Here is a 57,671-nt window from a genome sequence, read left to right as displayed (position 1 = left end):
ACCACGCTGACGCTGGGCGATATCACGGTGGCGGAAGGTAGTGACGCGGCTACCGTTAGCGCCACCCTAAGTAATCCCACCGATCGTGCCTTTACCGTGACGTTAAGCAATGGCGCGACCATTACCTTTGCAGCCGGGTCAACAACCGGTACCTCAAGCGCTTTTGCAGTACAGAGCGACGATGTTTATCAGGACGGTGAAAGTTACACCCTAAGTGTAACGGATGCGGGTGAGCATAACTTCGAGCAACTGACCAGTAATGAAGCCACGGTGACCGTCATCGATACAGTCGACACTGTAAATGTCACGATCGATAGCAACGGCGACGTGACCGAAGCACAGGACGCAGTGTTTACCATCAAGGTTGACCGAGTACTGGCCGACGATCTGGTGGTCACCTTGAGCAACGGTGAGCAGGTTACTATCCAGGCCGGTGAGCAGAGTGTGGCTTATAGCGTGCCGGCGCAGGGCGACGATGTGTACGCCGATGCGGGTAGCGTAACGCTGGGTCTTACCGATGCCAGCGTAGCCGGTAAAACCTTTGAAGATTTACAACTGGGTAGCGATGCGACGGTAAATATTACCGATACCGTAGATACCACCACATTGACGCTGGGTGATGTGACCGTGGCGGAAGGTAGCGATAGTGCTACCGTTAGCGCCACGCTGAGTAATCCTACCGACCGCGACTTTACCGTGACGTTAAGCAATGGCGCGACCATTACCTTTGCAGCCGGGTCAACAACCGGTACCTCAAGCGCTTTTGCAGTGCAGAGCGACGATGTCTATCAAGACGGCGAAAGCTACACCCTGAGCGTGACGGATGCCGGTGAGCATAACTTTGAACAACTGGATACCAGCGATACCGCGACAGTGACGGTGACCGACACGGTAGATACCACCACGCTAACGCTGGGTGATATCACGGTAGCGGAAGGGAGCGATAGCGCCACCGTTAGCGCCACGCTAAGTAACCCGACCGATCGTGCCTTTACCGTGACGCTAAGCAATGGCGCCACCATTACCTTTGCGGCCGGGGAAACGACGGGTACCTCAAGCGCTTTTGCGGTACAGAGCGACGATGTTTACCAGGATGGTGAAAGTTACACCCTAAGCGTAACCGATGCGGGCGAGCATAACTTTGAGCAACTGGATACCAGCGATACCGCGACAGTGACGGTGACCGACACGGTAGATACCACCACGCTAACGCTGGGTGATATTACGGTAGCGGAAGGCAGCGACAGTGCCACCGTTAGCGCCACACTGAGTAATCCCACCGATCGCGACTTTACGGTGACGTTGAGCAATGGTGCCACCATTACCTTTGCAGCCGGAGCGACGATGGGCACTTCGAGCGCCTTTGCAGTACAAAACGACGATGTTTATCAAGACGGCGAAAGCTACACGCTAAGCGTAACCGACGCGGGCGAGCATAACTTTGAGCAATTGGATACCAGCGATACAGCGACAGTGACCGTTACCGATACGGTGGATACGGTCAACGTGACGATCGATAGCAACGGCGACGTCACCGAAGCACAGAATGCAGTCTTTACCATCAAGGTTGACCGGGTACTGGCCGACGATCTGGTGGTCACCCTGAGCAATGGCGACAGGGTCACCATCCTGGCCGGCGAGCAGAGCGCAGCCTACACCGTGCCGGCGCAGGGCGATGATGTGTACGTCGATGCGGGCAGCGTCACCGTGGGCCTCGACAAGGCGGAAGTGGCCGGCAAGGTCTTTGAAGATCTGCAGTTGGGCGGCGATGCGACGGTAAACGTCACCGATACCATCGACACCGTCAACGTGACGATCGCTGGCAACGGCGATATGACCGAAGCGCAGGAGGCGGTATTTACCGTCAAGGTGGATCGGGTGCTGGCCGACGATCTGCTGGTCACCCTTAGCAATGGCGACACGGTGACCATCCGGGCCGGCGAGCAGAGTGCGGCCTATACCGTGCTGGCGCAGAGCGCCGATGCGGGCAGCGTTACGCTGGGCCTCGTTGATGCCGGCGTGACGGGCAAAACCTTTGAAGATCTGCGGCTGGGCGCGCCGGCTACGGTCGCGGATACTACGCCGCCGGTTGCTAACGATAGTTCCGTGACCGGTTCGGAAGATACGCCGCTGCATATTGGCTGGAGCGACCTTGGGGCCTCCGCCGACACCGCCAGTATCGTTATATCTGCTCTGCCGCCCGCCAGCGAGGGAACCCTGTACTTTAACGATGGCGGTAGCTGGAAAGCGGTGAGCGTCGGGCAGGTGTTTACGGCGGAAAATAGCGATTTGAGATTTGAAGCGGCGGCTAATGCCGCCGGCGCTCCTTACAGCGGATTTGCGTATCAGCCGATCGATAGCGCCGGCAACGTTGGCGATAGCGCGTCGTTAAATATCAATATCACGCCGGTGGCGGATGCGCCGGATGTCAGCCTGACCATCGCCAGTGGTGAAACTACGTTTATACCGGGGACGATCAAGGTCAACGGCGGCAGCGAAAACGGCGGATTCGATGTTCAGGACGGCAAGATCGTCGCTATCGGCGATGGCGTGCGCGTCTGGCTGACGCAGGGGGATCCGGTTCCCGAGGTGGTTGGTAACGGCGTCATTGCCTATTACAATCAGGGGAATATCAACGGCAGCGGTAGCTACTCAGATGTCTATGTGGTGCATGACGGTTCCGGCTATATCCAGGACGGCACCAAGCGCGGCCTGAATCAGGTCAGCGGCAACGGCGCTTCGGAAGCCAGCGGCACGTCGCCGGACTATATCTTCCTTCAGGACGGCGATACGTCCAAATACAGCGTCAGCAACTCGACCAACAACAATGCCGCCAGCAATGTGAATACGTTCGACGGGGTGAACGTTTACGGCAACGGGCAGCTAATCAGCAGCGGCAACCAGTTGGAAGGCGTGATCTACGGCGATGGCTCCAGCTATGTGGCGGATAACGACGGCACCACCACGGTCGAAGTGATCCCGGCGCAAAGCGGCTATCAAGCGCATTCCATCACAGTCTCCGCCGCGTTGACGGATACCGACGGCAGCGAAACGCTGTCCGGCATTACCCTGTCCGGTCTGCCGTCCGGCACGCAAATCCTTTCCGGCGATACGGTGCTTTATACCGTGGGCGACGAGGGAACCTATCTGATCCCCAATACCGGCAACGCGCAGTCGTTCACCGCAGATATCAGCATTCGCGTGCCGGTGTCGGCAGGCAAGTTCGATGTTATTGCCGAAGCGACATCGACCGAGTCGCTGAATCATGACTCGGCGGTGGGTTACTCATCGGAAGAGGTCGAGCAGTATGGGGTGATCGTCGGTTCTACCGGTGATGATGATATTAGCGGGACGCTTAGCAATGATATCGTCGTTTCCGACGTCGCAGGTCTGCAGGTGGTGGACGGCGAGAACTATAACATCGCCTTTATCGTCGATTCGTCCGGCAGTATGACTGACGCGGATATGGCCAATGCGCGGGCGCAGTTGACGAAAGTGTTTAATAGTCTGATCGAGAGCGCGGGCGGCGACAATGCGGGAACGGTGAATGTGTTCCTGGCGGACTTCGACAGCCAGGTGCAGCAGACGGTGTCCGTCAATCTGGCGGACAGCGATGCGCTGTCGAAATTGACCGCCACGCTTGACAGCATGAGGGCCGGCGGCGGCACCAACTATGAGGATGTATTTAAAGCGACGGCCAACTGGTTCCTAAGCGATCAGGTAACCGGCAATGCCGGCAATAATCTGACCTATTTTATTACCGACGGCCAGCCGACGTATTATCAAGGCAATGAGATTACCAACCCGGCCATCGCCACCGACCGGTGGGGAAATACGCTGCGGCTGGACGATATTCTGGATGTGGATAATTATCAGGCGGGCGATGTGGTTACCGTGAATATCGGCGGCTTTGAGCGTACGCTGATTGATGCTGCTGGCAACGTCTATCAATATTCTCAGAATCGATGGGGATGGTCGGATAAGGTTATCGGGCAACTGCGCGCGCAGGGCGACGGTACCTTTGAAGCCTCCTACCGCGCGGGATGGGGGAATGGAACCAGCCCCGCCACCTGGACAAACTCCATCAACACGTTCGCCATCCTTGGCGCGCTGTCCGTCGTTGAGGCGATTGGTCTGGGTAAGAGCCTGAGCGCCGCCGACCTCCAGCATTTCGACAGCGACGGCCAGGTGCAGTCCGATATCGATCCTTCCGCTCTCGGTGAGGCGATACTGGGGAGCAATACCCAGTTGCCGGCGGGGGATGATACGGTTTCCGGCGGGATCGGGCACGACATTATATTCGGCGACGTGGTCAAGTTTAATCATATTGAAAGCAACGGATATAACGCCTTACAGCAGTATATCGCCGACAAAACGACGGACGGCGATACGTCCTCGGTAACCGCCAAGTCGATGCACGATTATATCGTCGCCCACAGCGATGAATTCAACCTGTCATCAACAGGTGACGGCAACGATATTCTGAACGGTGGAGCAGGCGACGACATTCTGTATGGTCAGGGCGGCGATGATACGCTGATCGGCGGCGCGGGCAATGATATCCTGTATGGCGGCGACGGCAACGACACTCTGCTCGGCGGGACCGGCGACGATATTCTGATCGGCGGCGCGGGCGATGACGTGTTGACCGGCGGTGCCGGGGCTGACATCTTTAAGTGGCAGGCCGGGGATGTCGGCCATGACGTTATCAAAGACTTCAATATCGGCGAAGGCGACAGGATCGACTTAAGCGATCTGGTCGGCGAGCTGGAAGAAGGAACCGATATCAGCAACTATATCCGCATTACGGAAAGCAATGGCTCGCCGACGATTGAAGTCAGCACGGAAGGCAATTTCACGGGCGACAGCGGAGGCACGGTGGCGGTATCCATTACGCTTGATCACTATAGCGGTGCGTTGCCGTCTCTGGAAAGTTTAGTCAGCAAGCCGGAACAATCCCAGGGCTGACGGGGCATTGCGTAGAGTGGAACCTCAGGCGATGGGGTTCCTTTCTTTATCAAGAACGCTTAACAAGGTCTCTGAGTATGTTTTATATCCAGCGTAATGGTAACGGTCACCTGATCAGGATTGAGAAGCGTCCTTTTCCTGAAATGAATGGTGAACTGGCTGAGGACTCAACGGAGGCGTTGGCGTGGTACGAAAGTCATCAAACGGCGCTGGACGGTTTGCAACAGCTGCGCCAGAGCGACCTGGAAATGGTGCGGGTACTTGAAGATTTGATTCAGGTACTCATTAATAAAGGGGTGATCAGTATTACTGATTTTCCGCCGGCGGCGCAGTTAAAGCTGATTGGTCGGGCACAGGCGCGTGAAGCGTTGAACGGCGGATTGAACAAGCTGATCGGCGATGATGAAGACGGTATGTTCTGATTATCGCAATGGTAGATATGAAAAACGGCCCGCTGGGGCCGTTTTCATTTGGCCGTCTGACCGTCACTTCGCGGCCGGCGCCGGTTCTCCCAGTAAACGTCCCATCGCCCCTTGCAGCCCCATTTCCTGGAGCACGGCCAATTCGCCGGCTGTTTCCACGCGTTCGGCGATAAGCGGCAACGCTATGCTATTGGTGGCGCGATACATTGCTTCAATAAACATTTTTTTATCTTCTTCACGATCGATATCGCGGATATAGCTGCCGTCTATTTTCAGGTAAGCCAGACCCCATTGCGATAAATTGCCGATCATATTAAAGCGGCCGCCGAAGTGCTGAAGCCCCAGCGCGCAGCCATATTCGTTCAGCAGCTTGATTAACGCATCGAACTGCGTGGAATCCGGCAGCTGATTCTCATCTAATTCCAGAATCAGACGTCCGGCCAGATGAGGCTGCTGTTTCAACGGCGCCAGTAATCGAGCCATTAAAGACAGGTCGAGGACGGTGTTGCAGGAGAGGCTTAACGCCAGCGTTCCCTCATGCCGGCGCAGATAATCCAATACCAGTTTCAGCATCGCCTGATCCAGCCGGGTATTCCAGCCAAAACGCTGTACCCACGGCAGAAAGCGGCCCGCGGCAATACTGTTTCCCTGTTCATCCTCAATTCTCGCCAGCACCTTATGATGCAGCACCTTATCCGGATTGAGACACTCCACCACCGGTTGCAGGAAAAGCTGTAGCCGTTCCTGTTCCAGTATCGGATCGAGGCGGTTAAACCACATATGCCGGTCGGTTTCCACCTGTTCCGAGGGTTGCGGTTTATCAACGGTGGTTGTATCGGCGTGGCTTTCGGCGCTGGTCAGCGCCTGGTCGCCGTGGATCAGCAGCGATTGCGCGCTATCTCCGGGGCGGAACGGCACCATGCAAAATCTGGCCACCGGGGAGACGTCGGTTTCACCGGTCAAATACAGGCTTTCAATGTTGCGCGTCAGTTCGCCTATCAGGGCGAAGGCTTCCTTATCCACCAGTCCGGGGCAGAGCAGGGCGAATTCGCCGCCGCGGATACGGGCGGACAGGCTTTCCGTGGTGACGTACTGCTTTTGGGTGGTGCGGATGATCTGTCCGATGGAGGCCAGCAGCGTATCGGTGCGATGTCCTCCCAGCCGCTGGTTCATGCCCGATAGATCCTGAATGCGGATCATAATCAGGAAGCCCGGCGACGTCTCGTCATCGGCAAGTTTGTCCTGAAATTGAATATCGAAAGCGCGGCGGTTGGCCAGACCGGTCTGCGGGTCCTGATAGGCATCCTGACGCAGGCGCTCGCTGCGTTCGGCTTCTTCCTCAAATAGCGTTTTCAGCTTGCTGACCATCAGATTCATCGCCTGCGCCACGCGGCGGAACTCGGGCGTGCTGGGCAGATCGGGCTGGCTGAGAAACTCGCGGCGGGTAATGGCCAGCGACTGCTGGACCATATAGTCCAGCGGGCGCAGCTGGCGGCGCAGCAGTATCGCCCCGAGCAACACCCCGAGCGTACCGCAGCTGAGCAGCCAGATAAGCGTGGCCAAACTGCTTTTCCATAACCGCGTGACGGCGAACATCGGGTGGCTGACCACTTCCACCTTGGCCGCCTGTTCCCAGCCGCGCATGACTATCGCTTCGCCCGCGCCGGGTTGCAGATTAACCAGCCGCACAAACCAGGCCGGGACGTCGGGCACTTCCGGGGACGCCGTGCGCTCCAGGGTAATGTTATCCGTTTTTAAATCGCGAACGCGGATGCTGGAAAAGTAGCCGCTGTCAAAGATGGAGCTGACCATCAGCTCCACCATCGCCGGATCGTCAATATTCGGCGTCAGGGACAACCCCAGCGCGGTTGCCGCATCCTGCGCGTGGGAACGCAGCTGGTTATTGGAATGCTCGCGGGAGTTTTCCAGGCTGACGAAAAAACTCCCGCTGAAAATAATCAGCACGAACAGGCAGATGGCTATCAGTAATTGTTTGTATAGAGACATAGCCTCATCCTACTCCTCAATTGAAAATCCTTCGGCGCGCATTTTGGTTAATAACGCCTGCCAGCGCGAAAGCCGTTTACTGTCGCCGACGCGCTTGTTGCCGCTGGCGCCCGGTAACCATAATCCCTCTCCATTAAAGGAGTAAACCGGCAGTAAGTCGGTGCGCTGGGTCGCAGGTTGAATTTTGCCCGTCAGGTTATCCAGCACCAGTGGGATCGCGGTCGGCGTCGGATAATAGGTAAGCACCATATGGGCCTGATTAAGACGCAACGCTTTTACGTAAGTGATACGCAGTTTTTCACTCGCTACGCCTAACTGGCGCAGGGTGAAGTATTTGGCGATCGCGTAGTCTTCGCAATCCGCCGCGCCTTTGCGCAGCGCTTCTATGGGGCTGGCCCAGTAGTCTTCCTGATTCCAGATGACCCTATCATCGCGAAACAGCAAGCGGTCATTAAAAAAACGGTTCACGGCTGTCAGCTGTTGTTGTTCCCCCGCATTGCGTTGGGCGGTCAGCAATGCCTGCCATTCGTTAATTCTTCGTCTGGCTTCCGGCGCGGCGGGGCCGTAAAGCTGCTCCGTGCGCTGGGTAATCAGGGGGAAGTCCCAGTCCGCGCGCAGAAAGCCCGCCAGCAGTAACAGCAGACAGCAGAAGAGAAAAAGCTTGTAACAGGATGCCTTAGGCAAGAGGTATTGCACCGATGTTCTCTGTGTGCCCAACGGGCAGTCTCAACCGCGCGCAGACGAATAAATCAGGTTATAGATATAGTTGCAGAATATCTTACTTTTATAGCGGCAAAAAGTGATTACTATGGCAGCAGGATAACGCGGCAAGAAAAAGAGCGGCGCAATGCATGAGGTAAGCAAGATGAATTCAGGTGTTCTCCATTTAGGGAAACTGGTATCGGAAACCCGTAATCCCGCCACGATGGATTTGGACAAGCTCTCTACGCTGGAAATGATGCGGGCTTTTAATCAGGAAGATCAAAAGGTGCCGGAGGCTATCCGCCAGGTATTGCCGGCGATCGCCGACGCGGTCGATTTGGCGACGGCGGCGCTGCAAGCCGGAGGACGGCTGATTTATCTCGGAGCGGGAACCAGCGGCCGCTTGGGGGTGCTGGATGCGGCGGAGTGCCCGCCGACTTTTGGGGTGCCGCACGGGCTGGTGATCGGCCTGATAGCCGGCGGTCCGGGGGCGTTGCTTAACGCGGTGGAAGGGGCGGAGGACGATCCGGCGCTGGGCGAGGCCGACCTTGTCGCGCTCAATCTCACGGCGGATGATATGGTGATCGGCCTGGCGGCGTCCGGCAGAACGCCCTATGTTATCGGCGCCTTGCGCTATGCCCGCCGTCTGCGCTGTCGTACCGCGGCCATCTCCTGCAATCCGCACTCTCCGATAGCGCGGGAAGCCCAGGTGGCCATTTCGCCGGTTGTCGGCCCGGAGGCCTTGACGGGATCGACCCGGCTGAAATCGGGAACGGCGCAAAAGCTGGTGCTGAATATGATTTCCACCGGCGTCATGGTTAAGCTGGGCAAGGTGTACCAGAATCTGATGGTGGATGTGAAAGCCACCAACGTCAAATTGCTGGATCGCGCCTGCCGGATAGTCATCGAAGCCACGGGCGCGGATGCGGAGACGGCGCGGCAGGCGTTGGCGCAGACGGGGAATGAGGTGAAACCTGCTATTCTGATGATTCTGAGCGGAGTGAGCGCGCAAGACGCACGGCAGAAGCTGATACGCCATAATGGCTATCTGCGCGAGGCGCTGATTGCCTGATGCGATAAAACATCGTCTTTTATTTTTGTTAACGGATTGCCAAGGAGTGACGTTTTGAGTGATAAGCCAGACCTGCGCATCGTGTTTTTTGATTTGGACGGCACGCTGCATCAACAGGATATGTTCGGTAGTTTTTTGCGTTTTTTGCTCAAGAGGTTGCCGCTAAATCTGCTGCTGGTGCTCCCGCTATTGCCGGTTATCGGCGCCGGTTTGCTGGTGCGCGGCCGCGCCGCCCGCTGGCCGATGAGCTGGCTGTTATGGGCGATTACTTTTGGCCGCCGCGAAGATAATCTGCTGCGCCTGGAACAGCTGTTCGTCAGTCACTTCCGCCGTCAGGTGACGCCTTTCCCGCAGGTGCAGCAGCGGCTGAAAGAATATTTACAGGATACCCAGACGCAGGTCTGGCTGGTAACCGGTTCGCCGCAGCGGCTGGTGGAGCAGGTCTACCATGATGCGCCTTTTTTGCCCGGCGTCCGGCTGATGGGGAGCCAGATTACCCGGCGCTGCGGCGGCTGGGTATTGACGCTGCGCTGTCTGGGGCAGGAAAAAGTCATTCAGATGGAACGGCGTCTGGGCGCGCCGCTGAAGCTCTATAGCGGCTACAGCGACAGTAAACAGGATAACCCGCTGCTCTATTTTTGCGAGCATCGCTGGCGGGTGACGCCCAACGGCAGTTTGCAGCAGTTGGAGTAATTCCTCTCCGGCGTTGTCCGTGTATAATGCCCGCCGCCAAAAGTGACAGCTGAAAATAGCGTAAGAGGATATCGTGAGCCGCGTACTGGATGATGAATATTGGATGCGCCATGCGCTGGCGCTGGCCCGGCGCGCTCAGGATGAAGGCGAGGTGCCGGTCGGCGCGGTGCTGGTGCTGGATAACCAGGTGGTGGGCGAGGGCTGGAATCGCCCGATCGGGCATCATGATCCCACCGCCCATGCCGAGATCATGGCGCTGCGGCAGGGCGGGGCGGCGTTACAGAACTACCGCCTGCTGCATACCACCCTGTATGTGACGCTGGAGCCTTGCATTATGTGCGCCGGGGCGATGATCCACAGCCGCATCGGCCGGCTGGTATACGGCGCGGCGGATGAAAAAACCGGCGCCGCGGGGTCGCTGGTGGATATTCTGCGCCATCCCGGCATGAATCATCAGATAGCCGTCGATTCCGGTATCCTGGCCGCCGAATGTTCCGCCACGCTGAGCGATTTTTTCCGCCGGCGCCGCGAGCAGCATAAAGCGCGGCGGGACGCGGAAAAAAAGGCCTCGAATTAAGCGCGGCTCTGGCTTATTCCGGCACTTTATCCGGCGCGACGGCCGGATAAGCCTGCGCCGACAACAGCCGCAGTTTTGCCCTGGCCTCTTTCTCCAGCAAATACCCTTCAAGACTCACCATATAACGACGAATATTTTCCACGTAGCTGTAGGCTTGCTGTCCGCGCGCGTAGCCGTAAGTCGTCTGCGTGTAGTAGCGCTTCTGACTGAGCATCGGCAGGCGTATTTTCACATCGACCCAGCTATCCGGATTGCCTTGCTGTTTGGCTGTCAGTTTGCGGGCGTCCAGCAAATGGGCGTACCCCATATTGTAGGCCGCCAGCGCGAACCAGATCTTTTCATCGTCGGGAATGGTGTCGGGCATTTTTTGCATCATATGCGACATATATTGCGCGCCGCCGCGAATGCTCTGTTCCGGGTCGAGACGGTCGGTCACGTTCAGACTTTCCGCCGTATTGCGGGTGAGCATCATCAGCCCGCGAACGCCGGTCGGCGAGGTGGCCAGCGGATTCCAGTGCGACTCCTGATAGGAGATGGCGGCCAGCAGTTTCCAGTCGATCTCCGTCGCGTATTTTTCAAACAGCGGCTGGAAATCGGGCAGGGTTTCATCAATGGCGCTGAGGAAGGTGGTGGTGTCGACGTAATCGAACTCGCCCACGTGGCCCAGGTATTTTTCCTCCAGCCGGGCGAGGGTGCCGTCTTCAACGATGCGGCTGAAAAAATCCAGCAACGCCGCCGCCAGGCTGTCGTCATTCGAGCGCCGCATATACCAGGTGACCGGCTCTTCATCGCTGAGATCGAACGCCACGGCGAGCTGTGGATGGATGCGCTGCATTAAACCGATGGTGACGGAATCTCCCAGCGTATAGTCGAGCTTTCCGTCAACCACCTCTTTCAGCAGCTCCTGAGTGGTCAGCTCGGAAGCCGACTCCCAGTTTAGCTGCGGATACTTGTCGTTTTTCAGATCGCGCAGCGTGGCGATGTGCGCGGATCCGGAGGTTACGGCCAGGCGGCCGGTTAATTTTTCCAGCGTTTTGGGACGGGCGTTCCCCAGGCGATACACCAGCTGTTGCGAGACCGAATAATAGGTCGGTCCGGCGCGGTAACGCCCCAGGCGCTCATGATTGTAGATCAGCCCGGCGGCCAGTATATCCGCATCGTCGTCATCCAGGTCGTCAAAAAGATCGTCAAGATTTTTACGCGACGAAACCACCAGCTTGACGCCGAGATAGTCGGCGAAACGCTTCGCCAGTTCATAATCGAGACCTGCCGCGGCGCCTTTACTGAGATAGTAAGTCAGCGGCGAGTCGATGGTGCTGATCCGCAACTCGCCGCGCGAGAGGATCTGTCTGAGCTGATCGTCCTGACTACTGCGCCAGGGGATATTGGGCCATAAGGCCAGCGCCAGCAGCAGCGTGATAACCCCGATGAAAAAATAGTTTAATTTTAAACGCTTCAAATAGTCGTCTCTCTGCGGCCTGCCAGCCTCTTAGTCTGTAGCCACCGTTCCCGGCGATTTTTTATGGCGGGCTATCCTGCCCGCCACCCTTAAAGGGCCGCCGCAAGCGGCGTTTAAAATCGTTCCCGACGATTTTTTACTCGTCTCATCCATGAGACTCGCCCAGAGGGCCGTCGCAAGCGACGTTGAAAATCGTTCCCGACGATTTTTTATACGAAAGTCCCAGAGTCGGGGCATTTTGCGTAACAAAGCGCCGGCGTGCAACTTTTATTGATTTGGTTAATGATTAACCTATGCCGCCATGCGATGTGCAACAATAACCGCGCAAACGGTTTCGTCCGCGGGAAGGATTCACTATAATGGCGCGCGTTTCCCCCCTGTAGCGCCCAATGACTGCACGCCGGTCAGTGCATCGAAGACGAGAGAACTTTAGATTATGGAAATACTGCGTGGTTCACCTGCTTTGTCGGCTTTTCGTATTAATAAACTGCTTGTCCGCTGCAAAGAGCACCTTTTGCCGATCAGCGATATTTATGCCGAATACGTGCATTTCGCCGATGTCAGCGCGCCGCTGAACAACGATGAACAGGCCAAACTGACGCGTTTGCTGAAATATGGTCCGTCTCTCGCCGAACACGAACCGCAGGGCCGTCTGCTGCTGGTGACTCCTCGTCCCGGCACCATTTCGCCGTGGTCTTCCAAAGCCACCGATATTGCGCATAACTGCGGGCTGAATAAGGTTTTGCGTCTGGAGCGCGGTCTGGCCTTCTACATTCATGCGCCGACGCTGAACGATGAACAGTGGCGGCAACTGGGGGCGTTGCTGCACGATCGCATGATGGAAAGCGTTTTCGATGAGATGCGGCAGGCTGAAAAACTTTTCTCTCATCACCAGCCCGCGCCGTTAAAACGCGTCGAGATCCTGTTACAGGGCCGTCAGGCGCTGGAAGAAGCGAACGTCCGCCTGGGGCTGGCGCTGGCGGAAGATGAGATCGATTACCTGCTGGATGCGTTTACCAGGCTGGGCCGCAACCCGACGGATATCGAGCTGTATATGTTCGCCCAGGCGAACTCCGAGCATTGCCGGCATAAAATTTTCAACGCCGACTGGGTGATCGACGGCGAGGCACAGCCGAAATCGCTGTTCAAGATGATTAAAAACACCTTTAGCCACACGCCGCAGCACGTGTTATCCGCCTATAAGGATAACGCGGCGGTGATGGAAGGCTCCGCCGTCGGGCGTTTCTACGCCGATGCCCAGGGCAATTATGATTACCATCAGGAAGAGGCGCATATCCTGATGAAAGTGGAAACCCACAACCACCCGACGGCGATTTCACCCTGGCCGGGGGCGGCAACCGGTTCCGGCGGCGAAATTCGCGATGAAGGCGCAACCGGACGCGGTTCCAAACCCAAGGCGGGCCTGGTCGGATTCTCGGTATCGAACCTGCGCATCCCCGGTTTTGAACAGCCGTGGGAAGAGGACTTCGGCAAACCCGATCGCATCGTCAGCGCGCTGGATATCATGACCGACGGCCCGCTGGGCGGCGCGGCGTTTAACAATGAATTCGGCCGTCCCGCGCTGACCGGCTATTTCCGCACCTATGAAGAGCGGGTGGACAGCCATAACGGCACCGAACTGCGCGGTTACCACAAGCCCATCATGCTGGCCGGCGGTCTTGGCAATATCCGCGCCGACCATGTGCAAAAAGGCGAAATCAGCGTCGGCGCCAAGCTGATCGTGCTGGGCGGTCCGTCGATGAATATCGGCCTGGGGGGCGGGGCGGCGTCGTCAATGGCCTCCGGCCAGTCCGACGCCGACCTGGATTTCGCCTCGGTGCAGCGCGATAACCCGGAAATGGAGCGCCGCTGCCAGGAAGTGATCGACCGCTGCTGGCAGTTGGGCGAGGAGAATCCGATCCTGTTTATTCATGACGTGGGCGCGGGCGGCCTATCCAACGCCATGCCGGAACTGGTCAGCGACGGCGGCCGCGGCGGGCGTTTTGAACTGCGCGATATTCTGAACGACGAACCGGGCATGAGCCCGCTGGAAGTGTGGTGCAATGAGTCGCAGGAGCGTTATGTGCTGGCCGTCGCGCCGGAGCAACTAGCGCGGTTTGACGAAATCTGCCGCCGCGAGCGCGCGCCTTACGCGGTGATCGGCGAGGCGACGGAAGAACTGCATCTGACGCTGAACGACCGTCACTTCAACAATCAGCCGATCGATCTGCCGCTGGACGTATTACTGGGTAAAACGCCGAAAATGCTGCGCGACGTCGAGCGCAGGCAGGCGGCGGGCACGCCGTTACAGCGGGACGGCATTTATCTGGCGGAAGCGGTGGAGCGCGTGCTGCACTTGCCGGTGGTGGCGGAAAAAACCTTTCTGATTACCATTGGCGACCGCTCGGTCACCGGCATGGTGGCGCGCGACCAGATGGTCGGCCCGTGGCAGGTGCCGGTGGCGGACTGCGCGGTCACCACCGCCAGCCTGGACGGCTACTACGGCGAAGCCATGTCTATCGGCGAACGCGCGCCGGTGGCGCTGCTGGATTTCGCCGCCTCCGCCCGCCTGGCGGTGGGCGAGGCGTTGACCAATATCGCCGCGACCCATATCGGCCCGTTGACCCGGGTTAAACTATCCGCCAACTGGATGGCGGCGGCCGGTCATCCGGGCGAAGACGCCGGGCTTTACGATGCGGTAAAAGCCATCGGCGAAGAGCTCTGCCCGGCGCTGGGGCTGACCATTCCGGTGGGCAAAGACTCCATGTCGATGAAAACCCGCTGGCAGGAAGGGGAGGAAGAACGCGCCATCACCTCGCCGCTGTCGCTGGTGATTTCCGCTTTTGCTAGGGTGGAGGATGTTCGCGGCACGGTGACGCCGCAGTTGCGCGCCGAGCAGGATAACGCGCTATTGCTGATCGACCTGGGCGCCGGGCATCAGGCGCTGGGCGCCACCGCGCTGGCGCAGGTTTACCGCCAGTTGGGGAGCGATACCGCGGACGTGCGCAATGCGCATCAACTGGCCGCTTTCTTTAACGCCATACAACAGCTGGTGGCGGAAAAAGCCCTGCTGGCCTATCACGATCGCTCCGACGGCGGACTGCTGGTAACGCTGGCGGAGATGGCGTTTGCCGGCCACTGCGGCGTGAACGTCGATATCGCCGCGCAGGGAGGCGATGCGCTGGCGACGCTGTTCAACGAGGAACTGGGGGCGGTTATTCAGGTTGCCGCTTCCCGTCAGGCCGAAGTGGAAAGCGTGTTTGCCCGCCATGGTCTGGCGGACTGCGTTCACTATCTTGGCCGCGCCGAAGAGGGCGGCCGTTTTATCATTACCCGCGGCGACGAGGTGGTTTACCATGAGAGCCGGACCACGCTGCGTCGCTGGTGGGCTGAAACCACCTGGCAAATGCAGCGTCTGCGCGATAACCCGCAGTGCGCCGATCAGGAGCATATCGCCAAGCAGGATGACAACGATCCGGGCCTGAACGTGGCGCTGACGTTTGATCCGCAGGAAGATATCGCCGCGCCCTATATTGCCCGGCAGGCCCGTCCGAAAGTGGCGGTGCTGCGCGAGCAGGGGGTTAACTCCCATATCGAAATGGCGGCGGCCTTCCACCGCGCCGGTTTTGACGCCGTCGACATCCATATGAGCGACCTGCTGGCGGGACGCCGGGATCTGCAGGATTTTCAGGCGCTGGTGGCCTGCGGCGGCTTCTCCTACGGCGATGTGCTGGGCGCCGGCGAGGGCTGGGCGAAATCCATTCTGTTCAACGCCAAGGTGCGCGATGAGTTTGCCGCGTTCTTCCAGCGCCCGCTGACGCTGGCGCTTGGGGTGTGCAACGGCTGTCAGATGATGTCGAATCTGCGCGAGCTGATTCCGGGCGCCGATCTGTGGCCGCGTTTTGTGCGCAATAAATCGGACCGTTTTGAGGCCCGCTTTAGTCTGGTTGAAGTGGAGAAGAGCCCATCGTTGTTTATGAACGACATGGCGGGCTCGCGGATGCCCATCGCGGTTTCCCATGGCGAAGGTCAGGTTGAAGTGCGCGATGCGGCGCATCTGGCGGCGCTTGAGCAGCATAATCTGGTGGCGTTGCGCTATGTGAATCACTACGGCCAGGCGACGGAGAATTACCCGGCTAACCCCAATGGTTCGCCCAACGGCATTACCGCCGTGACCAGCGCCAGCGGTCGGGCCACGGTGATGATGCCGCATCCCGAGCGCGTATTCCGCAGCGTCAGCAACTCCTGGCACCCGGAAGAGTGGGGTGAAGACGGCCCGTGGCTGCGTATGTTCCGCAATGCGCGCCGGCAGTTGGGGTAATCACGCTTAGCACACGCAAGGGACTTTCGGTCCCTTGCGTGGATGACAAACAGTGCAATAACCCCTGTGTCGCGTTTTTGCGACAAAGGCAAATTTAACCGTCTCTGATTGGCGACATTTAACTGATTGATTTATATGATGTGCATCACATAACCGGAAAAACGTCTGTTTTTGACGACATAAAGCGGGTTTTCGCGCCGTTATCGGCGGCCGGAAGAGCGATTGGCTAAGGTGTTGTTAAAAAAACTGAATATAAATCATTGTGTTAAATTGGTTATTGAATATTGGCATGATAAGTGCATAATAATCACCGTTGCTCATTCAACTGGTTATGATTGCGCTGCTGATTGCAGATAAATTCGCTCATAACATCCGGAATGACGCCAAAAGAAAGGGTGCCTATCGTCCACCAGATCGATAACAGTACGCGTAAGCTGACTTTATCAAACATCGGGCGACACGTTGAGTGAGGCACCGCCTATTCAGTTACGCGGCCGGAAGACGTTATTTTTCCGGCCGCGTAATGCAAGTCCAGTCCGCTTTCCTCTCCCGTTGATGATCACCCTTGTTCACCTTGTCGTTGCTACGCAACGTTTAAAAACGTTTCTGACGTTTTTGGCGGATTCAGTTAGCATCAGAGCGAACCGATAGGTAATGAGATGATTTCCTTGAAACGATGGCGTTTATTTCCGCGTTCCCTGCGACAGTTAGTAATCATGGCTTTTCTGCTGGTGCTGCTGCCTTTATTGGTGCTGGCTTATCAGGCGTATCAAAGCCTGAACACCCTCAGCGAACAGGCGGCGGAGATTAACCGCACCACGCTGACCGATGCCCGGCGCAGCGAGGCGATGACCAGCGTCGCCCTGGCCATGGAGCGCAGCTACCGCCAATACTGCGTGCTGGATGACCAGACGCTGGCGACGCTCTACCAAAATCAGCGCAATCAGTATTCCCAGATGCTGGATTCCCACGCCTCCGTTCTGCCGGAGCCGCGTTATTATCAAACCCTGCGCCAGTATTTAACCCAGCTTGCGCAGTTAAGCTGCCACAACAGCGGACCCGGCCGCGAAGCCTCCGAACTGCTGGAAAACTTCTCCCGCGCCAACGGACAGATGGTCCAGATAACCCGGGAAGTGGTGTTTTCCCGCGGTCAGCAACTGCAACAGGCGATAGCCGAGCGCGGCCGGTTTTTTGGCTGGCAGTCACTGCTGCTGTTTCTGGTCAGCCTGTTGCTGGTGGTGCTGTTTACCCGGATGATCATCGGCCCGGTAAATGGGGTGGAGCGGATGATCAATCGTCTGGGAGAAGGGCGATCTTTGGGCAATACCAGCACCTTTAAGGGGCCGCGTGAAATTCGTTCCCTGGCGCAGCGCATTATCTGGCTGAGCGAGCGGCTTTCCTGGCTGGAATCACAGCGGCATGAATTTCTCCGGCATATTTCCCATGAGCTGAAAACGCCCCTGGCGAGCCTGCGCGAAGGCACCGAACTGCTGGCGGATGAAGTGGCCGGCCCGCTGACGGCGGATCAGAAAGAAGTGGTATCCATTCTGGACGACAGCAGCCGGCATCTGCTGCAGCTGATAGACCAACTGCTGGACTATAATCGTAAACTGGCGGATGCGCCGACGGAGCTGGAGCGGGTCGAAATCGAGGAAATCGTCGATATCGTGGTGTCGTCCCACAGCCTGCCCGCCCGGACGAAAATGATGCATACCGCTATTGAACTGGCGGCGGAGCGCTGTTGGGCGGAAACCACGCTGTTGATGCGCGTCATCGATAATCTCTATTCCAATGCGGTGCACTATGGTGAGGAATCCGGTAACATTTGGATCCGCAGCCGTCTTACCGGCAATCGGGTGCAGATTGACGTCGCCAATAGCGGTACGCCGATTCCGGATGCGGAGCATGGTATGATTTTCGAGCCTTTTTATCAGGGCAGCCATCAGCGCAAAGGCGCGGTAAAAGGCAGCGGACTGGGGCTGAGTATCGCCCGGGATTGTATTCGCCGTATGCGCGGCGAGCTAAGCCTGATAACCGTTGACTATGCCGATGTCTGTTTTCGTATTGAATTGCCATTAACTTCTGAGAATGAATAGATAATGAATGAATGGTTCGCCCGTCCTTTCCCGCGGCGCATCCTGCCCGCCGTATTGGATGTATCCGTTAGCCGTGTGTTAAAGGCCGTGGTGATGTTATTGCCGGTAGCCGTATTGGCCGGATGCATCAGTAATGTGAGCAGCTACGTATCGTCGCAGGATACGGAAAATTCACCCCCGAAAGAGCAGGTAACCGACTATCGTATTGCGCAGTGCGGGTATCTCTGGCGGGTGGATGACCGCGAAGCGATGAATAATGCGCTTTACTGGCTGCGGGCGATGGATTGCGCCGGACGCCTGCCCCAATACCAGGCGCGCGAAGAAGCGCAGCGGCTGGAGACAGACAGCTGGGATAACGCCTTCAAGCGGGGTATTTTGCTGGATAATGCCGGCATCACGCAGGCGGAAAGACGCCAGATGCTGGAGCAAATCAATGTACATCGTCTCGCCTTTCCCGCCGCATTACGCCCGTTGATACAGACCTGGCGCGACAGGCAAACGCTGTTTCTGGCGTTATCCGATGAGCGCCTGCGCTATAAGCGGTTGCAGGAATCCAGCGATAAACAGCTGGACACCCTGCGCATCCAGCAAAACCATCTGCAATATCAGCTTGAGACAACCCGGAAAAAACTGGAAAACCTGACGGACATTGAACGTCAGCTTTCGTCGCGTAAACAGCTCTCGGGCGAACTGCCCGAGAGCGACGCCGATCGCCGCAACCCGGCGGCGGAGCGTGACGGCGCGCGGGGCGAATCGGGTTCGGACGCGGTAAAAGCGGACGACACCTACGCGCCGCCCGCCGAATCGGATGCGGATAAATCGACGACCGAGGAGCCGAAAAACCAATGACAGCCCGGAGAGCGGCAAATTTGCTGCTGGTGGACGACGATCCCAGTCTGCTAAAGCTGTTGGGGATGCGTCTGACCAGCGAAGGTTTCAGCGTGACGACGGCGGAAAGCGGTCAGGAAGCCCTGCGTCTGCTGACCAGAGAGCACTTCGATCTGGTGATTAGCGATCTGCGCATGGATGAAATGGACGGTATGGCGCTTTTTTCGGAAATCCAGCGCTATCAGCCCGGCATGCCGGTCATTATTCTTACCGCGCACGGCTCTATTCCCGACGCGGTGGCGGCGACCCAGCAGGGGGTATTCAGTTTCCTGACCAAACCGGTCGATCGCGATGCGTTGTACAAAGCGATCGACGAGGCGATGGCCTTGTCCGCTCCGGCCGGCGATGAACGCTGGCGTGAAGCCATCGTTACCCGCAGTCCGTTGATGCTGCGCCTGCTGGAGCAGGCCAGGATGGTCGCCCAGTCGGACGTCAGCGTGTTGATTCACGGTCAGAGCGGTACGGGAAAAGAGGTGTTGGCCCAGGCGATTCATGCCGCCAGCCCGCGGGCGAAAAAAGCCTTTATCGCCATCAACTGCGGCGCGTTGCCTGAGCCTTTACTGGAGTCCGAACTGTTCGGCCATGCGAGAGGGGCTTTTACCGGCGCGGTCAGCAGCCGGGAAGGGCTGTTTCAGGCGGCGGAAGGCGGTACGCTGTTTTTGGATGAAATCGGCGATATGCCGCTGTCGTTGCAGGTCAAGCTGTTGCGGGTGTTGCAGGAGCGCAAGGTGCGTCCGCTGGGCAGCAATCGCGATCTGGATATCGATGTGCGGATCATTTCCGCCACCCATCGTGATTTACCCAAGGCGATGGAAAAAGGCGAGTTCCGCGAAGATCTTTATTATCGCCTGAACGTGGTGAATATGAAGCTGCCCGCGCTGCACGAGCGGGCGGAAGATATTCCGCTATTGGCGACCCATCTGCTGCGCGAGTCGGCCGCAAGACATAAGCCTTTTGTGCGCGCTTTCTCGACGGACGCCATGAAACGGTTGATGACGGCAAGCTGGCCGGGTAACGTACGGCAACTGGTTAACGTGATTGAACAGTGCGTGGCGCTGACCAGCGCGCCGGTTATCAGCGAGGCGCTGGTTGAGCAGGCGCTGGAAGGTGAAAACACCGCGCTGCCGACGTTCGTCGAGGCGCGGCATCAGTTCGAACTGAACTACCTGCGCAAACTGTTGCAGATTGCCAAAGGCAACGTCACGCAGGCCGCACGTATGGCGGGGCGTAACCGGACTGAGTTTTATAAGCTGTTGGGGCGTCATGAATTGGACGCCAACGATTTTAAAGAATAGGGTTAATGGATTGTAAATTTGGCTCCGGCAATCTTTTTGTTCGCTGATGCCCGGCTTTGGCCGCAACAACATAGGTAAAGGTTCTTTGATGAAAAAAATTGATGCGATTATCAAGCCGTTCAAACTGGACGATGTGCGTGAAGCGTTAGCTGAGGTGGGTATCACCGGGATGACGGTAACGGAAGTGAAAGGGTTCGGCCGGCAGAAAGGCCACACTGAGCTTTATCGCGGCGCCGAGTATATGGTCGATTTTTTGCCCAAGGTAAAAGTCGAGATCGTGGTGGCGGATGATATCGTCGATACCTGCGTGGAAACCATTATGCGGACCGCCCAGACCGGTAAAATCGGCGACGGTAAAATCTTTGTCTTTGACGTGGCCCGCGTGGTGCGTATCCGCACCGGCGAAGAAGACGAAGAGGCCATCTGACGTTATTCTCGCCGGTCGTCCCCGCGAATACTATCACCGTCATCCCCGCGTCCGTAGGCGGGGATCCGCCTACGATTTATGACCGTCGCCCAGTTTATCCGCCAGCGTTTTTAATTCCGGCGTCTGGCGAATGGCATCCGCGACGATCCCCGACATGGCAATGGCCCCTTTTTTCTGAAAGTGGGTGGTATCCGGTTTGCTCAGGCTGCCGCTCTGATTGCGGTAGAAGGGATAGCGCGCGGGATCGACCGCCATCCAGTATTGCTTCCAGTGATTGCGATTGCCCTTGTTGGCCAGCTCGATGGTGGCGGACTCGATATCCAGCACAATCACCTTATCGGCCGCGGCCGTTTCTTTGATTGTCCGGCTGTAGTCGCCGACGAACGCGTAGCCACCCTGCGCGTTCTGCGTGGTAAAGTGGCCCTGTACCGCGGGAGTGCCGTCTTTGCCGTCGGCGGTGCGGACGCGGGTGGTCGGCGTCAGCAATACCGGGATTAACTGATGCTGGCGGGCAAGATTCACGTAGCGCTCCAGCGATGTCTGGAACGACATGTCGGATTTACCCGGCGGGGATTGGCGTTCACCCGCGGCGTTATTGGGGTAGGTACACAGATTGGCGACGTCGGCGGCGCCCCGCACCGGTCTGGCGCTGTTACAGTTCTGATCGTTGTGTCCCATCTGAATAAAGAGAAAGTCTCCCGCTTTCATCAACGGCTGCATCTGGCGAAACCAGCCGGCATAGAAATAGTCCCGCGAACCGCGGCCGGCGCGCGCGCCGTTAACGACTTTCACTCCGCCGCCTTTACGGAACTGCTGTTCGAAAACCTGTCCCCAGCCCATGCGCGGCAGGCGCGCCTTTTCGTAGCTGGCGGCGGTGGAGTCCCCCACCAGGAAAATCCGCGTCCGGGCTTTTTGCGTCGCCTCCAGATTCTGGCGGGCAAAGCGATAGTCCAGCGGCTCATACCCGCCCTGACCGCTCAGTCCGACAATCGGACGAAACCCGCTGTCGGTCAGCACCGTATGCCCTGAGTAGCCGGTATCGTTGTCATAGCTACGGTTATGGTTAATCACCTGAATAATATTGTTGACGGCATCCTGCTGCGCGGCGGGATAGGTCAGGGGATCGAAATGCGCCGGCGCGGCGATGCCCGCCTGTTTCAGCGCCGAATTAAAGCCGGCATGAAACGCGGCGTAGGCCTTTTTCCAGGCGACGGCGTTAAGCCTGGGCGACGCGGGGTCGTCCCCCAGCTGTTGCGGGCCGATATAGCCGGCGGCGACGGCGACGTCGGAAACGATACGGTCGGTCAGCGGGTTGATATTGACGATATTATCGTCGCCGGATTGAAGAGTCGGGGCCAGGGCGTTGAGGCAAATGGCGCGGGGAATATTGCTGAGCTGGCAGTTGGTGCCGCCGGACTCGATGGCCAACAGGCGCAGCGGCGACGATAATCCTGCAACGTCAATATGGTATTTCCCGGCGTCGTCGGTGCGGGTTTGCCGGCGCTGGCCCTGCTGATCCCGAATAATAATGGTGGCGGGCAGGTGGATTTCGCGGTGCGTCACGCTGCCCGTCAGGGTGGTGTTTTCCCCCAGTTTGATGGCGGGCATGATTTCGATGGCGCGTGGTGGCGTGGCGTTATGCGCGGCGGCGGATGATTTGGCATGGGACGGCGCCCAGGGGGCGGAAAACAGCAGAGCGGAAGTCATAATAGCGAAAGTCATACCACCGGAAAAACGTTTTAACATGATTAGCCCTATTCCTTGTTGCGATACTCGAAAAAATATTTCTTTGCTGCTGCCACTGGTTGTCGGATGAAGTTGGCGCTTCCTTTTATGGGGGCAAGTTTGTAGCAAGAATAAAGGGGGGTATTATGCACCTAATTTTGGCAAGCGGGATGGCTAAAATGGATTATGTCCACATGAAGAAAAAACAGCATGGAGATGAAGAAAATTCCGTTTCCCGCCAGAAGGATTAAATCGCTGCAGCCCTTGCGCCGCCTGCAGCTAATCGTTTGCGTAAAAACCTCTGTCAAAGCCTATCTTCAAATGGGAGAAACGGTTTACACTATAGGCCAGTACCCAAAAGGGTGATCGTTTTCCAGTATATTGTAAGTTAGCTGAGTCAGGAGATGCGGATGTTAAAGCGTGAAATGAACATTGCCGATTATGATGCCGAACTGTGGCAAGCAATGGAGCAGGAAGTGGTGCGTCAGGAAGAGCATATCGAACTGATTGCGTCGGAAAACTATACCAGCCCACGCGTCATGCAGGCTCAGGGTTCTCAGCTGACCAATAAATATGCCGAAGGCTATCCCGGCAAGCGCTATTACGGCGGTTGCGAATATGTGGACGTGGTTGAGCAACTGGCTATCGATCGCGCCAAGGCGCTGTTCGGCGCCGATTACGCCAACGTACAGCCGCACTCCGGCTCGCAGGCCAACTTTGCCGTCTACACCGCGCTGTTGCAGCCGGGCGATACCATATTGGGCATGAATCTGGCGCACGGCGGCCACCTGACTCACGGTTCCCCGGTCAACCTGTCCGGTAAACTTTACAACGTCATTCCTTACGGTATCGATGAAAGCGGCAAGATCGATTACGACGAGATGGCGGAACTGGCGCGCACCCATAAGCCGAAAATGATCGTCGGCGGTTTCTCCGCCTATTCCGGCATTGTCGACTGGGCGAAAATGCGTGAAATCGCCGACAGCATCGGCGCGTATCTGTTCGTCGATATGGCGCACGTCGCCGGTCTGGTGGCGGCGGACGTTTACCCGACGCCGATTCCGCACGCGCACATCGTCACCACCACCACCCATAAAACGCTGGCCGGCCCCCGCGGCGGTCTGATCCTGGCGAAAGGCGGCGACGAAGATCTGTATAAGAAGCTGAACTCCGCGGTATTCCCCGGCGGCCAGGGCGGCCCGCTGATGCACGTTATCGCCGGTAAAGCGGTGGCGCTGAAAGAAGCGATGGAGCCTGAATTCAAGGTTTATCAACAGCAGGTGGCCAAAAACGCCAAAGCCATGGTCGAGGTGTTTCTGGCGCGCGGCTATAACGTGGTTTCCGGCGGCACCAGCAACCACCTGCTGCTGCTGGATCTGGTCAGCAAGGATATCACCGGTAAAGATGCCGATGCCGCGCTGGGTCGCGCCAATATCACCGTGAATAAAAACAGCGTGCCGAACGATCCCAAGAGTCCGTTCGTCACTTCCGGCGTGCGCATCGGTACGCCGGCGGCGACGCGTCGCGGATTTAAGGAAGCGGAAGTGCGCGAACTGGCGGGCTGGATCTGCGACGTGCTGGACAATATCAACGACGAAGCCACCATCGAGCGCACCAAGCAGAAAGTGCTGGATATCTGCGCCCGTTTCCCGGTTTACGCCTGATAGCAACGCCATCGCCCCGGATATTGCTTCCGGGGCCGTAGGTCAAGACGCCAGCCTTTGCGCCGGCGTTTTTTTTAATCTTTAGCTCGATCCCCGCTTAGCGCCTTTTATGGTGAATAACGCATTGCGCCGGCGTCCGCTCTCTGACAGAGTAGCCAACCAATGAGGGGGAGTCATGGTTCTGCATTCAACGCGTTGGCTGGCGCTAAGCTATTTCACTTACTTTTTTTGTTATGGCATTTTCCTGCCGTTCTGGGGCGGGTGGTTAAAAGGCGAGGGGCTTTCCGCCGAATCCATCGGCGTGCTGCTGGGGGCCGGTTTGGTCGCCCGTTGCGTCGGCAGTCTGGTGATTACGCCCAGCGTGAAAGATCCGTCGAAACTGATACTGGCTTTGCGGATGCTGGGGTTGCTGACGCTGGGGCTATCCGTCGGCTTCTGGTTAGGCAATGCCTGGCTATGGCTGCTGTTGGTGATGATCGGCTTTAACCTGTTTTTTGCCCCGCTGGTGCCGCTGACGGATGCGCTGGCCGCCATCTGGCAACGGCAGATCGTCATGGATTATGGCAAGGTGCGGGTCTGGGGATCGATTGCTTTTGTCATCGGTTCCGCCGTTACCGGCGAGCTGGTGTCCGTCTGGGGGCATCCGGCGATTCTGGCGGTCCTGAGCGCCGGGATGGTGGCCATGTTTCTTGGCATGTTGTTTCGCCCCAGCGTGATGCCGGAAGCGGCCGCATCTGCAACGCAATCGGCGATCGTCACGCCCTGGAAAGTCCTGTTTCGCGAACCTCCGGTATGGCGTTTCTTGCTGTGCGTGTCCCTATTGCAAGGGGCGCATGCGGCATACTATGGTTTCAGCGTGATTTACTGGCAGGATGCCGGTTATTCCGCATCGATTATTGGCTATCTGTGGTCGTTGGGCGTGGTGGCGGAAATTGTCATTTTCACCTTTAGCCAGCGCCTGTTCCGGCGCTGGAGCGCCAGAGATTTATTACTGCTCTCCGCGGCGTGCGGCGTGGTGCGCTGGGGGATGATGGGGGCGACGGTGGCGCTGCCGTGGCTGATTGTGATACAGATATTGCACTGCGGCACCTTTACCGTGTGCCATCTGGCGGCGATGCGCTTTATCGCCGCGCGCAGCGGCGGCGACGTATTACGGTTGCAGGCGGTCTATTCAGCGCTGGGAATGGGCGGGAGCATCGCGCTGATGACCGTGGTTTCCGGCTTCCTGTTCGAGCATTCGCCGAACGGAACCTTTTGGGTGATGGCGCTGCTGGCGGTTCCGGCGCTGTTTGTGCGTCCTTCCGTCAGCGGGCGGGCAACCAGAGAGGCATGAGGAGTAGATGTTGTTGCATAACCTGTTAATGCGCTGGCGCCTAAGCCTGTTGACGGCCGTTATGGTTCTCGGCGGCCCGCCGGCGTTGGCCCATCCGCATAGCTTTATCGAGATGCAAACCACGGTTGAGAGTCAAAACGAACGAATTACCGGCCTGCGGATGCGCTGGACCATGGATCCCATTACCTCGGCGGACCTGCTTTACGATGCGGGCAATGCGGCGAAAGACTCGGCAGTGTGGAAAAAACTGGCGGCGGAGGTGATGGCCAACGTGCTGGGACAGCACTACTTCACCGAAATCTACCGCGCTAACCAGTCGGTGAAATATGCGCCGATGCCGAGCGAATACCACCTTTCCCGCCAGGGCAATCAGGCGGTGCTGGAGTTCGTCCTGCCGCTGGCGCATCCCCAGCCGCTGGCGGGGAAACCGCTGTTGATTGCCACCTACGATCCCACCTATTTCGTCGATATGTCTTACCCGGATGAAAGCGCCGTCAGGCTGGCGCCCGCGCTGGCCTCCCGCTGCAAAACCACGCTGGTGACGCCGACGCCCAGCGCGGATTTACAGTCCTACGCGCTCTCTCTGGATAAAAATGACTCGCCGGGAGAAGATATGGAACTCGGTAAGCAATTTGCCCAGCAGGTGACGTTACAATGTCAGTAAATGTGAGTGAGCCGCCGCAGCGGCGTCGATCCCTGTTAAAGCTGTGGCCGCTGTGGCTGTTTTTCCTGCTGCTCGCGCTGGCGCTGCGCGAGGTGATTGGCTACTGGCCGCAAATCGTGCTGCAAAGCGCGGTGTGGCAAAAATCGCTGCACCAGCAGATGTCGCAACTCTTGCAGATGGTGGCAGACCGGCCGCATCAGGCGGGGATCGGCCTGATGGCGTTCAGCCTGGCGTACGGCGTGCTGCACGCCGTCGGACCAGGACACGGCAAGGTGGTCATCATGACCTATCTGGCGACCCATCCCTCCAAACTGAAAAGCAGCCTGCGCCTGACCTTCGCCGCTTCGCTGGTGCAAGGACTCATGGCGGTGCTGCTGGTCTCCGTGGTGTTGGGAATATTGCAGCTTTCAAGCCGCACGCTGCACAGCAGCAGTTTCTGGCTGGAGAAAGGGAGCTTTATCCTGGTGGCCGGGCTGGGCGCGCTGCTCTGCTTTCGGGCGGCCAGGCGGTTGTATTTCACGCTGTTCCGCCGGCCTAAACCGGCGACCATTCTGCGCCTGACCCCGCTTGACCCGGCGGACGATCGCCGCATTCGTCCTTTGGGCGCGGTATCTGCGCCCGATCATCAACACCATGCCGATTGCGGATGCGGGCACCGGCATCTTCCCAGCAATGAGGAACTCAGCCGGGACGGCCACTGGCGCACCCGGCTGATGATCGTACTGGCGATGGGCATGCGGCCCTGCTCCGGGGCGATACTGGTATTGCTGTTTTCCAAGGTGATTGGCGTATTCCTCTGGGGGATCGCCGCGGCGCTGGTGATGGCGCTGGGAACGGCGCTGACCATTTCCGCGCTGGCGATGCTGGTCTTTTATTGTCGCCGGCTGGTGGAACGCCTGGGCGGCAACGGAACGTCGTCCGTCTGGCAGCGCGCCGCCTGGTCGCTATTGTCGTTGGCGGGCGGGGTTATTCTGCTGGGCAGCGGCGTTTTGCTCTATCTGAGCGCGCAGCCGGCGATGATGGGCGGGCTCCGCCCCTTTGCCGGATGATGTTATCTATTGTTAACAATTATATAAAAACGCATTGCCTGTTTTAACATCAGCATTATATTATCCCGCTTCGTCGATAATGATTATCATTTGTAGTCTTGGCCGGAGAAGGGAATAAATGAAAAAGTGGCTGTGCTCGCTGGTCGCCATATTGAGCTTAGGCGCCGTTTTTGCGGTTAGCGCCGCGCCGATCGTGATTGAAGACGTCAGCGGCAGAAAGGTTGAAATTAAATCCACGGTTCAACGGATTATTTTAGGCGAGGGGCGGCAAATTTACCTGCTGGCCGCCTTTGATACCGAAGCGCCGTTCCAGCGCGTGGTGGGCTGGCGCGACGATTTGCCGAAAGCGGATTATGACGGCTATCTGGCCTATGAAAATAAATACCCGGCGATTAAAAAACTGCCCACCTTCGGCGGAGCGAAAGACGGCACCTTTAACGTCGAGCAGGCGCTGACGTTAAAGCCCGATCTGGTGCTGATGAACCTGGAGTCGAAGGCCGCGACGGACGAAGGGAAGCTGATTGATAAACTCGCTTCGCTGGGCATCCCGGTGGTGTTTATCGATTTCCGCGAAAAGCCGTTTGAGAATGCCGAAAAAAGTATTCATATCATGGGGCAACTGCTGGGCAAACCGCAGCGCGCCGAGGAGATTATCCAGTTCCGCCGTCAGCAGATTGATATCGTTACCGAGCGGCTGAAAAATTATCAGGGTCCGCGTCCGAAGGTGATGATCGATCGCGCGGGGGGCTATGAAGACGAATGCTGCATGTCGTTCGGCAACGAAAACTTTGGCCGCATGGTGGAGGTGGCCGGCGGCGAGAACATCGCCAAGAACCTGATCCCCGGTACCTTTGGGTCGCTCAATCCGGAGCAGATTATCAGCGCGCGGCCGGATGTGGTGATTGTGACCGGCGCGAACTGGAAAAACTACAATACGGCGAACGGCTGGGTAGGCGTCGGCCCCGGCGCCGATCGCCAGGCTGCGCTGCAACGTCTGCAAAAGCTGATGGAACGCGCTGCATTTAAAACGCTGCCTGTGGCGACCAACGGAAATGCGCATGCCATCTGGCATCAGTTCTACGATAGCCCGTATCAGTTCGTCGCCATTCAGGCCATCGCCAAATGGCTGCATCCGGAGCTGTTTAAAGATATCGATCCGGACGCCACCTTCCGCACCTTCCATGAGAAGTTTCTGCCGCTGCCGTATCAGCCCGGTTACTGGGTGACGCTGCCGGCAAAATCCTGATTGACGAAAAGCGCGCCGACGGCGGTTTGCCGTCAGCGCCTGCCTGACTAACTGCTCGGTTCGCTGACCAACCCGTCGATAATCACCTGCGGAATGCCTTGCGAACAGCGTTCGATTCGCCCTTTCACGCCATAGACCGCGGCCAGGCTTTCCGGGCTGATCACCTCGGCGGGGGCGCCATTGGCAATCAGGTTGCCGTTTTGCAGCATCAGTACGTGATCGCCGTGACGCAGGGCGATATTGATATCGTGCACCACCACCACGGTGATAATGCCCCGTTTACGCGTTTCCCGGCGCACCAGATCCATCACGTGGAACTGATAGTTCAGATCCAGCGCGCTGAGGGGTTCATCCAGCAGCAGCAGCGAGGGTTGGCGAATTAACGACTGCGCCAGCCCGACCAGCTGCTTTTGCCCGCCGGAAAGCTGGTCGAGGTAGCTTAACGCCAGATGCTCGATGCCCAGCTGCTTCAGCAGCGCCATCACTTCGGACTGACTGTTGGCGCCGTGCAGGCCGCCGGAGGCGCGCTGGGCGACGATAATGGATTCCAGCACGTGCAGGTGTACGCCGGCCGGCAGGGACTGCGGCAGGTAAACCACTTTTTCCGCCCGCTTGGCGAACGACAGCTGCATCAGGTTGCTCTCGTCCAGCCACAGTTCGCCCTCGCAGGCTCCCAGCCCGGCCATGGCGCGCAGCAGCGTGGATTTACCGCTGCCGTTCGGCCCGAGCAGCACGGTGATTTTTCCGCGCGACAGCAAGGGGACGGACAGATCGTCAATCACCTGGCGTTTAGGGTAGCCCGCCCGAAAATGCGCGATGCGTAATCCCGAAGATATCGGCTGGCTCATACGTTCCCCCTGTGGCGCAGAATAATGCTCAGGAAGAAAGGCACGCCGACCAGCGAGGTAACGATCCCGACGGGAATAATCACGCCGGGGATCAGATTCTTCGAGGCCACGGAAGCCAGTGAAAGCACCAGTGCGCCGATAAGCGCGCTGGCGGGGAGGTAGAAGCGGTGATCCTCGCCGAATATCATGCGGGCGATGTGAGGCGCCACCAGGCCGATAAAACCGATCGGACCGACGAAGGCCACCGAGATGGCCGACAGAATGCTGATGCGCAGCAGGGTCGCCAGACGCAGACGCCGCACGTTAATCCCGAAGCTGACGGCGCGATCTTCCCCCAGCCGCAATGCGGTGAGTTTCCAGGCGCTCATCAGCGACAGCGGCATCACGGCCAGCAGCACCAGCAGCAAAATCCCCAGCTTTTCCCAGGATGCTCGCGCCAGACTGCCCATGGTCCAGAACACCAGCCCTTGCAGCGTGTCTTCATTGGCGATGAATTGCAGCATGGAAACCAGCGCGTTAAAGGTAAACACCAGCGCAATGCCGAACAGCACCACGCCGGAGGTGGCCACCTGGGTCCAGCGCGTGATGCCGTCCAGCAGCAGCACGGCCAGCAGGGCGAAGAAAAAGGCGTTGGCGGAAATAAACCACTGCGCCGGTATGCCGGGAATCCCGATCCCCAGCACGATGGCGAGCGCCGCGCCGAACGCCGCGGCGGACGACACGCCCAGCGTAAAGGGGCTGGCCAGCGGGTTATTGAGGATGGTTTGCATCTCCGCGCCCGCCAGACCGAGCGACAGCCCGACGATAATCGCCATCAGGGCATAAGGCAGGCGAATCTCCCAGACGATCACCCGGGTGCCGGCGTCGGCCAGTTCAGGGTGGGTCAGCGTTTGCCATAACACGTCCAGCGTCAGCCCCGCGGGGCCCATGGTGAAATCCAGCAGCAGCGAGCCGACGATCGCCGCAACCAGCAGCGCGATGGCGCTCATCCGGCGGCGCACAATATGCTGATAGCGATGCGCGACATCATTTTCGGAACTCTGGTTTCCTAAAATAGACTTTCCCGCTACGTCGGACGCGCCGGTAATTTTGGGATCGGTTGTTACGCTCATAAAGGGTTACTTAGCCGGTTTCCAGAAAAAGATAAACTCGCTTTCGGGCAGGCCGGTGAAATTACGCACAACGTAGCGGTAGTTTTCATCCGGATCCAGCGTAGAAAACCTCTGCGGATAGATGGCTTTTGCCAGGTATTCCATGCCGATGATATTGAACGGATTGTTATAAAACTGATGGTAGATGCCGTAGGTCTTTTTTTGCTGCACGGCCGGAATCTGGCTGACCCCGGTACGGTTTAACAATATAGTTGCCTGCGCATCAATGCTTTTCTCATCGGCGCCCAGGCCGAACGGCAGCGGATTCACGCCGCTGGCGTTGGCTTTACCCCGCTTGGCGCCGGTCATGATGTAGGCGTCCGGTTTCATGCTGATGAGTTTTTCCAATGAAACGTAGCCGTTGGCCCCCGGCAGTAATTCAGAGCCGATATTACGCGCCCCGACGGCTTCCACCAGTCCGCCCCAGCCGTTGTGGGCATGGCTAAAGCAGCAGGAATCCGAGCGCCCGGCCCAGGCTTCGACAAACACGTTTGCCTTGGTCGGCAGCGAAGCGGTCTGTTTCTGGATATCGGCAAGGTGCTGGCGATAAAAGTCGGTATAGGCTTTGGCGTTCTCTTCCTTGTTCAACACTTTACCCAGCAGGTCGATGCTGGGGGCGGTATTCCGCACCGGGTTGACCTCATAGTCGACGAACACCAGCGGGATATTCAGCGCTTTCAGCTTATTGATAATGCCATTGTCCGCTAACGTCGGTTTGGCGCGCAGCTGCGCGATTACCAGATCCGGCCGTTTCGACAGCACGCTCTCCAGTTCAATTTCGCCCTTGTCGCCAAAGCCCATATCCAGGATTTCGGCGGCCTGCGGCCATTTTTTCGTCATCAGCGCCCAGGTGGCGGCATCCGATCTTTTCGGCAGGTTATTCCAGGCGACCAGGCGTTGAAACGGATTCTCCCTGTCGAGCAGGGCCAGAGCCATGATGTCGCGGCCGTCCTGCAGCACGATGCGCTGCGGTTCCTGTTTGATTTCGATTTCCTGCCCGTCGATATCCGTAACGGTGAGCGGATATTGCGTGGCGTGGCCGGCAAAGGGAGCGGTTAGCGATGCGGTCAGCAAAAGACCAAATAGCGTTTTCTTGAGCATTGTCCTGATCCTGGTATTTTCCATTTTTGAAGAAAAATGATTCTAATAACTATTATCGTATAGTCATAGAATTACTCTGCGGATGGAAGCGCGCAACGGGCTGGAATAATTAAAAAAAGCATGCCAGCACTGGGCTGGCATGGCGTTGTTACAAATTGTTGCGAAGGGTATCAGCGTTTTAACGCATCGCTAAGGCTATCGCGGGTCGTCGCCAGAATGGATTTCACCACGCGCGGATTACCCGCAATCAGGTTGCCGGAAGCAAGATAGTTGTGCCCGCCGACGAAGTCGGTGACGATGCCGCCCGCTTCGCGCACCAGCAGTTCGCCGCCGGCGAAGTCCCATGGTTTCAGGCCGATCTCAAAAAAGCCGTCAACGCGGCCGGCGGCGACGTAGGCCAGATCCAGCGCGGCGGAACCGGTGCGGCGGAAATCCGCGCATTGGGTAAACAGCGCTTCGAGGATGTTGATATAGCTTTTGGCGTGCTGTTTGGCTTTGAACGGGAAACCGGTCGCCAGCACCGTGCCGTCCAGATCGCGGGCATTGCTGGTACGCAGCCGGTAACCGTTCAACTGCGCGCCCTGGCCGCGGGTGGCGGTAAACAGTTCGTTGCGCATGGGATCGTAAACTACGGCGACTTCGGTGCGGCCTTTGATGCGCACCGCGATGGAGACCGCGAAGTGCGGCAGGCGTTTGATAAAGTTGGTGGTGCCATCCAGCGGATCGATAACCCATTGCACCCCCTGATCTTCCCCCGTCAGCTCGCCGCACTCTTCACCGATGATGGTGTGTTGCGGGTAAGACTTGCGGATCACTTCAACGATCAGACGCTCGGCATCCCGGTCAACGTTGGTGACAAAATCATTATTGCCTTTTTGACTGGCTTCTACGGCGTCGGGAGTTTCGTAATTTTTAGCAATTAAATTACCGCCTTTACGCGCAGCGCGTATAGCGATGTTGAGCATCGGGTGCATGGTATCGTCCACTGGAATGTTAAAGAACAGAAAGCGGGGCGCATTATAGCAGGGGAAAAGGAAAATATCTAAGATTGTGTTAGAATGCTGCGATTTCCTCCTCGCATTACAGAGTCCGCATGTTACACAATATTCGCATTGTTCTGGTTGAAACGTCCCACACCGGCAATATGGGGTCGGTCGCCAGAGCGATGAAAACCATGGGGTTGAGTCAGCTCTATCTGGTTAATCCGCTGGTAAAACCCGACTCGCAGGCGATTGCCCTAGCCGCCGGCGCCAGCGATGTAATTGGCAACGCCGTGCTGGCAGACAGTCTGGATCAGGCCCTTGAGGGCTGCGGTCTGGTGGTGGGAACCAGCGCGCGTTCACGCACCTTGCCCTGGCCGATGCTGGAGCCGCGGGAGTGCGGGGTGCGCAGCGCCCGGGAAGCGGAGCACGCGCCGGTCGCTCTGGTGTTCGGCCGGGAACGCGTCGGCCTGACCAACGATGAGCTGCAGAAGTGCCACTACCATGTTGCTATTCCGGCGAACCCGGAGTATAGCTCATTGAATCTGGCGATGGCGGTGCAGATCCTGGCCTATGAAGTTCGCGTCGCCCATTTGGACCGTTTGCAGGCGGGCCGGGAAGAGCACGGCGAAACGCCTTACCCGCTGGCGGACGACCTGGAACGTTTTTATCAGCACCTTGAACAGACGCTGCTGCAAACGGGCTTTATCCGGCAGGCGCATCAAGGGCAGGTGATGAATAAGCTACGCCGGCTGTTTACCCGCGCCCGGCCGGAGAGTCAGGAGCTGAATATTCTGCGCGGCATACTGAGTTCGGTGCAGAAAAATAACCACGAATAATACTTGAGTAATTTACTAGGTTAAATAGTTGACTAGAACAGTCGGGAATGTCAGACTCAGGCTACGTTCAGCCAATACATGTTCCAATAATACATGTTTTATTTACAGGTACCACTATCATGAGACTGACATCTAAAGGCCGTTATGCCGTTACCGCCATGCTCGATGTGGCTCTGCACTCCAAGGAAGGCCCGGTTCCGCTTGCCGATATCTCGGAGCGTCAGGGGATTTCGCTCTCCTACCTGGAACAGCTGTTCTCACGCCTGCGTAAAAATGAGCTGGTTGCCAGCGTTCGCGGTCCGGGAGGCGGTTATCTGCTGGGTAAACACGCCAAAGATATCGCCGTGGGCGCGGTGATCTCCGCCGTAGACGAATCCGTGGACGCGACGCGCTGCCAGGGTCGCGAAACCTGCCAGGGCGGCGAGCGTTGCCTGACGCACACGCTGTGGCGCGATCTGAGCGACCGCATCACCGACTTTTTGAACAATATCACCTTGGATGAGCTGGTGAATAATAAAGAAGTGCTGGACGTTGCGGAGCGTCAGGAAGGCGATACGCGCCGCGCCGCCAACGGACGCGTACAGGACACCATTAACGTCAACGTCAATTTGCGCGCCTGATATTTTTAACAACATATATTCCCAATAAAAACAAGACGCTTTGCACGTTTTGAAGTGATGTACGGAGTTTATGAGCAATGAAGTTACCGATTTATCTGGACTATTCAGCCACCACGCCGGTTGATCCGCGCGTGGCTGAAAAAATGATGCAGTTTTTAACCCTGGACGGTACTTTTGGCAACCCGGCTTCCCGCTCCCACCGTTTTGGCTGGCAGGCGGAGGAAGCCGTCGATATCGCCCGTAATCAAATTGCTGAACTGGTGGGCGCGGACCCGCGAGAGATTGTGTTTACCTCCGGCGCCACGGAAGCGGACAACCTGGCCGTTAAAGGCGCCGCCAACTTCTATCAGAAGAAAGGTAAGCACATTATCACCAGCAAAACGGAACATAAAGCGGTGCTCGACACCTGTCGCCAGCTAGAGCGCGAAGGGTTTGACGTTACCTATCTGGCGCCGCAGAGCAACGGCATTATCGACCTGCAGGAGCTGCAAGCCGCCATGCGTGACGACACCATTCTGGTTTCCATCATGCACGTGAATAACGAGATCGGCGTGGTGCAGGATATTGCCGCCATCGGCGAAATATGCCGCAGCCGCGGCATCCTGTTCCACGTCGACGCCACCCAGAGCGTGGGCAAACTGCCTATCGATCTGGGCCAGTTAAAAGTGGATCTGATGTCTTTCTCCGGCCATAAAATTTATGGACCGAAAGGCATCGGCGCGCTGTACGTGCGCCGTAAACCCCGTATTCGCATCGAGGCGCAGATGCACGGCGGCGGCCATGAACGCGGTATGCGTTCCGGCACCTTGCCCGTTCATCAAATCGTCGGCATGGGCGAAGCCTACCGTATCGCCAGGGAAGAGATGGTCGCCGAGGCGGCGCGCCTGCGCACGCTGCGCGATCGTCTGTGGCACGGTATCAATGATATCGAGGAAGTCTATCTGAATGGCGACATTGAGCATGGCGCGCCGAATATTCTCAACGTCAGCTTCAACTATGTCGAAGGCGAATCGCTGATTATGGCGCTCAAGGATCTGGCCGTTTCGTCCGGCTCCGCCTGTACCTCGGCCAGTCTGGAACCCTCCTACGTATTACGTGCGCTGGGCATGAACGATGAGCTGGCGCACAGTTCGATCCGCTTCTCCCTGGGGCGTTTTACCACGGAAGAGGAGATCGACTACGCCATTGAGCTGGTGCGTAAATCCATCGGCCGCCTGCGCGAACTTTCCCCGCTGTGGGAAATGTACCAGCAGGGCGTGGATATCAGCAGCATCGAATGGGCGCATCATTAATTCGCAGGACGGGAGACGACGACGATGGCATACAGCGAAAAAGTAATTGATCACTACGAAAATCCACGCAATGTAGGATCGTTTGATAACGCCGACCCGAACATCGGCAGCGGGATGGTGGGCGCGCCGGCCTGCGGCGACGTGATGAAGTTGCAGATCAAGGTCAACAATGACGGCATTATCGAAGATGCCCGTTTCAAGACGTATGGCTGCGGTTCCGCCATTGCATCCAGCTCACTGGTAACCGAGTGGGTGAAGGGCAAATCGCTTAACGAAGCGGAAGCGATTAAAAATACCCAGATTGCCGAAGAACTTGAGCTGCCGCCGGTGAAAATTCACTGCTCCATTCTGGCGGAAGACGCCATCAAGGCCGCTATCGCCGACTACAAGAGCAAGCGTGAAGCGAAGTAATTATACCGGCAAGTAAGCACGATGGCGCCAGGGCAGCTTCTCGTATGAAGCGCCGGTCATATGGCGCCGGACTTGACTGAGCGGTATTACTTAAAGATTCCGAGGTGGTTATATGTCGATTTCTCTGAGCGACAGCGCTGCGGCGCGAGTGAACGCCTTTATGGCCAACCGGGGTAAGGGCCTTGGCCTGCGCCTTGGGGTGCGGACATCCGGGTGTTCCGGTATGGCGTATGTGCTGGAATTTGTCGATGACGTAAATGCCGACGATGTGGTTTTCGAGGATAAAGGCGTCAAGGTCATTATCGATGGCAAAAGCCTGGTCTATCTCGACGGCACCGAACTGGATTTCGTCAGGGAAGGGCTGAACGAAGGCTTTAAGTTCAATAACCCTAACGTCACCGGCGAGTGCGGTTGCGGCGAAAGTTTTAACGTCTGACCGCTAGCGGGTTAGCGAGCACTCCCTGTATCTTTCGGCCGCCGGCCGGGAGATACAGCGGCAAGTAACGGCAATGACCCACAACCCTTAGAGCGCGCTATGGATTACTTTACCTTGTTCGGGCTGCCGATTCGCTATGATGTGGATGGCAGCCTGCTTGTTTCCCGTTTTCAGGAACTGCAACGGCAGTTTCACCCCGATCGTTTTGCCGCCGCCCCGGAAAGGGAGCGTATGCTGGCATTGCAGCAGGCGGCAACGATCAATAACGCCTATCAGGCGTTGAAACATCCGCTGAAACGCGCGGAGTATATGCTATCTTTGCACGGTTTCGATTTAAGCAACGAGCAGCATACGCTGCGCGACACCGCTTTTCTGATGGAGCAGCTCGAATTACGCGAAGAGCTGGACGCCATTGCGCGCCGTTCCGATGCCGAAGCGGCGCTGGCTGAGTTTGCCGGGCGCTTGCAGTCGATGCTGGCTGAGCGCAGCGGACAAATGCGCAATCAGCTGGATAGCGAATCCTGGGCTGATGCGGCGGATACCGTGCGTAAGCTGCGTTTTTTCGACAAGCTCCGGCAACAGGTTGAACAACTCGAAGAACAGTTGCTGGATAGATAAGTTTTTAATCCGGCGGGGAACGCACCGTGCATCTATTTTCCCGCCAGCCAATTGATGGAAGCTCAATATGGCCTTATTACAAATCAGTGAGCCCGGTCTCAGCGCGGCGCCGCACCAGCGCCGTCTGGCCGTCGGCATCGATTTAGGCACCACCCATTCCCTGGTCGCCACCGTGCGAAGCGGCGAAGCGCAAACCCTGGCCGACGATAAAGGCCGCGATCTGCTGCCCTCCGTGGTCCACTATCACGCCGCGGGGCATGAGGTGGGCTGGCAAGCCCGTGAAAAGGGGGCTGACGACCCGGCCAATACCGTCGGTTCGATAAAACGGATGATGGGGCGCTCGCTGGCCGACGTGCGGCAGCGCTATCCCCATTTACCCTATCAATACGGCGTCAGCGATAACGGCCTGCCGTTGATCCGGACGCCGACCGGAGAAAAAAATCCGGTTCAGGTGTCGGCGGATATCCTCTCCGCCCTGGCGCAGCGGGCGCAGGAGGCGTTGGGCGGCGAGCCGGATGGCGTGGTGATCACCGTTCCCGCCTATTTTGACGACGCCCAGCGCCAGGGCACCAAAGACGCCGCGCGTTTGGCCGGGCTACACGTGCTGCGTCTGCTCAACGAGCCGACGGCGGCGGCCATCGCCTACGGACTGGACTCCGGTAAAGAAGGGACGATCGCCGTTTACGATCTGGGCGGCGGCACCTTTGATATTTCTATTCTGCGCCTGAGCCGCGGCGTATTCGAAGTGCTGGCCACCGGCGGCGATTCGGCGCTGGGCGGCGATGATTTCGATAATCTGCTGGTGGAGTGGCTGCGCGAGCAGGCCGGCATCACCGCGCGCGACGATCACCATTTGCAGCATGCCCTGAGAGAGGCGGCGATCCGCGCCAAGATCGCATTAAGCTGCGCAGAGTCGACCACGATCGAGGTGGCGGGCTGGCGGGGCGAGATCGCCCGAACCCAATTCAATGCGTTGATTGCCGCGCTGGTCAAACGCACGCTGCTGTCGTGCCGCCGCACCCTGAAAGACGCCGGGATTACGCCGGATGAGGTGCGGGAAGTGGTGATGGTCGGCGGCTCCACCCGCGTGCCGCTGGTGCGCGAACAGGTGGGCGAGTTCTTTGGCCGCACCCCGCTGACCTCCATCGATCCGGATAAAGTGGTGGCGATTGGCGCGGCGATTCAGGCGGATATTCTGGTGGGCAACAAACCGGACAGCGAAATGCTGCTGCTGGACGTTATTCCGCTGTCGCTGGGGCTGGAAACCATGGGCGGGCTGGTGGAGAAAATCATTCCGCGCAACACCACCATCCCGGTCGCCCGGGCGCAGGAGTTCACCACCTTTAAGGACGGCCAGAGCGGGATGATGATCCACGTTTTGCAAGGGGAACGGGAACTGGTGCAGGATTGCCGTTCCCTCGGCCGCTTTACGCTGCGCGGCCTGCCGTCGCTGCCCGCGGGCGGCGCCCATATTCGCGTCACCTTTCAGGTGGATGCCGACGGCTTGTTAAGCGTGACGGCGATGGAGAAATCGACGGGCGTGGAAGCCTCTATTCAGGTCAAACCCTCGTACGGGCTGAACGACACCGAAATCGCCGCCATGATTAAAGACGCCATGCAGAACGCGCAGGACGACGTGGGCGCGCGGATGCTGGCGGAACAGCAGGTCGACGCCGCCCGGGTGCTGGAAAGCCTGCACGGCGCGCTGGCCTCCGACGCCGATTTACTCACCGACGATGAAAAAGCCGCCATCGACGCGGCCGCCGAGCAACTGCGCCAGGCGATGGTGGGCACGGACGCGTCGGCGATCGAAACAGCCATTAAAACAGTAGATCAACAAACCCAGGCGTTCGCCGCCCGGCGGATGGACGCCTCCATTCGTCGTGCGCTGGCGGGCTATTCTGTGGACGAGGTTTAAACATGCCCAAGATTGTTTTTCTGCCGCATCAGGATCTGTGTCCTGAAGGGGCGGTTTTGGAAGCAGAGCGTGGAGAAAGTATTCTGAACGCGGCGCTGCGCAACGGTATCGAAATTGAGCATGCCTGCGAGAAATCCTGCGCCTGCACCACCTGCCACTGTATCGTCCGGGAAGGGTTCGATTCGCTGGCGGAGAGTACGGAAGATGAAGATGACATGCTGGACAAGGCCTGGGGGCTGGAGCCGGAAAGCCGGTTAGGCTGCCAGGCGCGGGTAGCGGATGAGGACCTGGTGGTTGAAATCCCGCGCTACACGATTAATCATGCGCGTGAACATTGACGGGAGTGGCTATGGGATTGAAATGGACGGACAGCCGTGGGATCGGCGAAGCGCTTTACGATCGGTTTCCCGAGCTCGATCCGAAAACCGTGCGCTTTACCGATATGCACCAGTGGATTTGCGAGCTGGAAGAGTTTGACGACGCGCCGGATGCGTCCAGCGAGAAAATTCTGGAAGCGATCCTGCTGGTCTGGTTGGACGAAGCGGAATAGTTGACATCACGGGCTGCCTGTTACGGCGGCCCGCACTGTTTTGTGCGCTGAGGCACAGGCAGTTTACAGAACAATCGGGAGCAGAACTATGACAAGCGAAGCTATGCTGATTTCACTCTCCACCCAACCCGCGGATGCGCGCTGGGGAGAGAAGGCGCTGTTAAGCGCCAACGACCGGGGTTTTACCATCCACCTGAACGGCAAGTCGCCGCTGGCGATTATCCAACGCGCCGCCCGTAAAATCGACGGCCAGGGGATCAGGCACGTCAAGCTGGCCGGTGAAGGCTGGGATCTGGAGAGCAACTGGGCATTCTGGCAGGGATACCGTGGGCCGAAAGGGCAGGGTACGGTGGAGTGGTCGGCGCTTGACGAGGCCGACAAAAAAGAGCTGGACGACCGTCTTAACATCGTTGACTGGGTGCGCGACACCATCAACCTTCCGGCGGAGGATCTGGGGCCTGAACAACTGGCGACCCGGGCGATCGATCTGTTGCACGCCGTCGCCGGCGAGGCCATCAGCTATCGCATTACCAAAGGCGACGATCTGCGCACGCAAAACTATGCGGGTATTCATACCGTCGGCCGCGGATCGACGCGTCCTCCGGTATTGCTGGCGCTGGATTACAACCCCACCGGCAACCCGGACGCTCCGGTGTTCGCCTGTCTGGTCGGCAAAGGCATTACCTTTGACACCGGCGGCTACAGCCTGAAGCCCAGCGGCTTTATGGACTCCATGAAGTCGGATATGGGCGGGGCGGCCACGGTGACGGGCGCCCTGGCGCTGGCCGCCGCCCGCGGGCTGAAACGGCGGGTTAAACTGTATCTGTGCTGCGCGGACAATATGGTCAGCGGCAACGCGTTCAAGCTGGGCGATATTATCCGTTATCGCAACGGCAAGAGCGTCGAGGTGATGAATACCGATGCGGAAGGGCGCCTGGTACTGGCGGATGGCCTGATCGACGCTGCTGAGCAGCATCCTCAGTGGATCATCGATTGCGCCACCCTGACCGGGGCGGCGAAAACGGCGCTTGGGAATGATTATCACGCCCTGTTCAGCTTTGATGATGAACTGGCCGCCGCGTTACAGCACAGCGCCAAACAGGAGGGCGAACCCTTCTGGCGCCTGCCGCTGGAAGAGTTTCACCGCGGCCACCTGCCTTCCAGCTTCGCGGATTTAAACAACATAGCCGGGGCGGCGCACAGCGCGGGCGCCAGCACGGCGGCCGCGTTTCTGTCTCATTTTGTGCAGAACTATCAGAAAGGCTGGCTGCATATCGACTGTTCGGCCACTTATCGCAAAGGGGCGGTAGAGCAGTGGGCGACCGGCGCTACCGGGCTGGGGGTTAGAACATTGGCGAACCTGCTGCTGAGCAAGGCCGGGTAATCGGCGTTGCCGCAAGCCGTTTTAAGCTAAAGGATGCGCCGCCGGGCGCCATGATGAGTTGAGGATAGGTATGGATTTTTCTCCGCAAAACAAACTGGAAGAGGTGTTGATTCTTGCCGCCGGCGAGCCGGCTCACCGGCCGGAGTTTTTCAATGAGCTGATGGAGGCCACGGTGTTTGTGCTGGGCAGCGCCGACGACGGCGACGAGGCGGGGGAGAAGGTTCTGCACGCGGGCAGCAACGTGCAGCTTCAGCATTGGGAAAAGGACGATGGCTCTTCCGCCATTCCCTTTTTCTCTTCGCTGGAGGCGCTACAGCTGGCGGTGACCAAAGAAGAGTCGTTTTTAGCGCTGCCGGCGCGTTCGCTGTTTGAACTGACGCTGGGCGCCACGCTATTTCTCAACCCCAGGCTGCCCTATGGCAAAGAGTTTCTGCCGCAGGAAGTGGAGCATATGCTCTCCGGCGAGGGGCACGGATTCGTGCAGCAGCGAGTGGTGGAGGAAGAGACTGAAGTGCTGCTCAGCCAGCCCGCCGACATGCCGGTGCAGATGATCGATTCCCTGACGCAGCTGTTTCCCAAATACCGGCAGGTTCGCCGGGCGTTTCTGGCCCAGATTCATGAGGCCGGCGCGCAGGAGCCGCATCTGTTAATCGGCCTGGAAGTGGATGTCGATGATGTGGAAGAGGTTATCCGCGCGGCGGGCAGCGTGGCCAGCGACACCTTGCCCGACGAGCGGCCCGTCGATCTGTGCCTGGTGAAAGAGGGCGAGCCGGGCATCAGCCATTATCTGACCAAGCACACCACCCCGTTCTATGAGCGCCGGTGGGGCAGCTTCCTGCGGGATTTTAAAAATAGCGGCAAGGCCTGACCTGACAGCGCGATTGCCATAAATGGCGTGTCCGGTTCGGACGCGCCATCATTGCCGGGCCGTCGGGAACTGGTTGAGAGCGTCATGCTTGAGACCTTTGGCCGGTTCGGCAGTGAGTAAATATTAACAATACAACTAAATAAACTTCACAAAATTGTTTCTTGGCGTTGCAAAAGGATATATCAAAGAAAAGAATAACGAACCCCAACGAATTGAACTATATATGCCGAAATCAACATCTATATCTATATGCAAGAAGTGGTTAACAAAGTTTGTTCCATGCATAAAAATACAAAACTGTATTGCGGAAATAGCAATAACAAATAAAGTATACACGATAAATAAAAGGTAGTTATGCTTTTGATTTACCTTTATTTTAATGTGGTAAAGCAAGATAAATAAAATAATTGAAATAATATAGTACCCGATTATAGGCCACACAGATGGGGAGGAAAAAATAATATCTTGTTCCATTATTATTTTCCTCCGGTAACCCCATACATTGACCAGACAGTATATGCACTGCTTGAAGCATCGCCCTCGGAGATAACGGTGTCGAGGGGACTCCGTAAACGCAGCGGCGGAATTAGCTATCCGCCGTTGTCGCCTGCAACAGCAGCAGGTCGATCAGCATTACCAGGTTTGATTCAAACGAGCCGATCTCGCCCGCCTCCGCCGCATAATGCACCGCGTCGTCATACAGTTGAAAATGCAAATCGGCCAGCGCGCCCAGCGAATTCAGCGATGCGCGGGTAAAGGCGATGACTTTCATGCCGATATTTCCGGCGATACGCGCTTTATCCAGCACCTGCTCCGTTTCGCCGCTGCGCGAGATGGCGATAAATACCCGATATTTCGGCGCGTTGCTCAGAAATATCCCTCTGCTGTCCCCCAGCCCGGAGGAGAAGGCGTCTTTACCGAGAATCTGCAGTTTTTTCGCCAGATATTCGGCGAACAGATGAGAGAACCCGGCGCCGTAGAGAAAAAAATGGCTTTCCTGACGCAGTATCTGGCTGAACGACGCCCTGTCCGCGGGGGTAATATAAGAAAAGGTGCGCTGGTAGTTATCGATAAAATGCTGAAAGGCGGGCGGCAGATGATTATTCGCCGCCGGCGGCGCGGAAACGGGGGGCAAACGCGGACTTTCCGTCAGCAACTGCTTGCAGTGATAGATAAATTCGCTGTAGCCGCTGAACCCTATTTTCTGGCACAGGCGCATGATGGTCGCGGTCGACACATAGGTTTGCTGCGCCAGCTCGCGCACCGTTATTTTACCGATCATGGAGGAGTGCGCGGCAATGAAAGCCAGCACGCGATACTCGGCGCGGGTTAAATCCTGACCGTGCTGCATCAATGACGCCAGCCGATTATCCATGCTTGCGGCTCCTGAATGTTCGCAATAACGCTTCATGACAACCGGAAAGTAAAATCATGCGCACCGTCCGGCTTAATCCAGCGTGATTGGAACATCATCCCGGCCGCCCCAGTCGCTCCACGAGCCGTCATACAGCGCCACTTGCCGCACGTCCAGCAGCGTCAGCGCCAGAACCACCACCGCGGCGGTCACGCCGGAGCCGCAGCTGGCAACGATGGGCCGGCTGAAGTCCACGCCGTGCTTATGCAGGATGGTCGCCAGTTCGGCGTTGGGTTTCAGCGCGCCGTTGGCGACCAGCTCGCTCCAGGGAACGTTAAGGCTGCCCGGAATATGGCCGCGGCGCAGGCCGGGGCGAGGCTCATCCACTTCGCCGTTAAAACGGGCGGCGGGCCGGGCATCGACAATCTGCGCCGAGGCATCATTGATAATCGCCAGCAGGTCGTCGCGCTGGCGAATGGCCGCGGCGTCAATCCGGGCGTTGAAAGTCCGGGCCGCCGGTTCGACGTCTCCCTGTTCCAGCGGCAGACTCTGTTTTTTCCAGCCCGCCAGCCCGCCGCTGAGGATTGAAATCCGCTCCGCCCCGAAGGTACGCAGCATCCACCAGGCGCGGGGGGCGGAGAAGAGATTGCCTTCATCATAGATGACTATATGCTGCCGCTCGTTGACGCCGAGTTTGCCCATCGCGCGGGCAAAGTCATCCTGGTCGGGCATCATATGAGGCAGGTCGGAATGCGGGTCGGACAAGGTTTCAATATCGAAAAACACCGCGCCGGGTAAATGTCCGGCACGGTATTCGGCGTGGATATCGCGGGTGGTTTCGCCCGGCGGCAACATGCGGGCGTCGATAAGGGCGATATCGCTATCGTCGAGATTGCCGGCAAGCCAGGCGGCGGAAACAAACAGTTCGGAAGAAGATGCTGACATAGAACCCCCATTCAGGGACCGACGGATTCAGCCCCGATGCGCAATGATGGATTCATTGTCAGCGATTTTTCCTGTCGCGACAAGTGCGCGCTTACTGCGCGACGCCGTCGCTATATGCTTGTTTTAACTGCGGCCAGTATTCGCGATTCGCCTCGATCATCTCGTCGAGAATGGCTTTGGCGTGTTGCATGGTGGGAACGGTGCGATTAAGGGTGAAAGCCTGCAAGGCTTTCTCGTAATTGCCTTCTATGGTGGCTTCCACCAGCAGCTGTTCCGAAGCCAACTGCTGTTCCAGCAGCGCGCGGTGAAACTGCGGCACGTTGCCCATCCGCACCGGCTCCGGCCCCTGCGCTGTGATATAGGCCGGCACTTCCACCATGGCGTCGTATGGCAGGTTGGCGATGGCGCCCTTGTTTTCCACAATCACCAGATGACGCTGGCGCAGGTCGAAGGCCAGCGAGCAGGCCACGTCGACGATAAAGGCGCCGTGTACCCCAACGTGGAACGCATCGGGCAGAATACCGGTTTCCCGGTAGCTGGCCGCCGCGGCGAACAGCTTTTTCTCGCGTCCGTCCATCACCTCATTGGCGCGGGTATAGTCCGGATCCTGATGTTCCACGATGTGATTGGGCATCAGGTAATACTGCAGGTAAGGGTTGGGCACGAAGTCGGGGAAATGATCCATGATCGGCTTAATGTTGCGCCAGGTTTTCACCCAGGAGGGATCGGAATGCTGCGGATCGGTGTCGGCGGCATCGGCGGTCAGCAGGCCGTAGCGCGCAATGTGCCGGCGCAGTTCGGGCAGGCGATCGACGCCATCGACCAGAATGCGGGTAAACCAGCCGAAATGGTTCAGGCCAAAGTAATCAACCGTAATCTCTTCGCGCCGCACGCCGAGCACGGCGGCGATATTGCGCATCGCCGCCACCGGCATATCGCAGATATTCAGCACCCGCGCCTGCGGGCGCAGACGGCGCACCCCCTCGGCAACGATGGCCGCCGGATTGGAGTAGTTAACGATCCAGGCGTCCTGATGCGCATAACGCTCCACCAGATCGATCAGCTCGACCATCGGCAGTATGGTGCGCAGGCCGTAGGCCAGCCCGCCGGGACCGCAGGTCTCCTGGCCGACCACGCCGTGGCGCAGCGGGATTTTTTCATCCTGCTCGCGCATTTTGTACTGGCCGACGCGCATCTGGGCAAAGACAAAGTGCGCGCCGCTGAAAGCGGTTTGCGCATCCGTGGTGATGGTAAAGGCGATTTCGCTGCTGTGATCGCGGATCACTTTCTCCACCACCGGGGCAATGGTCGCCTGACGCGGGCCGTCAATATCGTACAGGCGAATTTCCGCCAGCGGGAAGTCGGCGAGACGTACCATCAGACTTTTCACGATGCCTGGCGTATAGGTACTGCCGCCGCCGGCAATAGTCAGAATAAACGGGGGTTTTGTCATGGTCGGTCTCCTGTTAAAGCGCGTTTTCAACTGCTTCGCGTATGGTTTTGACGTGCAGTCCGTATACCACCTGCACATTGTTGCCCTGACGGATAATTGCTTTGGCGCCGGTGGTTTTAAGCTGCTGGTCGTCGACGATGGCGGGGTCGATTACCGTAACCCGCAGGCGGGTATAGCAGTTGTCCACCACCTCGATATTGGGTTTGCCGCCGAGCCCGGCGATAATGGTCAGGCCGACGAGGCGGCCGTCGTCTTTGAGCTGCTGCTGCGCCCTGGCCTGATAGTCGGTTTTGGAGTACAGCCGGGTCTCTTCCTCATCGGTTTCACGCCCCGGCGTGGGCATATCGAAATAGAGGATCAGGAAGCGGAAGACAAAGAAGTAAATCACCGACATGGTTAACCCCACGGCGATATACATCGGCCAGTTGGATTTCTCGATGCCCAACGGCAGGTTGTACAGCAGGAAGTCGATCACGCCGTTCGCGCCGATGGCGTGTACCCCCAGCACCGAGAACAGCATCATGCCCAGCCCGGTAAGCACCGCGTGTACCGCAAACAGCAGCGGAGCGACGAAGAGGAAAGAGAACTCCAGCGGTTCGGTCACCCCCAGCAGGAAAGAAGTAAACGCGGCCGGGACCAGAATCGCCTTGGCGGCCAGGCGTTTTTCCGGCTTGGCGGTGACATACATCGCCAGCGCCGCCGCCGTCAGGCCGAACATTTTACTGATGCCGCGCGCATCCCAGGCCACCGTCGGGCTAAGCTGTTTAACGCTTTGGCAGGCCATCTCGGCGAAATAGATGTTGCGCGCGCCCTGATACAGAGTGCCGCACACCTCCGTCGAACCGCCTAGCTCGGTGTAGAGAAACGGGGTATAAACCAGGTGGTGCAGCCCGGTGGGGATCAGAATACGCTCCAGAAAGCCGTAGATGGCGATGCCGAAAGGCCCGGCGCCCTTAATGGCGAACGCCAGATGGCTGATGCCCTGCTGGGCGAAAGGCCAAACGGCGCTCATCGCGAAGCCGAGGGCGATAGCCAGCGGGATAACCAGAATGGCGACGAAACAGTGGCCGGAGTAGATGGCCATCACCCCGTCAAACTGTTTGCCGGAATAACGGTTATACAGATAGCCGGCGAATGCGCCGATCAGGATGCCGGCGAAAACGCCCATCTCCAGCACTTGAACCCCCAGCACCATGCCTTGTCCGGCCGCGCGCATCTCCGCGGCGGGCACCAGTTTTCCCTGTAGCTGCAGCGTAATGTTCATCGCATTGATAAAGATGATAAAGGTCACCAGGCCGATCAGCGCGGCGTAGCCTTTATCGCGCTTTGCCAGCCCGATGGGAATGCCGACGGCGAACACCAGCGCCAGATTGGCCAGGATCGCCACGGCGGATTTGGAAACCAACTGACCGAAATCCTGAATCAGCGGATGGTTGAGCAAGGGGATATAACCGGCCAGATTGCCGTTACCAAATACATTGCCAAAGGCGATAAACAGCCCGACAATCGGTAAAATCAACACTGGCCCATACAGCGATTTGCCGAAATTCTGCAATGCATTGACCGCTCTTTTCATTATCGTCTCTCTTGGTGGTCATTATTGGGTGGGTACAGAGCAAGGCTAGCAGCGAATGAAGATGTTATTCCAGTTATCTTATTGTTTTAAAAACAAATAACGCATAATGTCACAGGTAACCTTCAGAACTGTGATCGCCGATGATTTGTTACCGCCGCGCCGTTCTTGCGGAAGGATTGGGCAATACGGCTGAACGGCCACCGCCGATAAGGTAGGGGAGAAGATAATATTTTTTTAATAAGATGTTACGTCTCTGATAGGCAAGTGGTTCAGGCCACCCTATAATCTGCGCCACTTTACGCATCCTGAACATTTACCCGGTCGGTGTGTGAGGCAGATAATTTTTATCATCCGGATGCTATCTGATAGTCAGTTAATGAGGTCAATATGACGGTAGAACGTACCTTTTCCATCGTAAAACCGAATGCTGTGGCGAAGAATGCCATTGGTGCGATTTATGCGCGTTTTGAAAGCGCGGGTTTCAACATTGTGGCGGCCAAAATGCTGCATCTGACGCGTGAGCAAGCCGAAGGCTTTTATGCCGAACATCAGGGCAAGCCGTTTTTTGACGCACTGGTCTCCTTTATGATCTCCGGGCCGATTATGGTGCAGGTGCTGGAAAGCGAAAATGCCGTGCAGCGCAACCGCGATATCATGGGCGCCACCAACCCGGCGAACGCGCTGGCGGGCACGCTGCGCGCCGACTACGCCGACAGCTTTACCGCCAACGCGGTGCACGGATCGGATTCCCTCGAGTCCGCGCAGCGCGAAATCGCCTATTTTTTCAGCGCCGATGAAATCTGTCCGCGGAATTAATTCCGCGCACCGCTGGCCTGGCGGTACTAAACTTTGTACAATGCTGCGCCCTGAATGAGCCCGCGCTCGTTCGGGGCATTTCTTTAACTATCCTTTTTTCGCGCCATAACGTGTAATAACGAGGCCAAGAGTCCCTATGTCCGAACAAATCGTGTCCGAATTTTCACCGGCGTCCGCCGTAGCGCCCCAATTCGCCAAATCCGCGGCGGAAAAAGTCAATCTGTTGGATCTTAACCGTCAGCAAATGCGCGAGTTTTTCGCCTCATTGGGGGAGAAACCCTTCCGCGCCGATCAGGTAATGAAGTGGATCTACCACTACTGCTGCGACGATTTCGCCCAGATGACCGATATAAACAAAGTCTTTCGCGCCAAATTACAGCAGGTTGCCGAGATCCGCGCCCCGGAAGTGGTGGATGAGCAGCGCTCTTCCGACGGCACCATCAAGTGGGCGATTCTGGTTGGCGACCAGCGTGTGGAAACGGTGTATATCCCGGAAGAGGATCGCGCCACGCTGTGCGTCTCTTCGCAGGTGGGCTGCGCGCTGGAGTGCAAATTCTGCTCAACCGCGCAGCAGGGCTTTAACCGCAATCTGCGCGTTTCCGAAATCATCGGCCAGGTGTGGCGCGCGGCCAAAATCATCGGCGCGTTCAAAGTTACCGGCCAGCGACCGATCACCAACGTGGTGATGATGGGGATGGGCGAACCGCTGCTCAACCTGACCAACGTGGTGCCGGCGATGGAAATCATGCTGGATGATTTCGGTTTCGGCCTGTCGAAACGGCGCGTCACGCTGTCGACCTCCGGCGTGGTGCCGGCGCTGGATAAGCTGGGCGATATGATCGACGTGGCCCTGGCGATTTCCCTGCACGCGCCGAATGATGAAATCCGCAATGAAATCATGCCGCTTAACAAGAAGTACAATATTGAAACCTTCCTGGGCGCGGTGCGGCGCTATCTGGAGAAATCCAACGCCAATCAGGGGCGCGTCACGGTGGAATACGTGATGCTGGACCATATCAATGACGGTACGGAGCATGCGCATCAGCTGGCCGAATGTCTGAAAGATACGCCGTGCAAGATTAACCTGATCCCCTGGAACCCCTTTCCCGGCGCGCCTTACGGCCGCAGTTCGAACAGCCGGGTCGATCGTTTTTCCAAAGTGCTTATGGAATACGGTTTTACCACCATTGTGCGCAAAACCCGCGGCGACGATATTGACGCCGCCTGCGGTCAGCTTGCCGGTGAAGTGGTGGACAGAACCAAACGCACGCTGAAGAAAAAAATGGCGGGTGAACCTATCGCGGTTAAAACGGTCTGATACCTAATCGTCCCGGTTATAAATGAAAGTAGCGCTACATTAGCGCGGTTAATCATGCTATTCCCGGGCGGGAATGGCTGTTACCATGAACGGCGTAAAGTCGCATGGTCGCTGATATGACGGGTCGGGATGCCAACGCAAGGAAGTCAGGAATGACGCAACAGTCAAGGCAGGGAAGTGGTTGGTTGCCGGTGGTCGCGGCGCTTCTGTTGGCCGGATGCGCTTCTCCGCCTAATGAAGGGGCGAATCCGGCGGCGCAAACCCGTTTACAGTTAGGGCTGGAGTATCTGGCCCGCAATGACCTCGACTCGGCCCGGCGGAATCTTGAAAAGGCGTTGCAGGCGGCGCCGCAAGACTACCGCACCCAGTTGGGCATGGCGCTTTATGAACAGCGGATTGGCGCCAATCAGGCCGCTGAACGGCGCTATCAACTGGCACTAAGGCAGGCGCCGGGAAACGGCGGCGTAATGAATAATTACGGTGCGTTTCTGTGTGGTTTAGGGCAGTATGGAGCGGCGCAGCGACAGTTTGACGCGGCCGCGCAACTCCCCGATTACCGTCAGGTTGCCGATGCGTTGGAAAATGCAGGGTATTGCTTTTTCAAAGCCGGGCAGGATGATAATGCGCGTCGCGCATTAAGTCAGGCGCTGAAGCATGATCCCGCGAAGGGCGCTACGCTGTTGGCAGAGACGGATAAACGCTTTTCCGCCGGAAAATACCAGCAGGCTCAATTGCTTCTGGGCGTTTATCAGCATATTCTTCCGGCCAGTGCCGAGAGTTTATGGTTACAGATTCGTTTCGCCGCGCTGGCGAACCGTGATGACGAGCTTGAGCATTACGGCAAATTGCTGGCGCGAAGTTTTCCACAATCTAAACAGTACCAGCAGTTCTTAGCTAATGAATACTGAAGCCACTCAAAATAACACAGAATCCACCATCCCCGGCGAACGTCTGCGCCAGGCGCGCGAGCGTCTGGGAATGACCCAGCAGACCGTCGCCGAACGTTTATGTCTGAAGCTTTCCACCGTGCGTGAGATTGAAGACGGCAATACGCCGACCGATTTGGCGCCGACTTTTTTACGTGGTTATATCCGTTCTTATGCGAAGCTGGTTCACCTGCCTGAGAGTGAACTGTTACCCATGCTGGACAAGCATGTGGCTCCCCGGGCGTCGAATGTGGCCCCCATGCAGAGTTTTTCCTTAGGGAAAAGCCGCAAGAAGCGGGACGGCTGGTTAATGACCTTCACCTGGCTGGTGGTGATAGTCGTCCTGGGGCTGACCGGCGCATGGTGGTGGCAGAATCATCAGGCGCAGCAGCAGGAAATCAACTCCATGGTCGGCCACGCCAGTTCGCTACAGGCGCAAAGTGAAGGTCAATCGGTGCCGCTGATGGATAATGGCGATAATACCGAGCCGCAGGATGCGACGGCTTTCGATGCCGCGCCCTCCAGCCCGGTGGATGTGCCGGTGAATAGCGCCGGCTCGGCCCCGCAACAGGCCGAATCCGCACCTTCTTCCGCCGCCCAGACGGCGACGCCGCCGGAACCCGCCTCCGCGGAACGGCAGCCGCAGGCGGAGGATAATGCGTTACTGAGCCAGAGCGCGATGGCGCCGGCTACCGGCCCCGTTTCCGCCGGCACGACCCCGTCCGCCGACGCGGGGCAGGCGCTGGCGATGAGTTTCACCGCTGATTGCTGGTTAGAGGTGACGGACGCCAGCGGCAAAAAACTGTTCAGCGGGATGCAGCGCAACGGCGGTTCCCTGAACCTGAGCGGCCAGCCTCCCTATAGTCTGAAAATCGGCGCGCCCGCGGCGGTACAGATTCAGTTTCAAGGTAAACCGGTCGATTTAAGCCGGTATGTGAGAAGCAATCAGGTTGCACGTCTGACGCTGGCGGCGGAATAACGCAATTTGTCTTGGTGATGCTGCAATTTTGGAGAAGAAGTAATGCATAACGCTGCACCCATAACCCGTCGGAAATCAAAGCGGATTTACGTCGGTAAGGTGCCTGTTGGGGATGGAGCGCCGATCGCGGTGCAGTCCATGACCAACACCCGAACCACAGATGTTGAAGCGACGGTCAATCAAATCAAATCACTGGAACGCGTCGGCGTCGATATTGTGCGCGTATCCGTTCCCACCATGGATGCGGCGGAAGCGTTCAAACTTATCAAACAGCAGGTTAACGTTCCCCTGGTCGCCGATATCCATTTTGACTATCGCATTGCGTTAAAGGTGGCGGAGTATGGCGTCGATTGCCTGCGCATCAACCCCGGCAACATTGGCAACGAAGCGCGTATCCGCTCGGTGGTGGACTGCGCGCGCGATTACAATATACCGATCCGCATCGGCGTCAACGGCGGGTCGCTGGAAAAGGATTTGCAGGAAAAGTATGGCGAACCCACGCCGGAAGCCCTGCTGGAATCCGCCATGCGCCACGTCGATATCCTCGATCGTCTCAATTTCGATCGGTTTAAAGTCAGTGTGAAAGCCTCCGATGTTTTTCTGGCCGTACAGTCTTACCGGCTGCTGGCCGCCCGTATCGATCAGCCGCTGCATCTGGGGATCACCGAAGCCGGCGGCGCGCGCAGCGGAGCGGTTAAATCGGCCATCGGCCTCGGCCTGCTGCTATCCGAAGGGATTGGCGATACCCTGCGTATTTCGCTGGCGGCCGATCCGGTGGAAGAGGTCAAAGTCGGCTTCGATATTCTGAAGTCGCTGCGTATCCGTTCCCGCGGCATCAACTTTATCGCCTGTCCCACCTGTTCACGGCAGGAGTTCGACGTTATCGGTACGGTGAACGCGCTGGAACAGCGGCTGGAAGATATCATCACGCCAATGGACGTATCCATTATCGGCTGCGTGGTCAACGGACCGGGCGAGGCGTTGGTTTCCACCATCGGCGTAACGGGCGGCCACAATAAGAGCGGCTTTTATGAAGACGGCGTGCGGCAGCGGGAGCGTTTCGATAATGAGCAGATGATCGACCAGCTTGAAGCCAAAATCCGCGCCAAAGCCTCGATGATGGATGAAAGCCGGCGCATCACGGTAAATCTGGTGGATAAATAATCCGTGTCGGCGCAGCCCTGGGCTGTTATCCGCACAAATACTATTCCTGAACCCGATGGGGAGACCGGTGCATTGAAGATGCGGTATCAATCCCCCTATAATCGGGTTTATTTTTTGAAAAATGCATAGAGAACAGACGTGGCAAAAAATATTCAAGCCATTCGCGGTATGAACGATTACCTGCCGGCCGAAACGGCATTATGGCAGCGGATTGAAAACAGCCTGAAACAGGTGCTCGGCAGCTACGGCTACAGTGAAATCCGTACGCCCATCGTTGAGCAGACGTCGCTGTTTAAGCGCGCCATCGGCGAAGTTACCGACGTGGTGGAAAAAGAGATGTATACCTTTGAGGATCGCAACGGCGACAGTTTAACGTTGCGTCCTGAAAATACCGCTTCCTGCGTCCGCGCCGGTATTGAGCACGGCATCCTCTACAATCAGGAGCAGCGGCTGTGGTATATCGGGCCGATGTTTCGCCATGAGCGTCCGCAGAAAGGGCGCTATCGCCAGTTTCACCAACTGGGCTGCGAAGTCTTCGGTTTGCAGGGGCCGGACATCGACGCCGAGCTGATTCTGCTCACCGCCCGCTGGTGGCGGGTGCTGGGCATTGCGCAGCATGTCAGTCTGGAACTGAACTCGATTGGTTCGCTGGAAGCCCGCGCCCGTTACCGCGAGGCGCTGGTGGCGTTCCTGGAACAGCATAAAGAACAGCTGGATGAAGACTGCCTGCGCCGCATGTACACCAACCCGCTGCGCGTGCTGGACTCTAAAAATCCCCAGGTGCAGACGCTGCTTAACGACGCGCCGGTGCTGACCGACTACCTGGACGACGAGTCCCGGGCGCACTTTGAGGCGCTGGGTGAACTTTTAACCCAGGCGGGTATCCCATATACCGTTAACCCGCGTCTGGTTCGCGGTCTGGATTATTACAACCGCACCGTCTTTGAATGGGTAACCACCAGTCTGGGCGCGCAGGGCACGGTCTGTGCCGGCGGGCGTTATGATGGTATGGTTGAGCAACTGGGCGGACACGCTACCCCGGCGGTGGGTTTTGCCATGGGCCTGGAGCGTCTGGTGCTGCTGGTGCAGTCCATCAACCCCGAGTTTAAAGCGCCTCCGGGCGTCGACGTCTATCTGATCTCTTCCGGCGAAGGCACCCAGGTGGCGGCGATACAACTGGCTGAGACGTTGCGCGATGCGCTGCCGCAGTTGAAACTGATGACCAACTACGGCGGCGGCAATTTTAAAAAGCAATTTGCCCGCGCCGATAAGTGGGGCGCGCGCATTGCGCTGGTATTAGGCGAAAACGAAGTGACCGCGGGTCAGGTGGTGATAAAAAACCTGCGAAACGGCGAGCAGGACACATTGGCACAGGCCGACGTCGCCGCGCGACTGGCAACGTTACTGGATTGAGGAGAGAGACACCGTGGAAGTCTATACCACAGAGAATGAGCAGGTTGATGCGCTACGTCGTTTCCTCGCGGAAAACGGGAAAGCATTGGTCGTTGGCGTTGTGCTGGGCGTCGGCGCGCTGGTTGGCTGGCGTTTCTGGCAGAATCACCAGAGCAACAGCGCCATGGAGGCGTCGGTATCCTATCAGCAAGTCAGCGAACAGCTGGCGGGCGGTAAAGCCGAAGGCGTGACCTCGGCGGAGAAATTCGCCGCTGAAAACAAAAATAACTACGGGGCGCTGGCCTCGCTGGAGCTGGCTCGTCATTATGCGGATCAGAAGGATTTTGCCAAAGCGCAACAACAGTTGGCGCAGGCCAGGTCGCAAACCAAAGACGCCGACCTGCTTGCCGTGGTGAATTTGCGTTTGGCGCGTATTCAGCTCCAGGAGAAAAAGGCGGACGAAGCCCTGAAGACGCTGGAGGCCATCAAGTCGGACGGCTGGGTTGCCCTGGCGGCGGAAGTACGTGGCGATGCCCTGGTAAGCAAAGGGGACAATCAGGCCGCGCGCGAAGCTTATGATAAAGGTCTGGCCGCTAATCCACCGCAGGCACTGCAAGCATTGCTGCGTATGAAACTGAACAACCTGTCCAGCTAAGAGGAATTCCATGCAACTGCGTAAAACACTTCTGGTAGGACTGGTTTCTGTCGCCCTGCTGAACGGATGTTCGCTGTTTAACAGCGAGGAAGACGTCGTTACCATGTCTCCACTGCCGACGGTGGAAAATCAGTTCACGCCGACCAAGGCGTGGAGCCGCTCGGTGGGCAGCGGCATCGGCGAGTTCTATTCCAATCTGCACCCGGCCTGGCAGGGCGATCGCGTCTTTGCCGCCGATCGCCGCGGGACGGTAAAAGCGCTGGATCTCAACGACGGCAGCGAAATCTGGCGTGCCGACCTGTCTGAAAAAACCGGCTTTCTTTCCCGCAATACGCCCGCCTTACTGTCCGGCGGCGTAGCGGTATCCGGCAACCATGTCTATGTCGGCAGTGAAAGAGCGCAGGTGTTTGCTCTCAGCGCGGAAGACGGAACGCCGGTATGGCAAAGCAAAGTCGCCGGTGAAGTGCTGTCCCGCCCGGTTATCAGCGACGGCGTGGTGCTGGTTCATACCAGCAACGGCCTATTGCAGGCGCTGAATGAAAGCGACGGCGCGATTAAATGGACGGTTAACCTGGATATGCCGACGCTGTCTCTGCGCGGCGAATCCGCACCGACCACCGCCTTTGGCGCGGCCATCGTCGGCGGCGACAACGGACGCGTCAACGCGGTACTGATTAATGAAGGGCAGTTAATCTGGCAGCAGCGTATTTCGCAGCCCAGCGGGGCGACGGAAATCGATCGCCTGAATGACGTCGATACCACCCCGGTGGTTGTCGGCGAAGTGGTCTACGCGCTGGGCTATAACGGTAATCTGACCGCGCTGGATCTGCGCTCCGGCCAGATCCTGTGGAAACGGGAACTGGGTTCGGTGCACGATTTTATCGTTGACGGCGACCGTATCTATCTGGTCGATCAGTCCGACCGCGTGGTGGCGCTGAACACCAACGGCGGCGCGAGCCTGTGGCGTCAGAGCGATCTGCTGCACCGCAACCTGACGGCGCCGGTGCTGTATAATGGTTACCTGGTGGTGGGGGATACAGAAGGGTATCTGCACTGGCTGAATACGTCTGACGGCCGCTTTGTCGTACAGCAGAAAGTTGACGGTTCAGGCTTCCTGAGCAAGCCGGTGATTGCCAGCGACAAGCTGCTTATTCAGGCGAAGAACGGCGAGGTTTACGCCTTTACCCGCTAGTTAAAAACCGTAATGTTTGGATCCCTGCGGCTGGCAGACGCGATCCCCCAACGGCTCCTGACAGTATCAGGGGCCGTTTCGTCTTTTTATCGTCAGCAGGTATTCTTGCTGTAACGTATTGAAATATAAGTAATGAGGTTGTAACAATGATACCTGTCGTCGCGCTGGTCGGACGTCCGAACGTGGGGAAGTCCACGCTGTTTAACCGCTTAACGCGCACTCGCGATGCATTGGTGGCGGATTTCCCAGGGCTGACGCGTGACCGCAAGTACGGCCGTGCGGAAGTGGAGGGCCACGAATTCATCATCATCGATACCGGAGGCATCGACGGCGCGGAAGACGGCGTGGAAACGCGTATGGCCGGGCAGTCGCTGCTGGCGATTGAAGAGGCCGATATCGTGCTGTTTATGGTCGACGCCCGCGCGGGACTTATGCCCGCCGATCAGGGCATCGCCCACCATCTGCGCAGCCGCCAGAAGGCGACGTTTCTGGTGGCTAATAAAACGGACGGCATCGATCCCGACACCGTTATCGGCGATTTTTATGCGCTGGGGATGGGGGAAATCTATCCCATCGCGGCGTCCCACGGGCGCGGCGTCACCTCCCTGCTGGAAAAAGTGCTGTTGCCGTTTGTGCAGGATGACGAGGCCGAACCCGTTGCGCTGACGGAAGAAGAAGAGAACGCCGCTTACTGGGCGGAACAGCTTGCGGACGAGCAGGCGGCTGAAAATGCCGAGGACGCGGAGGATGATTTCAATCCTGAAGATTTGCCGATCAAACTGGCGATTGTCGGCCGCCCGAACGTGGGCAAGTCCACGCTGACCAACCGGATTCTGGGTGAAGATCGCGTGGTGGTTTACGATATGCCCGGCACCACGCGCGACAGTATCTATATTCCGATGGTACGCGATGAGCGTGAATATATCTTGATCGATACGGCCGGGGTGCGCAAACGCGGCAAGGTAACCGAAACGGTCGAAAAATTCTCGGTGATTAAAACCCTGCAGGCCATCGAAGACGCCAACGTGGTGCTGCTGGTTATTGACGCGCGCGAAGGGATATCCGATCAGGATCTCTCGCTGCTGGGCTTTATCCTCAATAGCGGGCGCTCGCTGGTGATTGTGGTCAACAAGTGGGACGGCCTGTCGCAGGAGGTGCGTGAGCAGGTTAAAGAAACGCTGGATCTGCGTCTCGGATTTATCGACTTCGCCCGTATTCATTTCATCTCCGCGCTGCATGGCAGCGGCGTGGGAAATCTGTTTGAATCAGTGACTGAAGCCTACAGCTGCGCCACCCGCCGGGTCGGCACCTCCATGCTGACCCGTATTATGCAAATGGCCGCCGATGACCATCAGCCGCCGCTGGTGCGCGGCCGTCGCGTAAAACTGAAATATGCGCATGCGGGGGGCTACAATCCGCCGATTGTGGTGATCCACGGTAATCAGGTGAAAGACCTGCCCGATTCCTACAAACGCTATCTGATGAACTATTACCGCCGCTCGCTGAGTGTGATGGGAACGCCAATCCGCATCCAGTTTAAAGAGGGCGAAAATCCTTTTGCGGATAAACGCAACACGCTGACGCCAAATCAGTTGCGCAAGCGTAAGCGTTTGATGCAGCACCTTAAAAAAAGCAAATAACGGGTAAGCGGGGCGGATGGCGACATTCGCTCAGCATTGCTTTGCTGAATAGCCGGGAAAGTTTATGTCTTGGGAAAACTGGAGTTTTGCGTTTAACGTTACGGTGCCGAACCTGTTGATGCTGCTGCTGGGGATAGCGCTGCGCAAACTTAAGATGCTGAATGACGATTTTTGCGATTCAGCCATGCGGCTGGTCTTTAACGTATCCTTGCCCTGTCTGCTTTTTTTCAGTTTGGCCACTAATCACCAGTCGATTATGGAACAGCTGCCGCTGGTGATTTATGGCGTCTGCGGCACGCTGCTGAGCTATCTGCTGCTGGAGTTCGCCGCGGTTTATGTGGTTAAGGAACCGACCGAGCGCGGTATCTTCGTGCAGGGCGGGTTTCGCTCCAACACCGGTATTATGGGGTTGGCGTTTGCCATGAGCGCCTATGGCCAGGAGGGCGTCGCCGTCGGTTCTCTGTACCTGATGGTGACGGTGATTATGTTTAACGTGCTGTCGGTTATCACCTTGACGCGCAGTTTACAGCGTAAGGCCGACGGGCGGGGGATCAGCATTCCCGCGCTGCTGAAGAGCATCGTCACCAACCCGCTGATCCTCGGCCTGCTGGGCGGCCTGTGTTATTCGAAAAGCGGC

Annotated in this window: 49 protein-coding genes (2 of these 49 cut by a window edge); 36 read left to right on the top strand and 13 right to left on the bottom strand. The window is 57.7% G+C overall.

From position 1 onward, the window contains the following. On the top strand, nt 1–4,968 hold the 3' portion of the coding sequence (locus MFP24_RS24115; protein WP_249246722.1) for an immunoglobulin-like domain-containing protein. 897 nt of this gene lie to the left of the window's left edge; 4,968 of the gene's 5,865 nt are visible here — the last part of the coding sequence; its start codon lies off the left edge, out of view; it ends in the stop codon at nt 4,966–4,968. A 77-nt stretch (nt 4,969–5,045) separates the two neighbouring features. Continuing rightward, nucleotides 5,046–5,390: a tryptophan synthase subunit beta gene (locus tag MFP24_RS20770; RefSeq protein ID WP_249232164.1), complete on the top strand. Its 345-nt coding sequence runs from the start codon at nt 5,046–5,048 to the stop codon at nt 5,388–5,390. Nucleotides 5,391–5,453: 63 nt separating this feature from the next. Here the strand turns inward: MFP24_RS20770 and lapD are convergent, their stop codons facing one another. Both lapD and lapG read right to left on the bottom strand, forming a co-directional pair. Then, nucleotides 5,454–7,397: a cyclic di-GMP receptor LapD gene (gene lapD / locus MFP24_RS20765; RefSeq protein ID WP_249232163.1), complete on the bottom strand. Its 1,944-nt coding sequence runs from the start codon at nt 7,395–7,397 to the stop codon at nt 5,454–5,456. Nucleotides 7,398–7,406: 9 nt separating this feature from the next. Next, nucleotides 7,407–8,093 (bottom strand): cysteine protease LapG, encoded by a 687-nt coding sequence (lapG, locus tag MFP24_RS20760; protein WP_249232162.1) that lies wholly within the window; start codon nt 8,091–8,093, stop codon nt 7,407–7,409. A 169-nt stretch (nt 8,094–8,262) separates the two neighbouring features. Here lapG and murQ point away from each other — a divergent pair, with 169 nt between their 5' ends. From murQ to tadA, 3 genes are all read left to right on the top strand, one after another. Next, a complete protein-coding gene (murQ, locus tag MFP24_RS20755) occupies nt 8,263–9,171 on the top strand; it encodes an N-acetylmuramic acid 6-phosphate etherase (RefSeq protein WP_249232161.1) in 909 nt (302 codons plus the stop codon). Between the two features lie 54 nt (nt 9,172–9,225). Then, nucleotides 9,226–9,864, top strand: coding sequence for a phosphatidylglycerophosphatase C (yfhb, locus tag MFP24_RS20750; protein ID WP_249232160.1), 639 nt, complete (start codon nt 9,226–9,228; stop codon nt 9,862–9,864). Between the two features lie 73 nt (nt 9,865–9,937). Then, nucleotides 9,938–10,441, top strand: a complete 504-nt coding sequence (tadA, locus tag MFP24_RS20745) for a tRNA adenosine(34) deaminase TadA (protein WP_318011351.1) — start codon at nt 9,938–9,940, stop codon at nt 10,439–10,441. A gap of 13 nt (nt 10,442–10,454) precedes the next feature. Here the strand turns inward: tadA and mltF are convergent, their stop codons facing one another. Beyond that, on the bottom strand, nt 10,455–11,900 hold the full coding sequence (gene mltF, locus MFP24_RS20740; protein WP_249232159.1) for a membrane-bound lytic murein transglycosylase MltF: 1,446 nt from the start codon (nt 11,898–11,900) through the stop codon (nt 10,455–10,457). A 436-nt stretch (nt 11,901–12,336) separates the two neighbouring features. Here mltF and purL point away from each other — a divergent pair, with 436 nt between their 5' ends. After that, entirely contained in the window at nt 12,337–16,221 is a 3,885-nt protein-coding gene (gene purL, locus MFP24_RS20735) for a phosphoribosylformylglycinamidine synthase (protein ID WP_249232158.1), read from the top strand. A gap of 307 nt (nt 16,222–16,528) precedes the next feature. On the opposite strand, the gene MFP24_RS20730 is transcribed toward purL, so the two are convergent. Further along, complete coding sequence (locus MFP24_RS20730) at nt 16,529–16,672, bottom strand: hypothetical protein (protein WP_249232157.1); 144 nt, start codon at nt 16,670–16,672, stop codon at nt 16,529–16,531. A 208-nt stretch (nt 16,673–16,880) separates the two neighbouring features. Between MFP24_RS20730 and MFP24_RS20725 the strand changes: the two genes are divergently transcribed. The 4 genes from MFP24_RS20725 to glnB all read left to right on the top strand — a co-directional run bounded on the left by MFP24_RS20725 (nt 16,881) and on the right by glnB (nt 20,927). Further along, nucleotides 16,881–18,317: a sensor histidine kinase gene (locus MFP24_RS20725; protein WP_249232156.1), complete on the top strand. Its 1,437-nt coding sequence runs from the start codon at nt 16,881–16,883 to the stop codon at nt 18,315–18,317. A 3-nt stretch (nt 18,318–18,320) separates the two neighbouring features. After that, the gene (gene qseG / locus MFP24_RS20720) at nt 18,321–19,166 is read left to right on the top strand and encodes a two-component system QseEF-associated lipoprotein QseG (RefSeq protein ID WP_249232155.1); all 846 of its coding nucleotides are present in this window, start codon (nt 18,321–18,323) and stop codon (nt 19,164–19,166) included. Further along, nucleotides 19,163–20,500 carry a two-component system response regulator GlrR gene (gene glrR / locus MFP24_RS20715; protein ID WP_249232154.1) on the top strand — a complete coding sequence of 446 codons (1,338 nt, stop codon included), beginning with the start codon at nt 19,163–19,165 and terminating at the stop codon, nt 20,498–20,500. Before qseG ends, glrR begins: the two co-directional genes overlap by 4 nt. An 88-nt stretch (nt 20,501–20,588) precedes the next feature. Beyond that, the gene (glnB, locus tag MFP24_RS20710) at nt 20,589–20,927 is read left to right on the top strand and encodes a nitrogen regulatory protein P-II (RefSeq protein WP_009111867.1); all 339 of its coding nucleotides are present in this window, start codon (nt 20,589–20,591) and stop codon (nt 20,925–20,927) included. 69 nt (nt 20,928–20,996) lie between these two features. Here the strand turns inward: glnB and paeY are convergent, their stop codons facing one another. Further along, nucleotides 20,997–22,673 carry a pectin acetylesterase PaeY gene (gene paeY, locus MFP24_RS20705; RefSeq protein WP_249232153.1) on the bottom strand — a complete coding sequence of 559 codons (1,677 nt, stop codon included), beginning with the start codon at nt 22,671–22,673 and terminating at the stop codon, nt 20,997–20,999. Nucleotides 22,674–23,062: 389 nt separating this feature from the next. Here paeY and glyA point away from each other — a divergent pair, with 389 nt between their 5' ends. The 5 genes from glyA (at nt 23,063) to MFP24_RS20680 (ending at nt 28,608) form a co-directional block, all read left to right on the top strand. Further along, a complete protein-coding gene (gene glyA / locus MFP24_RS20700) occupies nt 23,063–24,316 on the top strand; it encodes a serine hydroxymethyltransferase (RefSeq protein ID WP_249232152.1) in 1,254 nt (417 codons plus the stop codon). Nucleotides 24,317–24,491: 175 nt separating this feature from the next. Further along, nucleotides 24,492–25,649, top strand: a complete 1,158-nt coding sequence (locus tag MFP24_RS20695; RefSeq protein WP_249232151.1) for a 3-phenylpropionate MFS transporter — start codon at nt 24,492–24,494, stop codon at nt 25,647–25,649. A 7-nt stretch (nt 25,650–25,656) separates the two neighbouring features. Continuing rightward, on the top strand, nt 25,657–26,313 hold the full coding sequence (locus tag MFP24_RS20690; RefSeq protein ID WP_407062035.1) for a DUF1007 family protein: 657 nt from the start codon (nt 25,657–25,659) through the stop codon (nt 26,311–26,313). After that, nucleotides 26,304–27,362 carry a nickel/cobalt transporter gene (locus MFP24_RS20685; protein WP_249232150.1) on the top strand — a complete coding sequence of 353 codons (1,059 nt, stop codon included), beginning with the start codon at nt 26,304–26,306 and terminating at the stop codon, nt 27,360–27,362. Before MFP24_RS20690 ends, MFP24_RS20685 begins: the two co-directional genes overlap by 10 nt. Nucleotides 27,363–27,480: 118 nt before the next feature. Continuing rightward, entirely contained in the window at nt 27,481–28,608 is a 1,128-nt protein-coding gene (locus MFP24_RS20680; RefSeq protein WP_249232149.1) for an ABC transporter substrate-binding protein, read from the top strand. Between the two features lie 47 nt (nt 28,609–28,655). On the opposite strand, the gene MFP24_RS20675 is transcribed toward MFP24_RS20680, so the two are convergent. The 4 genes from MFP24_RS20675 to suhB all read right to left on the bottom strand — a co-directional run bounded on the left by MFP24_RS20675 (nt 28,656) and on the right by suhB (nt 32,682). Next, nucleotides 28,656–29,456: an ABC transporter ATP-binding protein gene (locus tag MFP24_RS20675; RefSeq protein ID WP_249232148.1), complete on the bottom strand. Its 801-nt coding sequence runs from the start codon at nt 29,454–29,456 to the stop codon at nt 28,656–28,658. Then, nucleotides 29,453–30,568, bottom strand: coding sequence for a FecCD family ABC transporter permease (locus MFP24_RS20670; protein WP_249232147.1), 1,116 nt, complete (start codon nt 30,566–30,568; stop codon nt 29,453–29,455). The genes MFP24_RS20675 and MFP24_RS20670 overlap by 4 nt, the downstream gene beginning before the upstream one ends. A 6-nt stretch (nt 30,569–30,574) precedes the next feature. After that, a complete protein-coding gene (locus tag MFP24_RS20665) occupies nt 30,575–31,708 on the bottom strand; it encodes an ABC transporter substrate-binding protein (RefSeq protein WP_249232146.1) in 1,134 nt (377 codons plus the stop codon). Nucleotides 31,709–31,878: 170 nt separating this feature from the next. Further along, entirely contained in the window at nt 31,879–32,682 is an 804-nt protein-coding gene (gene suhB, locus MFP24_RS20660; RefSeq protein ID WP_249232145.1) for an inositol-1-monophosphatase, read from the bottom strand. 119 nt (nt 32,683–32,801) lie between these two features. Between suhB and trmJ the strand changes: the two genes are divergently transcribed. From trmJ to sseB, 11 genes are all read left to right on the top strand, one after another. Further along, nucleotides 32,802–33,527 (top strand): tRNA (cytosine(32)/uridine(32)-2'-O)-methyltransferase TrmJ, encoded by a 726-nt coding sequence (trmJ, locus tag MFP24_RS20655; protein ID WP_249232144.1) that lies wholly within the window; start codon nt 32,802–32,804, stop codon nt 33,525–33,527. Nucleotides 33,528–33,646: 119 nt separating this feature from the next. Beyond that, nucleotides 33,647–34,147, top strand: coding sequence for a Fe-S cluster assembly transcriptional regulator IscR (gene iscR, locus MFP24_RS20650; protein WP_249232143.1), 501 nt, complete (start codon nt 33,647–33,649; stop codon nt 34,145–34,147). Nucleotides 34,148–34,224: 77 nt separating this feature from the next. Beyond that, entirely contained in the window at nt 34,225–35,439 is a 1,215-nt protein-coding gene (locus tag MFP24_RS20645; protein WP_249232142.1) for an IscS subfamily cysteine desulfurase, read from the top strand. Nucleotides 35,440–35,463: 24 nt separating this feature from the next. Then, nucleotides 35,464–35,850 carry a Fe-S cluster assembly scaffold IscU gene (gene iscU / locus MFP24_RS20640; RefSeq protein ID WP_249232141.1) on the top strand — a complete coding sequence of 129 codons (387 nt, stop codon included), beginning with the start codon at nt 35,464–35,466 and terminating at the stop codon, nt 35,848–35,850. Nucleotides 35,851–35,962: 112 nt separating this feature from the next. After that, nucleotides 35,963–36,286 (top strand): iron-sulfur cluster assembly protein IscA, encoded by a 324-nt coding sequence (gene iscA, locus MFP24_RS20635; protein WP_136164860.1) that lies wholly within the window; start codon nt 35,963–35,965, stop codon nt 36,284–36,286. Nucleotides 36,287–36,385: 99 nt separating this feature from the next. Then, entirely contained in the window at nt 36,386–36,904 is a 519-nt protein-coding gene (gene hscB / locus MFP24_RS20630; protein ID WP_249232140.1) for a co-chaperone HscB, read from the top strand. A 67-nt stretch (nt 36,905–36,971) separates the two neighbouring features. Next, complete coding sequence (gene hscA, locus MFP24_RS20625; RefSeq protein ID WP_249232139.1) at nt 36,972–38,822, top strand: Fe-S protein assembly chaperone HscA; 1,851 nt, start codon at nt 36,972–36,974, stop codon at nt 38,820–38,822. A gap of 2 nt (nt 38,823–38,824) precedes the next feature. Then, nucleotides 38,825–39,160 carry an ISC system 2Fe-2S type ferredoxin gene (gene fdx / locus MFP24_RS20620; RefSeq protein WP_249232138.1) on the top strand — a complete coding sequence of 112 codons (336 nt, stop codon included), beginning with the start codon at nt 38,825–38,827 and terminating at the stop codon, nt 39,158–39,160. Between the two features lie 11 nt (nt 39,161–39,171). Continuing rightward, entirely contained in the window at nt 39,172–39,372 is a 201-nt protein-coding gene (gene iscX, locus MFP24_RS20615) for a Fe-S cluster assembly protein IscX (protein ID WP_249232137.1), read from the top strand. A gap of 88 nt (nt 39,373–39,460) precedes the next feature. Continuing rightward, a complete protein-coding gene (pepB, locus tag MFP24_RS20610; RefSeq protein WP_249232136.1) occupies nt 39,461–40,756 on the top strand; it encodes an aminopeptidase PepB in 1,296 nt (431 codons plus the stop codon). Nucleotides 40,757–40,826: 70 nt separating this feature from the next. Next, nucleotides 40,827–41,624, top strand: a complete 798-nt coding sequence (gene sseB / locus MFP24_RS20605) for an enhanced serine sensitivity protein SseB (protein WP_249232135.1) — start codon at nt 40,827–40,829, stop codon at nt 41,622–41,624. A 586-nt stretch (nt 41,625–42,210) separates the two neighbouring features. Here the strand turns inward: sseB and MFP24_RS20600 are convergent. The 4 genes from MFP24_RS20600 to MFP24_RS20585 all read right to left on the bottom strand — a co-directional run bounded on the left by MFP24_RS20600 (nt 42,211) and on the right by MFP24_RS20585 (nt 46,952). Next, nucleotides 42,211–42,999, bottom strand: coding sequence for a MurR/RpiR family transcriptional regulator (locus tag MFP24_RS20600; RefSeq protein WP_249232134.1), 789 nt, complete (start codon nt 42,997–42,999; stop codon nt 42,211–42,213). A gap of 72 nt (nt 43,000–43,071) precedes the next feature. Beyond that, nucleotides 43,072–43,923, bottom strand: a complete 852-nt coding sequence (gene sseA / locus MFP24_RS20595) for a 3-mercaptopyruvate sulfurtransferase (protein WP_249232133.1) — start codon at nt 43,921–43,923, stop codon at nt 43,072–43,074. Between the two features lie 91 nt (nt 43,924–44,014). Then, nucleotides 44,015–45,376 carry a 6-phospho-alpha-glucosidase gene (locus tag MFP24_RS20590; RefSeq protein ID WP_249232132.1) on the bottom strand — a complete coding sequence of 454 codons (1,362 nt, stop codon included), beginning with the start codon at nt 45,374–45,376 and terminating at the stop codon, nt 44,015–44,017. A 13-nt stretch (nt 45,377–45,389) separates the two neighbouring features. Beyond that, nucleotides 45,390–46,952 carry a PTS transporter subunit EIIC gene (locus MFP24_RS20585; protein WP_249232131.1) on the bottom strand — a complete coding sequence of 521 codons (1,563 nt, stop codon included), beginning with the start codon at nt 46,950–46,952 and terminating at the stop codon, nt 45,390–45,392. A gap of 387 nt (nt 46,953–47,339) precedes the next feature. On the opposite strand from MFP24_RS20585, the gene ndk reads away from it, so the two are divergent. The 10 genes from ndk to MFP24_RS20535 all read left to right on the top strand — a co-directional run. Continuing rightward, complete coding sequence (gene ndk, locus MFP24_RS20580; RefSeq protein WP_249232130.1) at nt 47,340–47,768, top strand: nucleoside-diphosphate kinase; 429 nt, start codon at nt 47,340–47,342, stop codon at nt 47,766–47,768. 136 nt (nt 47,769–47,904) lie between these two features. After that, on the top strand, nt 47,905–49,086 hold the full coding sequence (gene rlmN / locus MFP24_RS20575; RefSeq protein WP_249232129.1) for a dual-specificity RNA methyltransferase RlmN: 1,182 nt from the start codon (nt 47,905–47,907) through the stop codon (nt 49,084–49,086). 152 nt (nt 49,087–49,238) lie between these two features. Continuing rightward, a complete protein-coding gene (gene pilW / locus MFP24_RS20570; protein WP_249232128.1) occupies nt 49,239–49,994 on the top strand; it encodes a type IV pilus biogenesis/stability protein PilW in 756 nt (251 codons plus the stop codon). Then, complete coding sequence (rodZ, locus tag MFP24_RS20565) at nt 49,984–50,991, top strand: cytoskeleton protein RodZ (protein ID WP_249232127.1); 1,008 nt, start codon at nt 49,984–49,986, stop codon at nt 50,989–50,991. Before pilW ends, rodZ begins: the two co-directional genes overlap by 11 nt. Nucleotides 50,992–51,033: 42 nt before the next feature. Further along, entirely contained in the window at nt 51,034–52,155 is a 1,122-nt protein-coding gene (gene ispG, locus MFP24_RS20560) for a flavodoxin-dependent (E)-4-hydroxy-3-methylbut-2-enyl-diphosphate synthase (RefSeq protein ID WP_249232126.1), read from the top strand. A gap of 138 nt (nt 52,156–52,293) precedes the next feature. Continuing rightward, complete coding sequence (gene hisS, locus MFP24_RS20555; RefSeq protein ID WP_249232125.1) at nt 52,294–53,568, top strand: histidine--tRNA ligase; 1,275 nt, start codon at nt 52,294–52,296, stop codon at nt 53,566–53,568. Nucleotides 53,569–53,581: 13 nt separating this feature from the next. Next, entirely contained in the window at nt 53,582–54,202 is a 621-nt protein-coding gene (locus tag MFP24_RS20550) for a YfgM family protein (protein WP_249232124.1), read from the top strand. Between the two features lie 10 nt (nt 54,203–54,212). Further along, nucleotides 54,213–55,394, top strand: coding sequence for an outer membrane protein assembly factor BamB (bamB, locus tag MFP24_RS20545; RefSeq protein ID WP_249232123.1), 1,182 nt, complete (start codon nt 54,213–54,215; stop codon nt 55,392–55,394). A gap of 146 nt (nt 55,395–55,540) precedes the next feature. After that, the gene (gene der / locus MFP24_RS20540; RefSeq protein WP_249232122.1) at nt 55,541–57,034 is read left to right on the top strand and encodes a ribosome biogenesis GTPase Der; all 1,494 of its coding nucleotides are present in this window, start codon (nt 55,541–55,543) and stop codon (nt 57,032–57,034) included. A 64-nt stretch (nt 57,035–57,098) separates the two neighbouring features. Continuing rightward, nucleotides 57,099–57,671, top strand: partial view of an AEC family transporter gene (locus MFP24_RS20535; protein WP_249232121.1) — the 5' portion only. The gene runs 387 nt beyond the window's last position; 573 of the gene's 960 nt are visible here — the first part of the coding sequence; it begins with the start codon at nt 57,099–57,101; its stop codon lies off the right edge, out of view.

The sequence above is a fragment of the Brenneria tiliae genome, assembly GCF_023347575.1.
GTDB classification, from domain to species: domain Bacteria; phylum Pseudomonadota; class Gammaproteobacteria; order Enterobacterales; family Enterobacteriaceae; genus Brenneria; species Brenneria corticis.
This window is presented reverse-complemented; position numbering and strand designations above follow the sequence as displayed.

Excerpts from the sequence above, each read along its gene's own strand:
- sseB (WP_249232135.1), top strand. The coding sequence starts at position 40,827 with ATGGATTTTTCTCCGCAAAACAAACTGGAAGAGGTGTTGATTCTTGCC.
- paeY (WP_249232153.1), bottom strand. The coding sequence starts at position 22,673 with ATGTTAAAACGTTTTTCCGGTGGTATGACTTTCGCTATTATGACTTCC.
- trmJ (WP_249232144.1), top strand. The coding sequence starts at position 32,802 with ATGTTACACAATATTCGCATTGTTCTGGTTGAAACGTCCCACACCGGC.
- ispG (WP_249232126.1), top strand. The coding sequence starts at position 51,034 with ATGCATAACGCTGCACCCATAACCCGTCGGAAATCAAAGCGGATTTAC.
- iscU (WP_249232141.1), top strand. The coding sequence starts at position 35,464 with ATGGCATACAGCGAAAAAGTAATTGATCACTACGAAAATCCACGCAAT.
- MFP24_RS20665 (WP_249232146.1), bottom strand. The coding sequence starts at position 31,708 with ATGCTCAAGAAAACGCTATTTGGTCTTTTGCTGACCGCATCGCTAACC.
- MFP24_RS20770 (WP_249232164.1), top strand. The coding sequence starts at position 5,046 with ATGTTTTATATCCAGCGTAATGGTAACGGTCACCTGATCAGGATTGAG.
- MFP24_RS20725 (WP_249232156.1), top strand. The coding sequence starts at position 16,881 with ATGATTTCCTTGAAACGATGGCGTTTATTTCCGCGTTCCCTGCGACAG.
- der (WP_249232122.1), top strand. The coding sequence starts at position 55,541 with ATGATACCTGTCGTCGCGCTGGTCGGACGTCCGAACGTGGGGAAGTCC.
- glrR (WP_249232154.1), top strand. The coding sequence starts at position 19,163 with ATGACAGCCCGGAGAGCGGCAAATTTGCTGCTGGTGGACGACGATCCC.
- iscR (WP_249232143.1), top strand. The coding sequence starts at position 33,647 with ATGAGACTGACATCTAAAGGCCGTTATGCCGTTACCGCCATGCTCGAT.
- rlmN (WP_249232129.1), top strand. The coding sequence starts at position 47,905 with ATGTCCGAACAAATCGTGTCCGAATTTTCACCGGCGTCCGCCGTAGCG.
- MFP24_RS20675 (WP_249232148.1), bottom strand. The coding sequence starts at position 29,456 with ATGAGCCAGCCGATATCTTCGGGATTACGCATCGCGCATTTTCGGGCG.
- MFP24_RS20680 (WP_249232149.1), top strand. The coding sequence starts at position 27,481 with ATGAAAAAGTGGCTGTGCTCGCTGGTCGCCATATTGAGCTTAGGCGCC.
- iscA (WP_136164860.1), top strand. The coding sequence starts at position 35,963 with ATGTCGATTTCTCTGAGCGACAGCGCTGCGGCGCGAGTGAACGCCTTT.
- lapD (WP_249232163.1), bottom strand. The coding sequence starts at position 7,397 with ATGTCTCTATACAAACAATTACTGATAGCCATCTGCCTGTTCGTGCTG.
- suhB (WP_249232145.1), bottom strand. The coding sequence starts at position 32,682 with ATGCACCCGATGCTCAACATCGCTATACGCGCTGCGCGTAAAGGCGGT.
- MFP24_RS20645 (WP_249232142.1), top strand. The coding sequence starts at position 34,225 with ATGAAGTTACCGATTTATCTGGACTATTCAGCCACCACGCCGGTTGAT.
- murQ (WP_249232161.1), top strand. The coding sequence starts at position 8,263 with ATGAATTCAGGTGTTCTCCATTTAGGGAAACTGGTATCGGAAACCCGT.
- MFP24_RS20600 (WP_249232134.1), bottom strand. The coding sequence starts at position 42,999 with ATGGATAATCGGCTGGCGTCATTGATGCAGCACGGTCAGGATTTAACC.
- glyA (WP_249232152.1), top strand. The coding sequence starts at position 23,063 with ATGTTAAAGCGTGAAATGAACATTGCCGATTATGATGCCGAACTGTGG.
- MFP24_RS20690 (WP_407062035.1), top strand. The coding sequence starts at position 25,657 with ATGTTGTTGCATAACCTGTTAATGCGCTGGCGCCTAAGCCTGTTGACG.
- rodZ (WP_249232127.1), top strand. The coding sequence starts at position 49,984 with ATGAATACTGAAGCCACTCAAAATAACACAGAATCCACCATCCCCGGC.
- sseA (WP_249232133.1), bottom strand. The coding sequence starts at position 43,923 with ATGTCAGCATCTTCTTCCGAACTGTTTGTTTCCGCCGCCTGGCTTGCC.
- hscA (WP_249232139.1), top strand. The coding sequence starts at position 36,972 with ATGGCCTTATTACAAATCAGTGAGCCCGGTCTCAGCGCGGCGCCGCAC.
- iscX (WP_249232137.1), top strand. The coding sequence starts at position 39,172 with ATGGGATTGAAATGGACGGACAGCCGTGGGATCGGCGAAGCGCTTTAC.
- MFP24_RS20590 (WP_249232132.1), bottom strand. The coding sequence starts at position 45,376 with ATGACAAAACCCCCGTTTATTCTGACTATTGCCGGCGGCGGCAGTACC.
- MFP24_RS20695 (WP_249232151.1), top strand. The coding sequence starts at position 24,492 with ATGGTTCTGCATTCAACGCGTTGGCTGGCGCTAAGCTATTTCACTTAC.
- pilW (WP_249232128.1), top strand. The coding sequence starts at position 49,239 with ATGACGCAACAGTCAAGGCAGGGAAGTGGTTGGTTGCCGGTGGTCGCG.
- MFP24_RS20670 (WP_249232147.1), bottom strand. The coding sequence starts at position 30,568 with ATGAGCGTAACAACCGATCCCAAAATTACCGGCGCGTCCGACGTAGCG.
- bamB (WP_249232123.1), top strand. The coding sequence starts at position 54,213 with ATGCAACTGCGTAAAACACTTCTGGTAGGACTGGTTTCTGTCGCCCTG.
- MFP24_RS20730 (WP_249232157.1), bottom strand. The coding sequence starts at position 16,672 with ATGTTTGATAAAGTCAGCTTACGCGTACTGTTATCGATCTGGTGGACG.
- MFP24_RS20685 (WP_249232150.1), top strand. The coding sequence starts at position 26,304 with ATGTCAGTAAATGTGAGTGAGCCGCCGCAGCGGCGTCGATCCCTGTTA.
- MFP24_RS20585 (WP_249232131.1), bottom strand. The coding sequence starts at position 46,952 with ATGAAAAGAGCGGTCAATGCATTGCAGAATTTCGGCAAATCGCTGTAT.
- purL (WP_249232158.1), top strand. The coding sequence starts at position 12,337 with ATGGAAATACTGCGTGGTTCACCTGCTTTGTCGGCTTTTCGTATTAAT.
- pepB (WP_249232136.1), top strand. The coding sequence starts at position 39,461 with ATGACAAGCGAAGCTATGCTGATTTCACTCTCCACCCAACCCGCGGAT.
- hscB (WP_249232140.1), top strand. The coding sequence starts at position 36,386 with ATGGATTACTTTACCTTGTTCGGGCTGCCGATTCGCTATGATGTGGAT.
- glnB (WP_009111867.1), top strand. The coding sequence starts at position 20,589 with ATGAAAAAAATTGATGCGATTATCAAGCCGTTCAAACTGGACGATGTG.
- fdx (WP_249232138.1), top strand. The coding sequence starts at position 38,825 with ATGCCCAAGATTGTTTTTCTGCCGCATCAGGATCTGTGTCCTGAAGGG.
- ndk (WP_249232130.1), top strand. The coding sequence starts at position 47,340 with ATGACGGTAGAACGTACCTTTTCCATCGTAAAACCGAATGCTGTGGCG.
- qseG (WP_249232155.1), top strand. The coding sequence starts at position 18,321 with ATGAATGAATGGTTCGCCCGTCCTTTCCCGCGGCGCATCCTGCCCGCC.